The sequence below is a fragment of the Kitasatospora sp. NPDC058492 genome (assembly GCF_042720685.1).
Lineage (GTDB): Bacteria > Actinomycetota > Actinomycetes > Streptomycetales > Streptomycetaceae > Kitasatospora.
Map to the genome: position 1 here is coordinate 1 of NZ_JBHXMU010000013.1, position 57,671 is coordinate 57,671.

Consider the following 57,671-nt stretch of genomic DNA (forward strand, 5'->3'; position numbering starts at 1 on the left):
GGTGCGGTCCTGCGGGTGGTGCGGTCCTGCGGGTGGTGCGGTCCTGCGGGTGGTGCGGTCCTGCGGGTGGTGCGGTCCTGCGGGTGGTGCGGTCCGGGTGGGCGGCGAGCCCGGGGGGAGTCGCTCGCCGCCCACCCGGAGTTCCTGGGTTATCTCCGGCCCGACTGGCTGTCGTCGGGCCGGTCGGGCCGGTCGGTCCTGCTCGGGCGGACGTCGGGCAGGGGCGGCGCGCTCGGCGGCGCCGGGACGGTCACGCCGGGCCGGCCGGGCTTGGCCCCGTTGCCGCCGTTGCCCTTGTCCTGGACCTTGTCCTGGCCCTTCTCTTGGCCCTGGTCCTGGCCGTTGCCCTTGTTCTTGTCCTGCCCGTTGCCCCGGCCGTCCTCGGTGTTCCCCTTGCCCACGCCAGGGCCGGGGGTGGGCCGGCCGGGTTCGTGGGGCTGTGCGGTGGCGCCCGGGTGGTCGTCGTCCTCTTCGCCGAGCGCCTCCGCGCAGTAGTCCGCCACCTTCTCCGCCCCGCCGGCCGCCGCGACCAGCGGGCCGAACCGCGGCTCGGTGGCCGGTGACCGCTCGCCCCGGCCCGACCAGTCGGCGAAGCCGTGGCAGAGGGCGACCAGTCCGGGCGCGAGCGGCCGGGCGCCGTGCCCCTCGGCGTCGCCGTCGCCGTCGGTATCGGTGGAGGGGGTGCCGGGCTTCGCGGCGGTGGACGGTCCGACCAGCTGCGGGCCGCCCGAGGCGGAGCCGCCGGACGGGCGGACGGACGGGGTGCCGGGCGCGGCACTGCCGGGCGAGGAGGCGGACGAACCGGCCGACGCATCGGCGGACGCGGTGCCGGGCGCACTGCCGGAGGGCCCGCCCGCGGCGGCGAGCGCGTGCTCGGGTGCGCCGGACCCGCCGCCCAGCGGGGACGGCAGGTTGCCGGTGCCGGCGGCGACCGCGACCCCGCACAGCGCGGTGGCGCCGAGCACGGCGGCAGTGGCCTTCGTGCTGAAGGCCCTGGCCAGCGCGGCGGTTGCCATCGATCGTCTCCGGACGGGTGTGGTCACTACGGGGTCGGGCGTGAGACGCGCCTCCCGGAACGCGGTCAGGGCGGCCTGCTCCCCGGCCAGTTCGTCGGCCGTCGCCGGGGCGGCGGCCGCGGCGAGGATCCGGGCGAGCGGCCCGGGACCGCCGTCCGGTCCGGTGAGCGAGGCGTCCTGCCCGGCCGGCGGGCCGCCCACGGCACCGCCGAGCAGATGCTCGGCAGCGTCACGGTCGATCCGACGGGATCGGTTGGTGCTCATCTCATGTCCTTCAGCGTCGCGGCCCGGCGTTCTGTCACACCTTGCGGAGAACTTTTTCCCGCAGGCTTTCCCGCGGATTTCCCCGTGGGCTTCCCGGCGGCCTTCCCCGCGGTTTCCTCGGCGGGTTCCTCGACGGGCCCCTCGGTACGGCGCCGGCCGGGCCGGCCGGGCCGCCGCACGGCCGGTTCGGCCTCGCGCGCGGCGGGGATCCCGACCCCGGCCGCGAAGGACTGCTCCAGCAGCGTGGCCAGTTTCCGCAGCCCCCGGTGGGCGGCCATCCGGACGCTGCCGGCCCGCTTGCCGAGCACCCGTGCGGCGCTCTCGGCGTCCAACTCCATGACCACCCGCAGCAGGACGGCCTCGGCCTGGTCGCGCGGCAGCCGGGAGATCAGCGCCAGCGCGTCGGCGGTGCCGACGGTGGCCAGCGCGGCGCCCGCGGTGTCGTCCCCGGCGGCCAGCCCGGCCAGGTACTCGAAGGGCAGGTCGGCGACCGGGCGGCGGCGCCGGGCGCGCAGGTGGTCGAGCGCGCGGTGACGCGCGACGGTGGCGGCCCAGCCGCGGAAGCCGTCCCCGTCACCGGAGAAGCCGCCCAGGTCGCGGGCGATCTGCAGCCAGGTCTCGGAGGCGATGTCCTCGGCGTCCTGGGCGTCCTCGGGGCGGCCGCCGACCAGGACCCGCAGGTAGCGCAGCAGGCCCGGCTGGACGGTCCGGAACAGCAGCCGGAACGCCTCCTCGTCCCCGGCCTGGGCGGCCCGGACGGCCTCGGTCAGATCGGCGGGAGCGGGGGCCCGGCCCGCTGGCGGGCCGACGGAAGGGACTGGTCCGGACCGGCCGACGGGGCTGCCGGTGCCCGCTCCGGGGCGCTCTGCACTCTGCACCCGCCACATCATGGGCCATCCGGGCGAACGCGACCCCGCGAGCCGGGAGAAGTCGCAGGTCGGAGCGGCTGTCACGGCCCGCGCCATGACAGCTGTCACGCGGATCCGGCAACGGACGACACTGCTCTGACGGAGGGTCGGACGGAAACACTGGAGGCACGACGCGGGCAGCGGCCCGCGGCCACCAGCAGGGAAGGAACCCGCCGTGAACCGGACCGTCACCATCACCGCCGCGACCACCGCCGAGGCCGGCGCGACCCCGAACCCGTCGGCCTCCGGGCTCCGCCCGCTCGCCATCGACGTGGTCGCCCCGCTGGCCGGCTACTACCTGCTGCACTCGGTCTGCGACCTGAGCGTGTTCGCCGCGCTGGCGTGGAGCAGCGCCATCCCGGCCGCCCGGACCGTGCTCGGCCTGCTGCGCGAGCACAGGCTCAACCTGTGGGCCGCGCTGATGCTGACCGTGAACCTGGCGGGCCTGGCGCTCACCTTCGTCACCGGCGACGCCCGGCTGATGATCGCCAAGGACGGCGGGCTGAGCGGCACCGTGGCGCTGGCCGTCCTGATCTCGGCGCTGGTCGGCCGGTCGGTGATGACCCCGGTGCTGATGCCCTTCCTCACCAAGGGCAAGCACGACCGGGCCGCCGCCTGGCAGCGGCTGGTCGAGGGCCGGGCGGCCGGCTCCCTGGCCTTCCGGCGCCACGAGCGGGTGTTCGCGGGCGTCTGGGGCACCGCGCTGCTGGCCGACTGCGTCGCCCGGGTGGTCGGCGCCTTCGCCCTGCCGGTGGCGACCATGGCCTGGCTGTCCACCGTGTTCATGATCGGCGCGATCGCGGCCGGCGCGATGCTCGGTCGGATCGCGGCCGATCCGATGGAGAAGCTGGTCGCCGCCGAGACCGAAGCCCCGACCGCCGCCTGACCTCGCCTGCCATCTACCTGCCGCCCGGGGGAGCATCACCGCCCCCGGACGGTGCCCGAACCGGCCCCAACGCCGGGTGTCGGCGATCCGAACAGCACGGAACCATCCGGATCTCCCGGGAGTCCTTCATAACGAGGGGGTAACGGGACCCCCGGTCGAGGAAACGGGGCCCCCATGAGCCGGACGCACGCGCTGACCACCACCGAGGACCGCACCCTCGTGTGGGACGGCTGCCTGAACGTCCGCGACCTGGGCGGACTGCCCACCGTCTCCGGCCGGCCGACCGCCCGCGGGGCGATAGTCCGGGCGGACAACCTGGACCGCCTCACCGCCGAGGGCTGGGACGCCCTCCTCGACCACGGTGTCCGCACCGTGGTCGACCTGCGCAACGCCGAGGAGTACAAGCCGCTCCTCCCGCTCCCCGAGGGCGTCGAGCTGGTCCGCGTCCCGCTGGACGAACTCGCCGGCCCCGCCTGGTGGGAGGCCTACGGCCGACTGGACGGCACCCCGCTCGCGCTCCGCCCCTACCTGGACCACTGCCCGCACGCCGCCGCCGCGCTGATCGCCGCCATCGCCGGCGCCCGCCCCGGCGGCCTGGTCGTGCACTGCGGCGCCGGCCGCGACCGCACCGGCCTGGCGGCCCTGCTGCTGCTCGCCCTGGCCGGCGTCGAACGGGCCGCGATCGTCGAGGACTACCAGCTCAGCGGCCCCAACGTCCGCCCGCTGTACGGGATGCTGGGCCTGCCGGACCAGTACCACCGGATCGACGCGGTGCTCGCCGAGGCCGGCACCACCGCCGAAGCCGCCCTGGCGGGCGCACTGGAGGGCCTCGACCCGGCGGGCTACCTGCTCGCCGCCGGGGCCACCCCCGCCGAGGTCGCCGCCGTCCGGGCCCGGCTGCTGCCCGCCGCGTAGCGGCCACCGGGCCTGGCCGGCTCCCGCAACTCGGCCAGCTGGAAGTTGAGTTCGCGAGGCGGCTCGGCCTCGGGCAGGGCCGGGATCCGCGGCCCGCCCATCGGACGCCTCCGTTCCGCAGGGTCACCGAAGACTACTCACGCGTAGCGTCAACCGATGGTTGACGACCTGGGATCGACAACCTACGGTTGACGCATGGAGAATCCCGTCGTTCCCAACACCACTCCGCTGCGCCTCGACGACCTGATCGCCGCGATCAAGAAGGTCCACCCCGACGCGCTCGACCAGTTGTCCGACGCGGTCATCGCCGCCGACCACCTCGACGACCTCGCCGACCACCTGATCGGCCACTTCGTCGACCAGGCCCGCCGCTCCGGCGCGTCCTGGACCGACATCGGCCGCAGCATGGGCGTCAGCAAGCAGGCCGCCCAGAAGCGGTTCGTCCCCAAGGACCCGGGCACCCCCACCGACCTCGACCCCAGCCAGGGCTTCGCCCGGTTCACCGACCGGGCCCGGAGCGTCGTGATGGCCTCGCAGGAGGAGGCCAGGGCGGCCGGCAACGCCGAGATCACCGCCGAACACCTCCTGCTCGGCCTGCTCGCCGAACCGGAGGGCATCGGGCTCAAGGCGCTCGCCGCCCAGGGCGTCACCCCGGAGGCCGTCCGGGAGGCGGCCGCCGCCGCCCTGCCGGCCGCCACCGAGCAGGTGCCCGCGCTGATCCCGTACGACGCGCAGGGCAAGAAGGTGCTGGAACTGACCTTCCGCGAGGCGCTGAAGCTCGGGCACAACTACGTCGGCACCGAGCACATCCTGCTCGCCCTGCTGGAGCTGGAGAACGGCTCGGGCGTGCTCGCCGGCCTCGGCGTCGAGAAGTCCGAGGCGGAGACCTTCACCTCCGAGGCCATCAAGGCCATCATCGCCGCCCGGAACGCCGAGCAGGCGTGAGACGGGCCCGGCCCCGGGAGGAACTCCCGCCCGGGGCCGGTCGGTTGGGCCGGGGTGGGACTCAGAAGCCGGAGATGGGCGTGCTGACGATCCGCACCCGGCCGTCGGCGGCCGCCTCCAGCGCCGCCCGCAACCGGACCGAGCGGGCCGGGCCGAGGAGTTCCAGCGCCTCCTCGACGGTGGCCCATTGGTGCCGGTCCAGTTCACCGGCCGGGACGGTCACGGGGGTGCCGTCCGGGACGGTGCCGAAGTCGAACATCAAGTGCTGCGCCGGGTGGTCGAGTTCGGACGAGGGGTGGGTCCAGGAGATGGCCAGTAGATCCCCGGTCGCCTTGACGATGCCGGTCTCCTCCAGCAACTCCCGCGAGGCGCACTCCACCGGGCCCTCGCCGAGGTCGATCGTGCCGCCCGGGAACTGCCAGTACTCGCGGTACCCGGCCTTCACGATCAGGATCCGGCCGGACTCGTCCCGCAGCAGGCAGCCCGCCGCCGCGTAGATCCTGGGCAGGGACGCCAACCATTCCTCACGGGACTTCAAGGGCTCAGCCGTCACTGCGATCCTCCTGGGGCACGGTGGTTCTGCACCGCCCACTCTGCCACCGACCCGCCCGGGGCCGTCGGTTCAGCGCTGGGCCGTCGGTTCAACGCTGGGCGGAGCACAGGCCCACGCTCTCCTCGGCCAGGGCGGAGCTCCGGGAGGTTGCGAGAAGTTCCGCCGGAGCCGATGAGCCCGGACCGCCGGGCCGGTCCAAGCAGCATGGACACCACGCCGAAGCCCCCGACCGCCCCCGCCCTGACCTGCGACCTGACCTGCGACCTGGGCGCGCTGACCGCGCCCGACCTGGCCGTCGTCGACGCCCTCGCCCGGCTGCGGCTCGCCGCCGCTCGGCACGGGGTGGGCGTGGTGCTGCTGAACGCGAGCGGCCCGCTGCGGGAACTGCTCGCGTTCAGCGGGCTCGCGGCCCTGCTGCCGGGGGGCGTGGACCCCCTCGACCTCCGGCGGCCCGAACAGGGCCTACTCGGCGGCCAGCCGGGGCGGGAGGCCGAACAGCGGGAAGAGCACGTCGGTGTCCAGGAAGTTGGTGAACCCGGTGATCCGGCCCGCTGACACCTCCAGCACGATCAGCGCCCACGGCTCGTGCCCGCCCGCCGGGCTCGGCCGGTACTGGGCGAAGGCCGGAGCGCCGTTGGCCGTCACCGGGACCAGCCGGGAGCCGCGGCAGCCGTGGCCCGGGCCGAGCATCCAGGCCCGGATCTCGCCCTGCCCCCGCAGCCACATCGCGTACGGCGGCATGTTGAGCGTGACGTCCTCGTGCAGCAGCGCGGCGAGGCCGTCCATGTCGTACGCCTCGAAGGCGCGGACGTAGCGGTCGAGCAGCGCGCGGTGGTCGTCGTCCAGGGCGGGGGCCGGGCGGGCGGCCGCGCCGTCCCCGGCGAGCACCGCGCGCGCCCGCTGCAGCGCGCTGTTCACCGAGGCCACCGTGACGCCGAGCAGTTCGGCCACCTCGGCGGCCTTCCAGCCGAGCACCTCGCGCAGGATCAGCACGGCCCGCTGCCGGGGCGCGAGGCGCTGCAGCACGGCGACGAAGGCCAGCTTCACCGACTCGCGCCGGGCCGCCACCTCGGCCGGGTCGCCCGTCTCGGGCAGCACCCGGCCGTCCGGCGCGGGGCCGATCCACGTCACCTCGGGCAGCCGGGTGTCGCTCGCGGTGGCCACCGTCACCGGGCCGGCCAGGTCCATCGGGCGGGCCCGGTTGTTGCGGCCGTTCAGCGCGTCCAGGCACACGTTGGTGGCGATCCGGTACAGCCAGGAGCGCAGCGCGGCGCGGCCCTCGAAGCCCCGGTGGCCCCGCCAGGCGCGGACCATCGTCTCCTGCACCGCGTCCTCGGCCTCGAAGACCGAGCCGAGCATCCGGTAGCAGTAGCCCGTCAGCTCCGTCCGGTACCGCTCCAACTGGAGCTCGACCGGCTCCTCCGTGATCAGGTCGGCCATGGTGCGCCCCCGTCGTCCCGCCCCGTGCTGGTGAACGGCACGAAGGTACTCCAGCCCACTGACAACCGCCCCGGACACCCTCCGAGCACGCGTCGGGGGCGGGCGCCGGAACGCGGCGCCCGCCCCCGGACCCGGATCCGCTCAGTGGGCGGAGTGCTTCTCCGCGCCGCGGTGCCGGTGGCCCTTCAGCTCGGCGTGCATCGACGGGGCGGCGTGCCCCGCCGAGGCCGCCCGGTCGCGGCCACCGTGCCGGAAGGCGTCGGGCACGGCGTACCCGGCGGTGGCGGAGGACATGGCGTCGGCGCGCAGCATCGGCACCAGCCGGGTGGGCGCGGTCGCCATGCCGCGGCGCTCCAGCAGTTCCTGGGTGCCCCGGCGGAGCTGGGCGGTGCTGCCCGGTGTTCGCTTGGTCATCGTCGGCCTCCCTTCGGCGGTCACCGGCCGGACGGATGTCGACCGGAGGGGCCGGGGGCCGCACGGGCGTTATGTCCGGATTTTATCGGGGTTGCGCCCGGATGCCACCGGGAGATGCCACCGGGAACGGGCCTCGGCTTCCCCGAGCCGGGCCGGCCCGGGCCTCAGCCCATGACCTCGTGGACGAAGCACCAGCGCCAGTCCTCGCCCCGCTCGTACGAGCGGATCACCGGATGCGAGGTGTTGTGGAAGTGCGCGGTGGCGTGCCGCTGCGGCGAGAAGTCGCAGCAGCCGATGTGGCCGCAGTCCAGGCAGATCCGCAGGTGCACCCAGTCCCGGCGCCCCTGGGCCAGGCAGTCGGCGCAGCCGTCGACCGGGGGGAGGGGCTCGATGCCCTGGGGGGCCGCGGCGAGGTCTTCGCAGGCACTCATGCCCGCAGGGTAGTGACGGCCCGGCCGGCCCCGGCCTCAAGACACGCCGCGCGCCCGGTCGGCCTTCCCGGCGCCAGGGTGGTCCTGCCGCACCCAGGACCGCGGATCCCGGGAAAGCGCATCCCAGGAAGGCCGCACCCGGGACGCACACGGCCCTGGGCGAACCTCCGCCGCCCGCGCACAGTTGTCGTCGTCAGCCCCACCACCCTCCCAGGCCCAGGAGCCACCGATGAGCTACCCCGCCCTCGCCGCCCGCACCGCCGTCGTCACCGGAGCCGCCAGCGGCATGGGCGCGGCCACCGCACGCCTGCTCGCCGCCCACGGCGCCCGGGTCGCCCTGCTCGCCCGCCGCACCGACCGGCTCGACACCCTCGCGGCCGAGCTCACCGCCACCGGCGGCCAGGCCCTCGCCGTCACCGCCGACATCACCGACCAGGCCTCCGTCGACGCCGCCGCCAAGGCCGTCCACGACGCCTACGGCCGGGTCGACCTGGTGGTCAACAGCGCCGGCGTGATGCTGCCCAACCCCCTCGCCGACGGCCGGACCGACGAGTGGACCCGCATGGTCGACACCAACCTCACCGGCGCTCTGCGGATCATCCGCGCCTTCGCCGACGACCTCACCGCGGCCGCCGCCGACGGCCGGGCCGCCGACCTGGTCAACGTCTCCTCCATCGCCTCGCGCGTCGTCTTCCCCAATTACGCCGTGTACAGCGCCACCAAGGCCGCGCTCACCCAGCTGTCCGCCGCCCTGCGCTCCGAACTCAGCCCCCGCGACGTCCGGGTCAGCTCCATCGAGCCCGGCCTGACCGACACCGAACTCGGCGGCCACATCGACAACCCCGCCCTGCGCGAACAGCTCGGCGGCATGTTCGCGGCCATCCCCGCACTCACCGCGGACGACCTCGCCGACCTGATCGCCTACACCGTCAGCCGCCCCCGGCACGTCAACCTGAGCCACACGGTCGTCGTGCCGACCCGGCAGGCGTAGGGCCGGTCCCCGAACTCCCCCGATCCGGGTCGGCTTCCGGGCTCCGGCTCCACCATCAGGGGAGGCATGGGAGCATGCCACCCGTGGCGATCGTGACGGGGAGAACGAACGGCGACACCGGCGGTGGCGACACCGCCGGCACGCCCGCACCGGCGGACACCGGCATACCGGCGAGCGCCGGAGCCGGCCGGGGCCCGGCCCGGGCGGTGTCCGAACCCGGCCGGATCCGGCAGCCCGTCGCCCTGATCCGGCTGCTCACCGGGCTCATCGCCATCGCGCTCACCCTGCTGCTCGCCGACTACGCCCGGGCCACCACCGGCGGCATCGCCGCCGACGTCGCCGAAGCCGCCGAACTGGTGCCCCGGCCGCTCGCCGGCCTCGCCGGCGGCCTCACCACCGCCGCCGTGCTGCTGGTTCCCGTCGTCCTCGCCGCCCGCCGCCTCCTCGGCCCCGACCGGCGACGCGCCCTCCAGCAGGTCTCCGACGGCCTGCTCGCCGCCGTCCTCGCCTACGGCGCCACCCTGCTCCTCGACCTGTGGGCCGACGGCGTCGCCCCCGCCTCCCTGCTCGCCGCCCTCACCCAGGCCCTGCCGGGCGGCGCCCTCGGCCACACCGAGCCCGTCTACGGCTACCTCGCGCCCGTCCTCGCCTTCATGACCGCCTCCGGCAACCGCGAACACCGGGCCCCCTGGGCCGTCCTCGCCCTCTCCGGCCTCGCCGGACTCGCCGGCGGGTACGCCACCCCCACCGCCCTGCTGCTCGGCCTGCTCATCGGCTGGACCGGCGCCCACGGCACCCTCTACGCCGTCGGCACCCCCGACCCGCTGCCCAGGCCCGGCGAGATCCTCCGGGCCCTGCGCGAGAGCGGCCTGCGCCCGGCCGAGGCCCACCCCGCCGGGCCCGACCGCTACCTGGTCCGGCAAGCCGACGACCGGCCCGACCTCGACGTCCAGCTCCTCGACCGGCAAGCCGTCACCGCCGCCGCCGTCCAACGCGCCTGGCGCCGCCTGCGACTGCGCACCGCCCCCCACCCCCGGGCCCTGCGCTCCCCCCGCGCCGGCCTCGAACACGAGGCGCTCGTCACCTACGCGGCCCTCGCCGCCGGCGTCCGCACCCGCCGCATCGCCGCCACCGCCGGCCTCGGCCAGGACACCGCCCTCATCGCCTACGAACACCTCCCCGGACGCGCCCTCGACCGGCTCCCCGACGAGGAGGTCACCGACGACCTGCTGGCCGACGCCTGGCGGCAGCTCGCCCGCCTCCAGCGCCGGGAGATCGCCCACCGGGCGCTCGTCCCGTCCTCCCTGCTGGTGGACGCGACCGGCGCGGTGCACCTGGTCGACTTCGCCGACGGCGACATCGCGGCCGGCGAACTCGTGCTGCGCTGCGACATCGCCCAGCTGCTCACCACCCTCGCCCTGCGGGCCGGCGCCGCCCGCTCCGTCCACACCGCCGTCACCGTCCTCGGCGCCGACACCGTCGAGGCCGCCCTCCCCCTCCTCCAGCCCATCGCCCTCGCCCGCACCACCCGCCACGCCCTCAAGCGCACCGCCCGCCCGACCGCCGCCCACCCGACCGCCGCCGCGCGCTCGGGCGGCCCGGCAGGCCCCGGGCCCGACGAGGCCGCCGGCGGCGGGGGCGGGCTGCTGGAGGAGATCCGGGCGGAGGTGCTGCGGACCAGGCCGCAGGCGGAGGTGCGGCCGGTGCGGTTGGAGCGGCTGCGGCCGCGGACCCTGCTGGCGGTGGTGGGCGGGGTGGTGGCCGGGTGGCTGCTGATCCCGCAACTGTTCGCGGCCGAGGACAACCCGATCTCGGCGGTGGCCGACGCCGATCCGGCGTGGCTGGCGCTGGCGCTGCTGGCGGCGGCGCTGAGCCACGTGACGGCGGCGATGGGGTTCGTCGGGTTCGTGCCGGAGCGGCTGGACTTCCGCAACGCGGTGCTGGCGCAGCTGGCCGGGGCGTTCGTGAAGCTGGTGTCGCCCGGGGGCGTCGGCGGGATCGCGCTGAACACCCGGCTGTTGCAGCGGGCCGGGATCCCGACCGCGCAGGCGCTGTCCAGCGTCGGGGTGGGGCAGTTGATCGGCCTGGTGCTGCACCTGCTCCAGCTGGGCGCCTTCGTCTACCTGCTGGACCTGCAACCGGGCGGTTCGGAGCTGGACGCGCTGCCCGCCGTGGTGGGCGGGCTGGCGGGGGCGGCGGCGCTGCTGGCGGTGGTCTCGGCGGTGCCGCCGGCCCGGCGCTGGCTGGCGGCGCGGCTGCGGCCGCTGACCACCGAGGTGCTGCCGCGGCTGCTGGACCTGCTGCGCAGCCCGGCCCGCCTGGCGGTGGGGCTGACCGGGCAGCTGCTGGTGTCGATCTGCCTGATCGGCTGCCTGTACTGCTGCACCCGGGCGATCGGCCGGGAGCCGTCCTTCGCCTCGGTGGCGGTGGTGTTCCTGGTGGGCAACGCGGCGGGCAACGTGGCGCCGACCCCGGGCGGGGCCGGCGCGGTGGACGGGGCGCTGATCGCGCTGCTGCAGCAGACCGCGTCGATGGAGAAGGGCGGCGCGCTGGCGGCGGTGGCGATGTACCGCCTGCTGACGCTGATCCTGCCGGTGCTGCCGGGCTGGGCGGCGATGACCTGGCTGCAGCGCCGCCGGGCGCTGTAGCGCACCGGACGGCGCCCCGGACCGGGCCCGGCGGCGGCTACTCGCGGTACTCGTCCTCGTCGAGCTGGACGACGCGGCTCTGCTCGGCGGCGTCGGCGACATCGGTGGCCGGGTCGGCTCCGACGGCCCGGCGTTCGGCCACCTCGTCGTACTCGTCGCCCTCGGGTGCCTCGTCGTCGGATTCGACGGTCTCGACGGCCTCGTCGATCAGGTAGTCCTCGTGATTCTGCGGCATGGCGTCCGTCCTCACTGTTCGGAGGCGCTGTCCGGAGGCTCCCACGGGCGCGGGGGCGGTACTGGCAGTATCCGTCGCCGGGCGGCCGGGCGCGATCGCGCCGGGGCGGCCCCGCGGCACCCGGGCCGCCGGCCGGCACGGAACGCGCCGCAGGCCACCGGGGGTACGATCGGTGCCGTACCAAGGGCTTACCCACACCCACCCGGTGGCCCCGAGGCCCTTACGAACGACGGGGAAATCATGTCCGGCTCGCACTACTTCACCGGTGCACCCGAGGTCGCCAGCGAGCGCCGGCCGATCACGGTCTCCCTGCCGGACCTCACCCTCGAACTGACCACCGACACCGGAGTGTTCTCGCGCGGCCGGCTCGACCCGGGCACCCGGATCCTGCTGGAGCACGCCCCGCAACCGCGGGTGCGCGGCCCGATCCTGGACGTCGGCTGCGGCTACGGCCCGATCGCGCTGACCTGGGCGAGCCGGCGCAGGCGGCTGCCGGTCTGGGCGGTGGACGTGAACGAGCGCGCGCTGGAACTGGTGCGGCTGAACGCCGAGGCACTGCGGCTGGGCAACGTCCAGGCCGCGCTGCCCGAGGACGTCCCGCAGGACGTGCGGTTCGCCACCATCTACTCCAACCCGCCGATCCGGATCGGCAAGGCCGAGCTGCGCCGGCTGCTCACGCACTGGCTCGGCCGGCTGACCCCGGACGGCTCGGCGTTCCTGGTGGTGCAGAAGCACCTGGGCTCGGACTCGCTGCAGAAGTGGCTGAACGAGCAGGGCTACCCGACCACCCGGGTCGCGTCGGTCAACGGGTTCCGGATTCTGGAAGCACGACCCCGCCCGGAGCCGGGCGAGGGTACGGAGAGTGGACGGGGAACGTCGTCGTGAAGCAGTTGCGCGGGACCGAACTGAAGCGACTGCACCGCTCGTGGCGGCGCAGCAACGAGTTCCGGCTCGCGATGATCCTGGAGAACCTGCAGTCGCCGTTCAACGTCGGCTCGGTGGTCCGGACCGGGGCCGCGATGGGCGCCGAGAAGCTGTACCTGGCCGGGGAGACCCCGTCGGTGCGCTCCTCGGGCGCGCAGAAGGCCGCGATGGGCACCGACAAGTACCTGAAGGTGGAGCACTTCCCGACGATCGCGGAGGCGGTCGCGGCGGCGAAGGCGGACGGCTTCAAGGTGGTCGGCCTGGAGCTGGCGGACGAGGCGGTGCCGATGTTCGCCGCCGAACTGACCCCGGCGGTGGCCTTCGTGCTGGGGCACGAGGACCGCGGGATCACCCCCGACGCGCTGGCGCTCTGCGACCAGGTGGTGTTCGTGCCGCAGCTGGGCCGGGTCGGCTCGCTGAACGTGTCGGCGGCCGCGACGGTGGCCTGCTACGAGGCGCGCCGCCAGGGGTACGCGATCAGCGGCACCCCGGACGGCACCGACCTCGGCGACCTCGGCGGGGCCGACGACGAGTAGGACCTGATCCGATCCGGAGGGGTGTGCCGAAAGGCCCACCCCTCCGGTCGTTTCCGTCTGCCATCTCTGCCGAACGGCAGATGTGCCCGGCCGCCCGCGCCGGAAGCATGGCGGACATGACGGAACTCCGGATCCTCGACCTGACCAAGGAGTACCGCGGCGGCAAGCGCGCGGTGGACTCGTTCTCGCTGACGCTGCGGCCCGGCGTGCTCGGCCTGCTCGGTGCCAACGGCGCCGGGAAGTCCAGCCTGATGCGCATCCTGGCCACGGTCACCCGGCCCACCTCCGGGCAGGTGCTCTGGGACGGCGCGGACACCGCCCGCCGGCCCGGCCCGCTGCGCCGCACGGTCGGCTACCTGCCGCAGGACTTCGACGGCTACCCGCAGCTCACCGCCCGCGAGTTCCTCGCCTACCTGGCCGCCGCCAAGGGCCTGCGGCGGCGCCGTGCGAAGGCCCGGATCGACGAACTGCTCGACCTGGTCAACCTGTCCGGCGCGGCCGGGCAGCGGCTGGGGGCGATGTCCGGCGGGATGCGCCAGCGCGTCGGCATCGCGCAGGCGCTGCTGAACGACCCGGCACTGCTGATCGTCGACGAGCCGACCGTCGGGCTCGACCCGGAGGAGCGGCTGCGCTTCGGCGGCCTGCTGACCGGGCTCGGCGCCGAACGGATCGTCGTGCTGTCCACCCACATCGTCTCCGACGTGGCCGCCACCGCCGACCGGATCGCCGTGATGGGGCACGGCCGGCTGCTGCACCACGGCACCCCGGAGGACCTGCTGCGGGGCGCGGCGGGCTCGGTCTGGGAGCTGACCGTGGCCGCCGACCGGCTCCCGGCGCTGCGCTCGCGGTTCCTGCTGGGCGCCACCACCCGCACCCCGCAGGGCGTCCGGGTCCGGGTGCTGTCCCCGCACCCTCCCGCGCCGGAGGCCGAGCCCGTCCCGCCCCGGCTGGACGACGCGTACCTGCTGCTCACCGCCGCCCAGGCCGGGCCCGAGCGGGTGTCGGCGTGACGGCCGGCCTCTGGGCGCTCCCGCTCGCCGACTTCCGGGAGCGCCGCCGACGGCCCGGGTACCTGGCGGTGCTGCTCGGCACGCTCGCGCTCGGACTGCTGGCCGCGCCGGTCGGCGACTCCCGCTGGACGGTGTTCCAGGTCACCGACCTGCACGGCCGCTACACCAGCGGCTACGTGGGGACGGTGACTGCGCTCGGCGGCGCGGTCTGGCTGTCACTGGCCGGCTTCGGCATCGCCCGGGGGTCGATCGGGCGGGACGAGCGGAGCGGCGTGGGCAGGTTGCTCGCCGCCACCCCGCTGACCCGGATCGGCTACCTGGCGGGCAAGTTCGGCAGCAACCTGCTGCTGTTCGGCTCGATGCTGCTGGCCCTGGCCGGGACGGCCCTCGGCGTGCAGCTGGTCAAGGGCGACTCCGGGCACGTGGACGTGCTGCGGCTGCTGCTGCCGTACGTGCTGATCACGCTGCCGCTGCTGGCCGCGGTCGCCGGGTGCGCGGTGCTCTTCGACACCCTGCCCGGGCTGCGCGGCGGGCTCGGGGCACTGGTGTGGTTCGCGGTCTGGCTGGTCGCCGTGCTCGGCGCGCAGGCGGGCGGCGGGCCCGACCTGCTGGGCATGCGCCGGATCACCGCGTCGATCCGGGAGGCGATCGCGGCCGGCGGGCGGTCGGCGGACGGGGTCGAGTTCGGGGTCGGGCTCACCGCGGACAACCGGGTGCTGGGCACCTTCGACTGGCCCGGCCTCGGCCCCGGCGAGGCGGGCTCGCAGGCCGCCGGGGCGCTGCTGCTGACCGCCGTCGCGGTGGGGCTGGCGCTGCTCGGGGCACTCTGGTTCCGGCGCTTCGACGGGGAGGGGCCGCGCCCGGCCGCCGGGGCGTCCGGAGCCGTCCGGACCGACGGCCCCGCGCCCGGAGCCGGGGTCGCTCCCGGCGCGGCCGCCTTCGCCCTCGACCCGGCCCGGCCGACCCCGGCCCCGGCACGCCGGGGCGGCGCGGTGCTCGCCGCCCTCGCGGGCGAACTGCGGATCCTGGTGCAGGGCCAACGGCTGTGGTGGGCCGGGGCGGTAGCCCTCGCCGCACTCGCGGCATGGGTCGCCCCGGACGGCCCGAGCCACCCGGTGCTGCCGTTCGCGATGCTCTGGCCGGTGCTGCTGTGGTCCCGGATGGGCCACCGGGCGGGAGGCGGCAGCACCGGCGAACTGCTCGGCGCCTGCCCCTCGCCCCTGCGCCGGGGGCTGGCCGCCCTGCTCGCCGGGGTCGTCCCCGCCCTCGCCGTGGTAGCCGTGCCCGCGGCCCGGCTGCTCGCCGCCGGGCAGCCCCGGGCCGCCGCAGGCGCCCTGGCCGGGGCGCTGCTGATACCCGCCCTGGCACTGCTCTGCGGGGCCGTCACGGGCGGGCCGCGGCTGTTCCAGTCGCTCTACCCGATGCTCTGGTACGGGATGATCAGCCATGTCTCCGGGCTGGACTTCCTCGGCGTCTCCGGGGAGCGTGCCCCGGCCCCGACCGCGGTGGCCGCCGTCGCCGCCGCACTGGCCCTCGGCGCGCTCGCCCTGGGCGCGGTCCGCGAGGCCGCCCGCTGACCGCCACCGCGCGGCGGTGGTCAGCGCAGCGTCAGCTAAGCGTCAGCGCTCCAGGCGACTGTAGTTGGCATGACGTCGATCACGGCAGTCTCCAGCTGTCTTCCCGACACCATCCCGATCGCGCGCTTCCAACAGGAACTCCAGCTGACGGATGTGCAGCTCCGGCGCTACCAGCGCTTCTACGGGCTCTCCGAGGTGTGCCGCGACCCCGCGGCCACCGAGACCGAGCTGCTGCTGCGCGCCGCGACCAAGCTGGTGGAACTGCGCGGGCAGGAACAGCGCGTCAAGTACGTCCTCCAGGCCCGCACGATGCCGTCGCCGCTGCCGTACCCGATGACCTCGCTCCGACCGCTCCAGGTCGAGCTCGGCCTGGAGCACGCCGCCGGCTTCGTCGTCTCGCACCACGCCTGCGCCTCCGGGCTGCTCGCGCTGGACCTGGCGGGCACCCTGCTGGCCGCCGACCCGGACCCGAACGCGCTCGCCCTGGTCCTGGCCGGGGAGAAGGCGTGCACCACCCAGACGCAGTCCATCCCGGACGTCACCGTCATGGGCGAGGGCACCGTCGCCTTCCTGGTGAGCGCGGACCGCACCGGCTCCGACCGGATGCTCGGGTACGCAGCGCGCACCCACACCCAGTTCGGCGACGAGTTCATCATGGGCGACGCCGCCGCCAAGGAGTTCCAGGACCTGTACGGGCCCGGCCTGTGCGAGGTGATCGGCGCCGCCCTGGAGGAGGCCGGCTGCGGCCTCGACGAGCTGGCGCTCGTGCTGCCGCACAACGTCAACCGGCTGTCGTGGATCGGCGTCTGCAAGACGCTCGGGCTGCCGCTCGACAAGGTCTTCCTCGACCTGGTCGGCGAGACCGGGCACTGCTTCTGCGCCGACCCCTTCATCAACCTGCAGAAGGCCACCGAGCTGGGGCGGCTGCGCCCCGGCGACCGCTACCTGATGACCAGCGTGGGGCTCGGGGCGACCTTCGCCGCGATGGTCCTGGAGCACTGACGGCCGTCCACGGGACCGGCCGTCCCCCGCAGTACCGGCGCACCCGCACCCGCACCCGCAGCACCTGCGCACCCGCCGCACCGCGCCCGAGCGCACACGAGAAATGACGAGGTCGACATGCATCTACCGTCCTCCGGCTTCAGCGCGCGCCTCAAGCGCGCCGTGACCGGGTCCGCGGACACCCCGCTGGTGTTCCTGGGCAACTTCGAGGTGGAGAACCACTGGGCGCTCGGCGAGCCCGCGCTGCCCCGGGTCGCCTCGCACGCGGGCAGTGCGGTGGTGAACCGCATGGACGAGTTCGCGCTGCTGCTCGGCGGCAAGGACGACCACGTCGTGCTGAAGACCGCCCTGGACGAGGGCTACCGCGGCTACCTGGAGGGCCTCGGCCTGGAGCTGCCCACCGTGCACGTGGTGGCCGGCCAGGACCCGCAGCGCACCGTCAGCGAGGACGCCCTCGCCGACCCCGAGCTGCTGCGCGCGCTGTCCGCCGTCGCCGCCGAGGGCGCCCGGCTGACCGCGCACGGCATCTCCACCGTCGAGGAGGAGCTGGCCGAGCGCACCGGGCTGCAGCTGGGCGCGCCGACCGCCGCGGTCTGCAAGCGGGTCAACAGCAAGGTGTACAGCCGCCGGCTCTCCGACGAGCTGGGCATCCGCCAGGCCCGCGGCTGGGCCTGCGAGACGCTGGAGGAGCTGGCCGGGGCGGTGGCCGCGGCCGGTGAACTGCTGGCGGCGGGCCGCAAGGTGGTGCTGAAGGACGCGTTCGGCGTGTCCGGCAAGGGCATCGTCGTGCTGGACTCCGAGGCCCGCCTGGGCCGGCTGCACCGGATGGCGGTCCAGCAGGCCGAGCGCGCCGCCAAGGCCGCGGGCGGGGCCCCGCGCACCGCGCTGGTGATCGAGGAGTGGGTCGCCAAGCGCTGCGACCTCAACTACCAGTTCACGGTGGGCCGGGACGGCTCCACGCACTTCGACTTCGTCAAGGAGCTGCTGACCGAGGGCGGCGTCCACAAGGGCCACCGGATCCCGGCCCGGCTGACCGACGGGCAGGTCGCCGAGATCGAGGCGACGGCGCTGCGGCTCGGCGAGCGGCTCGCCGCCGACGGCTACTACGGCGTGGTCGGCGTCGACGCGATGGTCGACCCGGACGAGGGCCTGTACCCGGTCATCGAGATCAACGCCCGCAACAACATGTCCACGTACCAGAACGTGGTGCACGAGGGCGGCCTGGCCGGGGCCGACGACGTCGCCGTCGCCCGGCACTTCCCGCTGCGGCTGACCCGCCCGCTGCCCTTCGCCGAACTGGCCGAGGTGCTGGACGGGCTGCTGCTGACCGAACGGGGCCCGCGCCCGCGCGGCCTGTTCGTGAACAACTACGCCACGGTGAACGCCGCCGCGGGCACCGCCGCCGACACCGAAGCGGACGGCTTCGAGGGCCGGCTGTACGGCGTGCTCGTCGGTGCCTCCGACGAGGAGATCGAGGCGCTCGACACCGACATCACCCGCCGCCTCGCGGCCTACCCGGAACGGAGCTGACCGTGAGCGTCGCATTCGAGGTGCAGGGCCTCGGGATCACCGAGCTCGCCGAGGAGTTCGGCACCCCGCTCTACCTGTACGACGGCGAGGAGATCACCACCCGCTTCCAGGGGCTGCGCGAGGCGCTGCACCCGGCGCTGGAGGTCTTCTACTCGCTCAAGGCGAACCCCAACATCTCCGTCTGCGCGCTGCTGCACAGCCTGGGCTCGCGCGCCGAGGTGTCCTCGCTGACGGAGCTGGTCACCGCCCGCCGGGCCGGGGTCGAGCCGCGCGACATCATCTTCCTCGGCCCGGGCAAGAGCCGCGGCGAGGTGGCGGCCTGCCTGGACGAGGACATCCACGCGATCGTCTGCGAGTCGATCGGCGAGCTGGACCTGATCGACGAGGTGGCCCGCGAGCGCGGGATCACCGCCCGGGTCGCGCTGCGGGTCAACCCGCGCTTCTCGGTGAAGGGTTCGGGCCTGACCATGGGCGGCAAGCCGCGCCAGTTCGGCACCGACGAGGAGCTGCTGCTGGCCGAGGGCAAGGACCTCGCCGGCCGCTACCCCAACATCCGGCTGATGGGCGTCCAGGTGTACCTGGGCACCCGCATCCTGATCGAGGAGTCCGTCGTCGAGAACACCCGGCGGATCCTGGAGCTGGCCGAGCGCCTCTCCACCGAGCTGGGCTTCCCGCTGGAGACGGTCGACGTCGGCGGCGGCCTCGGCATCGCCTACTTCGACAACGAGAAGGACCTCGACGTCGCCGAGCTGACCGCCGGGCTCAACCCGCTGATCGCGGACTTCCGCGCCCGGCACCCGGAGACCCGGATGATCATGGAGCTGGGCCGCTTCCTGGTCGCCGCGTCCGGCACCTACGTCACCCGGGTGCGCTACACCAAGACCTCGATGGGCGAGAACTTCGCGGTCACCGACGGCGGCACCAACCACCACATGGCGGCCGTCGGCATCGGCTCGTACGTGAAGCGCAACTTCCCGATGGCCGCGCTGGAGCGGCTGGACGAGCCGGCCACCGAGCCCTGGCACATCACCGGCCCGCTCTGCACGCCCAACGACGTCATCGGCAAGAAGGTGCCGATGCCGGCGCTGCGGGCCGGCGAGCTGATCGGGGTGCAGCGCTCCGGCGCGTACGGGCCGACGGCCTCGCCGGTGCACTTCCTCAGCCACGGCTACCCGGCGGAGGTGCTCGTCCTGGACGGGCGGGCGCACCTGATCCGGGAGCGCGACGACGTCGAGGCCATGCTCGGCCGCCAGCGGCTGTACGCGGCCCCCGGCGACGACCAGAACTGACCACCGACCGGCCGACCCACGGCCGGGACCAGCCCGAGGAGAACACCATGAGCGACACTGCCAACACCGTGGCCGACGTGAAGTACGTCGACGCCGTCCGCAAGGGCCTGTCGGAGGTCCTCAACAAGGACGTCTCCGGCGCCGACCCGGGCGTCCGCCTCTTCGACGAGCTGGGCCTGGACTCCAGCAGCGCGCTCGAACTGCTCATCACCATCGAGGAGATCCTCGACGTGCAGTTCGACGCCGACGAGCTGGACATGACCCACTTCGAGACCGTGGGCTCGCTGGCCGGCTTCGTCGCCGCGGAAGCGAGCGCCTAAGCATGTTCCGCGCGACTGCGCCCGTGCGGCGTCCGGCCCCGGCCGGCGCGGACGGCACGCCCGGCCCGGCCCCGGCGGCGGTCCTGCCGCGGCTGATCCGGGCCGGCGCCCACACCCCGCCGGGGCCTGGCGCGCCGTACCGGCCGGAGGCCGCGCGGGAGGACTTCTACCGCGAGCTCGGGGCGCTCTACGGCGCGGACTTCGACCGCGAGCAGTTCGCTGCCTCGGGGCGGCGCACCTCGGTGGAGCTGGCCCACGGCGCGCTCGACGCGCTGGGCCCGCTGACCGCCGAGGAGTGCCCCGAGGTGGTGGTGGTCGCCTACTCCGCGCCGGACTTCGACCACGCCGAGCTGGTCGCCTCCTGCGTGAAGGGGCGGCTGCCGGGCGAGCCGCTCTCCTTCGCCCTGTCCGACCAGGGCGTCCTGGCGCCGTTCAGCGCGCTGCGGGTCGCCGTGGAGTACGCCCGGCGGTGCGGCTGGTCTCGGCTGCTGCTGCTGGTCGTGGACCAGGGCACCCAGCCGTTCCCGCTGCCCGCGACGGGGCAGAGCGCCGTCCACACGGACGCCGCGGTCGCGCTGCTGATCCACTGGGACGGCGGCGACGCGCCGCTGGGCGGCGCGGCCCAGGGCCTCCCGGAGCCGGGGCTGTTCGCCGGCTGGGACGCCTCGGCCGCGCTGGTCACCGGCTCCGGCCTGTCCGACGGCTGTGCTGAACTTCCGGCACACGGCGGTCCGTGGACCAAGGTGGCGGCCGGACAGCCCGCCACCGGCGGCTGGGCCGCCCTGCTCGCCGCCGCCGACCGGGACCGCCCGGTGGTGGTGGCCGACTACGACCGGGAGCGCGGCTTCCTGGCCTACTGCACACTCGACACGGGGGAGTTGGGGGTCCGATGACGGTTCCGGCCGAGGTGCGCGAGCACTGGCAGGAGGCCCGGACGAGCGCGCGCAACGACGGCCTCGTCCCCGCACTGACCCTGCTCTCCCGCGCGCTGTCCCCCGGGGTGGCACCGCGCGGCCCGCGCGGGCACGCCGTGGTCCCGCGCGAACTCCTCGGCGAGTACGCCGAGTTCGGCGACGGCGAGGACGGGGACGGGGACGGGGGCCTGGACCCGGTGCCCGGCCTGGCCGTCCTGAACCCCGCCGACGCCACCCGGGCGCCCGCCGGCCCCGACGCCCACGACTGGGGCACCGGCCTCGCCTGGCTGCGGCTCGGCGCGTCCGAGCGGCTGCGGGAGGCCTGCCTGGCCTACCTCGCGGGCCGCCAGGTCGAGGGTTCCTCGCTGCTGCTGCAACAGCTGGTCAAGGGCGCGCTCGCCGACGTGCTGATCGACCACCTGGAGATCGAGGGCGTCCTCGACGACCTCACCGAGGGGCCGGACGACTCTCCGCCGGCCCCCGCCCGGCCGCTGGACGGCCCGGCCCTCGCCCGCCTCCAGGCCCAGATCACCCAGGCCGACCGCGCACTGCTGCGGCTGCTCGGGGCGTACGGTTTCACCGCCGAGGGGCCGGGCCGGGCGGCGTACGCCTCCGAGCTCCTCGCCGACGTGTACTGCGGCTGGCCGGGGCCGGCCGGGGACACGGCGCAGAACGTCGACTCCCGGAAGGGGAACGTGTGATCAGCCTGCCCGGCCCGCTGGAAACCACGCACCGGCACGTGCGGCGGTGGGCCGAAGACCTGCGGGCGGGCGCGCTCGACCTCGACCGGGACCCGGAGGCCGTCCACCGCTTCCTGGACCTGCCCGCCGTGCGCTTCCTGGCCGGCCACCAGGTGCCGCCGGAGTGGGACCGGGCGTCCGCCGAGGCCGGTGCTGGCCCCGCGCACGGCCTGGCGACCCTGGAACGGGTCCTGGTGAGCGAGGAACTGGCGCGCGGCGATGCCGGGATGATGCTGGGCGCGCCCGGCGCCTCGATGTGCGGGGTGCTGCTGAGCGTGCTCGGCAGCCAGGCCCAGAAGGACTGGGTGTACGGCCGGCTCGCCGAACGCCCCCGCTGGACCTGCTTCGGCCTCACCGAGCCCGACCGCGGCTCGGCCATCGGCGAGATGACCACCACGCTGACCCCGGTGGGCGACGGCTCGTACGTCCTGGACGGCGAGAAGCGCTACGTCGGCAACGCCGCCCGGGCCGACCTGGGCGCCGTGTTCGCGCGGGTCGCGGGCACCGAGCGGCTCGGCGTGCTGGCCGTCCTGGTGGACACCGCCGACCCCGGCTTCCGGGCGGAGCCGCTGCCCACCCTCGGCCTGCGCGGCGTCCAGCTGACCCGGATCACCCTCGACGGGGTGCACGTGCCGGCCGAACGGGTGCTCGGCGCCCACCTGCCGCCGACCCGGCGGGGGATGTGGAGCATCGTCTCGGTCTTCAACCAGCTCCGCCCGAGTGTGGCCGCGATCGCCCTCGGCATCGCCCGGGCCGCCCACGACTACGTCGCCGAGAACCGCCGGGAACTGCGCGGCGCGGAGCGCGAGCTGTTCGAGTCGCTCGGCCAGCGGATCGACGCGGCCCGCCGGTTGACCTACCGGGCGGCCCTCGCGGTGGACCGCAAGCCGGCCGCCGGGCACCTCTCCTCGGCGGCGAAGGCCCGCGCCTGCGAACTCGCCGAGGACGTCACGATGCGCGCGCTGGGTTTCTTCGGGCCCGGCGCCCGGCTGGACCACCCGCTCCTCGACAAACTCGCCCGGGACGCACGGGGCGTGGAGTTCATGGAGGGGACACGGAACATCCAGAAGCTGAATCTGTTCCAGGGGCTGCACACCGGAAAGGTGGGCCGGTTCTGAACGGGACAGAACAACCGGTCGGTCGGGATACGGTCGAGATCTGGCAGATTCCGCTGACCGGTGGCGAGCACCCGGACCGCCCGGACGGCGAAGCCGCCCAGGGCGCCCCGGACGGGTACCCGCCGCACCTGGAGGAACTGCTCGACGAGCAGGAGCGGGCGCGCGCCCGGAGCGGACAGTTGCCCGGGCTGCGGCGCCGCTTCGTGCTCGCGCACGCCGCCACCCGGATCGTCCTCGGCGAGCGCCTCGGCCGCCCCCCGGCCGGGCTGCGCTTCAGCCGCGGCCCGTGGGGGAAGCCGGCCGTCGAGGACGCGCCGGGCCTGCACTTCAACCTGTCCCACTCGGGCGAGATCGCCCTGCTCGCCCTGGCATCACGGCCGGTCGGCGTGGATGTCGAGCTGGCCCGCGCCGAGCTGGACACCGCCCGGCTGGCCGGTCGCTTCTTCCCCCCGGACGAACGGGAGCTGGTGGCCCGGGGCGGGCCCGACGCCTTCACCCGGCTGTGGACCAGGAAGGAGGCGTGCGTGAAGGCCTCGGGCGCCAGACTCACCCAGGGCATGGGGATCCCGGTCGCCCACGACGGACCGGAAGCCACCGTGTACGCACGCTCCGGTCCGTTGCCCGGTCCGTGGAGAGTCACCGACCTGCCGCTGCCCGAGGAATACGCGGGGTCCGTCGCACTGATCGGCGACGGGCCCTTTAACGTGTCCCGGCGGATGTGGTATCAAATTCCGCCCGGGGAATCCGGCGGCAGCCCTCTCGGGTCGGCTGTCAAGTAGAAGAAACTCCCCCTCCAATCGTCGAAGTTGTACCCGTGATCATGCGTCGAAGCGTCACTAGATTCAGTGATGCAGGCGAACGCCGCACCGCACCGGCCGGACTCACAAGTCAGGCCCGTGTCTTGATCCGGGCATTTCTTTTGAGGAGGGGAACGTGATCGTGGAAGGCAGGAACGTGATCACCAGGGCCGCTCGGTGGAGCGCCGTCCACCCCTGGTGGGCGATCGCGCTCTGGGTGGCGTTCGTCGTGGCGGCCCTCGTGGTCGGCGGCGTCACGGGCACCCGGCAGGCCACCACCTCCGACCTCGCCATCGGCCAGTCCGGCCGGGCGGCCGCGATCGCCCGCAGCGGCGGCCTCCAGGAGCGCGCGGTGGAGAACGTCCTCATCACCCCGTGGGGCGGCGGCCGGCTCGACCCCGTCCAGGCGCAGTCCGCGGCCTCGGACGCCACCCGCGACCTGAAGGCCCTCCCCGGCATCAGCTCGATCGACGCCCCGGTGCCCGCGCCGGACGGCTCGGCCCTGCTCGTCCCGGTGACCCTCGACGGCGATCCGGAGACCTCCGCCGACCGGGTGCAGCCGCTCATCGACACCGTGGCGAGGACCCACTCGTCGCACACCGAGCTGCGGATGGAACTCGTCGGCGCCGGCTCGATCAAGGCCGGGCTCAACGAGATGCTGAGCAAGGACCTCGGCAAGGCGACCGTGCTGAGCCTGCCGGTGACGCTGCTCGTGATGGTCTTCGTGTTCGGCGCGATCGTCGCCGCGAGCGTCCCGGTCGTCCTCGGCCTGTCCTCGGTGCTCGCCGGGCTCGGCCTGTGGGGGGTGGCCTCCCAACTGGTGCCCGATCCGGGGCCGGTGACGCACGTCATCGTGCTGATGGGCATGGCCATCGGGGTCGACTACTCGCTGTTCTACCTCAAGCGCCAGCGCGAGGAGCGGGCGTTGGGCGCCAACAACATCGACGCCATCGAGATCGCGGCCGCCACCTCCGGGCACTCGGTGCTGGTGTCCGGCGTGGTCGTCATGATCTCGATGGGGGCGCTCTACCTCGCCGGGCACATCGCCTTCGAGTCGATGGCCACCGGCGCGGTGCTGGTGGTCGCCATCGCGATCACCTCCTCGCTGACCGTGCTGCCGGCCATGCTGTCCCGGTTCGGCCGCTACCTGGACGCGCCGCGGGTCCCGCTGGTGTGGCGGCTCACCCAGAAGGGCGGGGTCAAACCGCGGCTGTGGTCGACCATGCTCAAGCCCGCCCTGCGCCACCCGGTGATCGCACTGGTGGTCTCGGTCGGCGCGCTGCTCGTCCTCGCGCTGCCCGCCCTCGGCCTGAAGCTCAAGGCCACCGGGATCGACGACCTGCCCCGGTCGATCCCGGCGATGCAGGCCAACGAGCGGCTGACCCACTCCTTCCCGAGCCAGGCCGACACCCACACCGTCGCGGTGAAGGTCCCGACCGACCGGACGGCGCAGTTGGGCACCGCGGTGGAGTCGCTGGTCGAACGCGCCTCGCAGGACGACCTCTTCGTGCACAACCCCGCGCCGGTCGTCCGCACCTCCCCCGACGGCACGGTCGCCACCATCGCGATCGGCACCCACTTCGACAGCGGCTCCCCGCAGGCCCGCGCCTCGCTGGCCCGGCTGCGCCAGGACCTCGCCCCGCAGACCCTCGGCACGGTCGCGGGCGCCGAGTTCGCGGTCGGCGGCAGCGACGTCGCGTTCGACGTCGACTACCGGGCGAACGTCATGCACAAGATGCCCTGGGTGCTCGGAGTGGCCCTGGTGCTGACCTTCCTGGTGATGACCGCCGCGTTCCGCTCGGTGGTGCTCGCGCTGATCACCGTGGTGCTCAACGTGCTGTCCGCGGCGGCCTCCTTCGGCCTGCTCGCGCTGATCTTCCAGCACACCTGGGCGGAGGACCTGCTGCACTTCGAGTCCACCGGCCGGGTGGTGGCCTGGCTGCCGCTGATGCTCTTCGTGATCCTGCTCGGCCTGTCGATGGACTACCACGTCTTCGTGGTCAGCCGGATCCGGGAGGCGGCGCGCGGCGGGCTCTCCGTCAAGGAGGCGGTCGAGCAGGGCATCACCCGCACGGCCGGCGTGGTGACCAGCGCCGCGGTGGTGATGGTCTGCGTGTTCGCCCTGCTGGCCTCGCTGAACTTCATCGAGATGAAGCAGATGGGGGTGGGCATGGCCTGCGCGGTGCTGCTCGACGCGACGGTGATCCGGATCGTCGTCCTGCCGGCCGTGGTCACCCTGCTCGGCTGGAAGACCTTCTGGCCCTCGCGGCTCGCGCGCCAGACCACGACCCGGACCCCGCGGATGCCGGCCATCGTGGCCGCCGCGGCGGCGGCCTCGGCGGCACGCACGACCCTCCCGTAACACGGGACCCGTCCAACTCGACGGCCGGGGAAGGGCTTAGCCCCTCCCCGGTCCTTTTCGTGTGCGTTTGGTGCAGGCGCCTGGCCACAACCAGTCGTGACAAGGGGTTTGACGCCGACTGTCCCGTGGTGGTTTGTTACGGGAGTTGTAGAATCGCATGCGCGTTCGTCGGCACGTGAACGACCTTCCCGGTGACGGGGGGGCGCAACTGCCGGTGGACGCGCCACGGGGAAGCAGGGGGCGGTCAGGGGGGTGGCCATGCACAGTGACGGCAGCCTCGCCTCGGCGCGCTGGCGCAACGAACTCACCCGGGTCGGGACGTTGTCCGGACGGGAACGGCAGGTCTTCGACCTGATCGGTGCCGGACACTCCAACCGCGGCATCGCTGCCCGACTGCACGTCACAGAGCGCACGGTGAAGGCGCATGTCGCCAACATCCTGGCGAAACTGGGAGTGGAGTCGCGGCTTCAGGTGGGGTTGGTGGCGCAGGTTCATCAACTCATGTACGAAGGTACATGGCCGGACGACCCAGGCGTGTCCGATACTTGACCAGCGCGAATGATACCCAGGCTTTTCCCCTTTGTCAGGCCACCCCAAACACGTCGACCACTGTTGACGGTGGCCGGGCCGAGGTCACAGGAGAAAAGCTTGTGGCTGGAGTTCACCGCTAGGGACGGGGAATTTGGTGTACATCTCCATATTAGGCCCACTATTGATCGGCGACGGTCAGCGCACCGTAGGTCTACGGGCGAAGAAGAATCGCGTGATGCTCACCATGCTGGCGCTCAACGCCGGTCAGGTGGTCGCGTTCGACGAACTGATCGACGAGCTGTGGGGGGAAGCGCCGCTCAAGAACGCGCGCAACGCCTTGCAGGCCAATGTCAAACGCATGCGCAAATCGTTGGCGGAACTTGGTCTGGAGGGGCCGGACCAGGAACTCATCCGCACGGTTGACAACGGTTACATGCTCAACGTCTCGGAGGACGCGGTCGACGCGTACCGGTTCCTGCGGACGGCGGAGAAAGGCGCGGGGCTGGTCAGCGACCGGCCGTACGAAGCGATGGACACGCTCCGCAAGTCGCTCGGGATGTGGCGCGGACCGGCCCTGCTCGACACGAGCGACGGGCCCTGGTGCCGTGCCGTAGCGCTGCGTCTGGACGAGCAGCGCAAGACCGCGCGGGAGGACCTGATCTCGGCCCAGCTGCAAGCGGGCGAGGCGGGGACGGTGGTGGCCGAGCTGAAGCAGTTGCTCGCCCAGTACCCGGAACGCGAGCGGTTCAGCGAGCAGTTGATGATCGCCCTCTACCGGTGCGGCCGGCAGTCGGAGGCCGTCGACATCTTCCACCGCACCCGGAAGTGGCTCGACGACGAGTTGGGGCTCAAGCCGAGTCGTCGTCTCCACCACCTCTACCAGGCGATCCTGATGCAGGATCCCTCGCTGTAAGTCCCGTCGGGGCGAGGGCAGTTCGCCCCGACACGCCGGCGGCTCCCCCGCTGGGGAGCCGCCGACGGCCCCGTGACGGCCGGGCCCGGATTCCGGGCCCGGCCGTCCGGTCGTTCAGGACCGGCGCAGCGCGGCGTCGGCCACCGCGCCGATCCGGCCGGCCGCCTCCCGGCCGAGCATCTCCTCGTGGCCGCAGGCGACGTCGTGCACCGTCAGCGCGCCGGTCAGGTGCGCGCGCCAGCGGTCGGCGAGCTCGGCGGCGGGGGCGCCCTGCACCTCGTCGGCGGCGGTGAACAGCAGCAGCGAGCCGTCGAACCGGCCGGGGGTGAACTCCCGGGCGATGTCCGTGTGGTGGCGCATCACCGCCATCAGCCGGCGCAGCTCCCCGTCGTCGATGCCCGCCCCGGCAGCGTGGTGGGCGAGGAAGGCCCCGCGGATCTCCTCGTCGGTCGGGTTGTGGTCGCCCGGCAGCACCGGGAAGACGTCCAGCGCCGCCAGGAAGGCCACCCGCTCGCCCGCCGCCTGGAGCTGCACCGCCATCTCGTGCGCGACCAGCCCGCCGAAGGACCAGCCCAGCAGGTGGTACGGGCCGTGCGGCTGCACCCGGCGGATCCTCGCCAGGTACGTGGCCGCCAGTTCCCGTACGCCCTGCGGCCGTTCCCACTCCCCCTCGGGCGCGGCGATGCCGTCGGACTGCAGCGCGTACACCGGCCGGGCCGGGTCGAGGTGCGGGGCCAGCTCCGCGTACGGCAGGCCGAAGCCGACCCCGCCGTGCACGCAGAACAGCGGCTCGGCGGTGCCGCCCGGCCGGATCGGCAGCACCGGCTCCAGCACCGTCGCGGGGAGCCGCTGCGAGCCTGCGGGCCGGGCGGCGGCGGCGAGGGCCGCCACCGTCTTGTGGGTGAAGACGTCGGCCAGCGAGAGCGTGAGCCCGGCCTTCGCGGCCCGGCTGACGATCTGCACCGAGCGCAGGCTGTCGCCGCCGAGGTCGAAGAAGTCCCCGTCGGCGCCGACCTGGTCGAGGCCGAGGATCTCACCGAAGACCCCGGCGATGACCTCCTCGGCCGGCGTGCCCGGGCGCCGCACCGGGGCCTGCGCGGCGGCGGGCGCGGCACCGGGCGCCGGCAGGGCGCGGGTGTCGAGCTTGCCGTTCGCGGTCAGCGGCAGCGCGGGCAGCGTCACCAGCGTCGCGGGCACCATGTGCGCGGGCAGCGACTCGGCGACGAACGCGCGCAGCACCGGCACGTCGACGGCGGCGACGCCGGGCAGCGGCACCACGTACCCGGTCAGCTGGGGCACGCCGGTGGGCGAGGGCGCGACCTGCACCGCGGCCTGCACGACCACCGGGTGGCGCACCAGCGCGGCCTCGATCTCGCCGAGCTCGATCCGGAAGCCGCGCAGCTTCACCTGGTGGTCCACCCGGCCGACGTAGTCGAGCGTGCCGTCGGCCCGCCAGCGGACCAGGTCGCCGGTGCGGTACATCCGGGTGCCGGCCGGCCCGTACGGGTCGGCGACGAAGCGCTCGGCGGTGGTGACGGGGCGGCGCAGGTAGCCGTGCGCCAGGCCGGTGCCGGCGATGTACAGCTCGCCGGTGACGCCGACCGGCGCGGGCGCGAGGGCGTCGTCCAGGACGTACAGCCGGTGGTTGTCCAGCGGGCGGCCGATCGGCGGGCGGCCGCTGCCGGGGCGCAGCGGGTCGCTCCAGGTGGCGCAGACCGAGGCCTCGGTCGGGCCGTAGGCGTTGCGGAACTCGGTCAGCGGGGCGAACCGGTCGACCAGCGCGGCCGGGCAGGCCTCGCCGCCGACCAGCAGGTGCAGGCCCTCGGGCAGCACCACGTCCTCGGGCAGGCCGGCCACCACGGTGGGCGGCAGCACCACGTGGTTGACCTGGTGCTCGGCGAGCAGCGCGCCCAGCACCTCGCCGGAGACCCGGCTCTCGTCGGTGGCGACCACCAGGGTGCCGCCCGAGTACAGCGAGACGCCGAGCTCCCAGACGGTGGCGTCGAAGCTGAACGAGGCGAACTGCAGCACCCGGGTGTCCGGCCCCGCGCCCATCCGCGCCTGGTGGTTGGCGGCCAGGTTGGCCGCCCCCAGGTGCGGCACCGCGACGCCCTTGGGGCGGCCGGTGGAGCCCGAGGTGTAGATCACGTAGGCGACGTCCTGCGGGACGAGCGGCCGGGTGCGGTCGGCGTCGACGGGGTTGCGGTCGGGCCGGCCGGTCAGGTCGGACCGGGTACGCAGGGAGTCCAGGACCAGCGGGACGACGCCCTCGGGCAGCCCCGGGATCCGGTCGGCGACCGCCTCGACGGTCAGCACCTGGGCGGGCGCCGCGTCGTCGAGCATGTAGGCGATCCGCTCGGCCGGGTACTGCGGGTCGACCGGCAGGTAGGCGGCGCCGGTCTTGAGCACCGCCAGCAGCGCGATCACCAGCGGCGCGGAGCGCGGCATCGCCAGCGCGACCACGTCGCCGGGGCCGACCCCGCGCTCCAGCAGCAGGTGGGCGAGCCGGTTGGCCCGCTCGTTGAGCGCCGCGTAGGACAGCCGCATCGTCGCCGGGCCGGCCGGTACGCCGTCCGGGCCGATCAGCGCGGGGTGGTCCGGGTCGGCGGCCGCCAGGCCCTCGAACAGGGCGGTCAGGGTGACCGGGGTGAACGGGGCGGTCGGGCCGGCCCACTCCTCCAGCAGGACGCGACGCTCCTCGGCGGTGAGCAGGTCGAGGGCGCTGAGCGGCGCGTCGGGGGTGCGGGCGGCGGAGTCGAGCAGGGTGGCCAGGGCCCGGGCGAGGCGGGCCGCCGTCGCCCCGGTGAACAGGTCCTCGCGGTACTCCAGGCGGATGTCCAGTCCGGCCGGGGCGCCGTCCGGGCCGGTCCGATCCAGTACCTGGAAGGACAGGTCGAACTTGGCCGTCGTGCTGCCGATCGGCAGCACCTCGGCGCTCAGGCCGGGCATCGCGGGCAGCGGGTCGGCACTGTTCTCGAAGGCCAGGATCACCTGGAAGAGCGGCTGCCGGCCCATCGAGCGGACCGGGTTGAGCTCCTCCACCAGGTGCTCGAAGGGCAGTTCGGCGTGCCCGTAGGCGGTCAGGTCGGTCTCCCGGACCCGCCCGAGCAGGGCGGTGAACGCCGGGTCGCCCGAGGTGTCGGTGCGCAGCACCACGGTGTTGACGAAGAAGCCGACCAGGTCCCGGACGGCGTCGTCGGTGCGCCCGGCCACCGGGCTGCCGAGCGGGATGTCGGTGCCCGCGCCCAGCCGGGTGAGGAGCGCGGCCAGGCCCGCCTGGACGGCCATGAACAGGCTGGCGCCGCCGCGCCGGGCCAGTTCGGCGAGCCGGGCGTGGGTCTCGGCGGGCACCGTGCACTCGACCTCGGCGCCGCGGTGCCCGGCCCGGGCCGGGCGGGGGAAGTCGGTGGGCAGGTCCAGCTCCTCCGGGATGCCCGCCAGCGCCTCGCGCCAGTGCGCGAGTTCGGCGCTGGCCAGGCTGTCCGGGTCGTCCTTGGAGCCGAGCAGTTCGCGCTGCCAGAGCGCGTGGTCGGCGTACTGCACCGGCAGCGGCTCCCAGCGCGGCCCGGCGCCGTCCAGCCGGGCCCGGTAGGCGTCGGAGAGGTCGCGGGCGAGCGGGCCGAGCGACCAGCCGTCGGCGGCGATGTGGTGCACCGTCAGGGCCAGCGCGTGGCTGTCCCGGCCGAGGGTGAACAGCCGGGCCCGCAGCGGCACCTGGGCGGACAGCTCGAAGGGGTGGGCGGCCTCGGCGGCCAGCGCCGCCTCCAGCGCGCCCGGCGCCGCCCCGGAGAGGTCCACCACGACCAGCGGGGCGCCGGCCTGCTCGGCCTCCTCGGCGGAGAGCACCAGCTGCGAGGGCAGCCCGTCGGCCTCGGCGAAGACGGTGCGCAGGCTCTCGTGCCGGGCCACCACGTCCCGGACGGCGGCGGCCAGCGCGGCGGCGTCCAGCGGGCCGGTGAGGCGGACCGCCAGCGGGATGTTGTAGCTGCCGGTGGGGCCGTCCATCTTGTCCAGGAACCAGAGCCGCTCCTGGGCGTGCGAGAGCGGCACCGAGGACGGCCGGTTCGGGACGGCGCGCAGCGCGGGGCGCCGGGGGGCCGGCTCCGCCGCGTCGGCGGCCGCCGACTCCGGGTCGAGGGCGCGGGCCAGCGCCTCGGCCGTCCGGGCGTCGAACAGGGCCCGCACCGGGACGTCCGCGCCGAGCGCGGCACGCAGCCGGTTGGCGACCCTGGTCGCGGACAGCGAGTGGCCGCCGAGTTCGAAGAAGTCGTCGTCGGCGCCGACCCGGTCGAGCCCGAGGGCCTCCGCGAAGACCGCGCAGAGCAGTTCCTCGCGCTCCCCCGCAGGCTCGCGTCCGGTGCCCGCCCGCTCGTCCGGCGGGGCGGGCAGGGCCTTGCGGTCGACCTTGCCGTTGGGGGTCAGCGGCAGGTCGTCCAAGGGAACGTACACGGCAGGGATCATGTGCGTGGGCAGCACCGATGACGCCCGCTCCCGCAAGCGGTCGCGGTCGATCCCTGCCGGTACGACATAGGCGACCAGGCGGGCGTCCCCCGCCTGGTCGGTGCGGGCCGTGACGACGGCCCGCGTCACTCCGGGCTGCGCCGCGAGCACGGACTCGATCTCGCCGAGTTCGATGCGGTAGCCACGGATCTTCACCTGGTGGTCGCTGCGCCCTGCGTACTCCAGGGCGGTGCCGGCGGCGTCCCAGCGGACGATGTCGCCGGTGCGGTACATCCGCGTGCCGCTCGGGCCGTACGGGTCGGCGACGAAGCGCTCGGCGCTCAGGCCGGGGCGGCCCAGGTAGCCGCGGGCCAGGCCGGTGCCGGCGAGGTAGAGGTCGCCGAAGGTGCCGTCGGGGACGGGGCGCAGCGCGCCGTCCAGGACGTACACCCGGGTGTTGGCGATCGGGCCGCCGATCGGCGGCGGCCCGGCCGCGGCGGCGGTCAGCGGCGCGGCAGTGGACCAGATGGTGGTCTCGGTCGGGCCGTACACGTTGGTCACGGACGCGCAGTGCGCGGTGAGGGTGCGGGCCAGCGGCTCGGGCAGCGCCTCGCCGCCGACCAGGGCGCGCAGGCCGGCCAGCCGGGGGGCGTGGTCGGCGGCGAGCGACTGCCAGAGGCTGGGGGTGGCCTGCAGCAGGGTGGCGTCCAGGCCGGTGACGGCGTCCGCCAGGGCGGCCGGGTCGCGGACCGTCTCGCGGTCGGCGACCAGCAGTTCGGCGCCGGCGGCGAGCGGGACGAACAGCTCCAGGTTGGCGATGTCGAAGCCGAAGGTGGTGACGGCGAGGAAGCGGTCCTCGGTGGTCACTTCGAAGCGGGCGACCATGTCCTCGACCAGGTTGACCAGCGCCCGGTGCGGCACCACGACGCCCTTGGGGCGGCCGGTGGAGCCCGAGGTGTAGATCACGTACGCGGGGTGGTCGGCGTGCGGGGCCGTGCCCGGTACGCGCTGCCCGGGCGCACCGGTCGCGGCGTCCGGGCCGTCCAGGACCCACAGTTCGCCGGTGCTCATCTCGCCTTCGGCGGCTTCGGCGGCGAGGAGTTCGCGCACCCGGCGGTGGGTGAGGGTGACCACCGGGGCGGCGTCGGCGAGCATGTAGCGCAGCCGGTCGGCCGGGTAGTCCGGGTCCAGCGGCAGGTAGGCCGCGCCGGACTTGAGGACGGCCAGGGCGGCGACCACCAGGTCGCAGGAGCGGTCCAGCGCGATCGCCACCACCTGCTCCGGGCCGGCCCCGGCAGCGTGCAGGGCGTGCGCCAGCGCGTCGGCGCGGGCGTGCAGTTCGCGGTAGGTCAGGCGCTCCTCGCCGCAGCGCACGGCGGGCGCGTCCGGGGTACGGGCGGCCCGGGCGGCCAGCAACGGGGCCAGCCAGTCGCCGGGCAGCGGCGTCCCGGTGGCGTTGCGGGCCTCGGTGATCCCGGCGCGCTCGGCCTCGTCCAGGACGTCCAGCCGGCCGCACGGCTCGTCGGGCCGGGCGACGGCGGCGGCCAGCAGCCGGGCGAAGCGCCGCCCGACCAGTTCGGCCTCGGCCCGGGTGACCAGCGCGGGCACGTGGTTGACGGCCAGGCCGAACGGGGTGCCGGGGAAGACCGTGAGGGTGACCGGGAAGTGGGTGGCGGAGCGGACGTCGGCGCCGGTCACCCGGGGGCCGGTGCCGGTGGCCAGCGGCAGGCCGCCCATCGGGTAGTTCTGGAACATCAGGGCGGTGTCGAAGAGTTCGCCGCGCACGGCGGTGAGCTGCTGGACCTCCGCCAGGGTCAGGTGCTCGTGCGCCAGCAGCGCGGTCTGCGACCGCTGCACGTCGGCGAAGAGCTCGGCCGGGGTGCGGGCCGGGTCGACGTCCACCCGGACCGGGAGCGTGTTGGCGAACAGGCCCACCATCCGCTCGACGTCCGGGACCTCGGCCGGCCGGCCGGAGGTGACCGCGCCGAACAGCACGGTGTCCTGGCCGGTCAGCCGGGACAGCAGCAGCGCCCAGCAGCCCTGCACCACCGCGTTGACGGTCAGGCCGCGCGAGCGGGCGAAGCCGGTCAGCGCGGTGGAGACCTCGGGGGTCAGCTCCAGCGGGACGGCCTGCGGCAGCGCGGCCGCGCCGGCGGCCCGGTCGCGGCCGGCCGGCACCAGCCGGGTCGGGTCGACGACCCCGGCCAGGGCGGCGGTCCAGGCCTGCCGGGCGGCCTCCTTGTCCTGCGCGCCGAGCCAGGCCAGGTGCGCCTGGTAGCGGGCCGCGCCGGCCCGCGGCTGCTTGGCGGGGGTGCCGCCGGCCTTCAGCTCCTCGGCGAGCGCGGCGAGTTCGCCGATCAGCGAGACCATCGACCAGCCGTCCACCAGGATGTGGTGGACGGTCCAGACCAGCCGGCAGCGCCCGCCCTCGGCGCGGGCCAGGGTGAGCCGCTGGAGCGGCGGGCGGGCGAGGTCGAAGCGGCGCAGCCGGTCCTCCTCGGCGAGCCGGTCGAACTCCGTCTCCGGCCCCTCGGCGGAGGCCGCCACCGCGACCTCGCGCCACGGCAGTTCGACCGACGTGGGGATCACCTGGATCGCCTCGCCGTTCTTGCGGTGCCGGAAGCAGGCCTTCAGGTTGGGGTGCCGCTCCAGGAGCAGGCCCGCCGCGGTGCGCAGCGCGGCGGCATCGGCGTCGGTCAGCTCGTCCAGGTCGAGGACCAGCTGAATGGTGTAGACGTCCGTCCCCTCACGGTCGTACTCCGAGAGAAAGAGCAGTCCCTGTTGCAGCGGCGAGAGCGGAAGGACTTCACTGATGGCGGACGGCCGATTCAAACCGGGCTCCTCGTGGAAGGCCTGCAAGTGCGGAATAACAAACGCTTTCCGATGGCGCTGACGAGCAACTGACCGGCAACTGACGGACGGCTGACGCGCGCCTCAGGACGGGTCCGAAACCCTGGTCGCGGACCCCGTCAGCAGTCCGTCAGCCCCTCGTCAGCGCCCGGCGGGAGGCTTGCCGCCGAGGCTAATTCGTTACCGAAGGCCAGGAGTCTCCAGTGCCGGTCATTTCCGCGTCGCACGAATTCGAGGTCAGCGACCTCTTCGTGAATCTGCAGCCGTTCTTCGGGCACCGTCTCTTCCTGAAAGTCGAAGGGTTCAACTTCGCCGGGTCCATCAAGCTGAAAGCGGCCCGGGAAATGGTCGCGCAGGCCGAGGCGGCGGGCGTCCTCGGCCCCGGCTCGACCCTGGTGGAATCCTCGTCCGGGAACATGGGCGTCGCCCTGAGCGTGCTCGCCGCCAGCCGCGGCTACAAGTTCATCTGCGTCACCGACTCTCGCTGCAACGAGGTCACCCGCCGCACCATGGAGTCGTACGGCGCCGAGGTGCACCTGATCACCGAGCCGCACGAGACCGAGGGCTTCCTCGGTGCGCGGATCCGCCACGTCAAGGCGCTGCTCGCCGCCGACGAGAAGCGGGTCTGGCTCAACCAGTACCTGAGTCCGGGCAACTGGATGGCGCACTACCGGACCACCGCGCCGGCCATCGCCCGCCAGTTCCCGGACCTGAACGTGCTGTTCATCGGCGCGGGCACGACCGGGACGCTGATGGGCTGCGCCCGGTACTTCCGCGAGCGGCGCCCCTCGGTGCGGGTCGTCCCGGTCGACAGCGTCGGCTCGGTCACCTTCGGCGCCCCGCCGGCCACCCGGCACATCCCGGGTCTGGGCACCAGCGTGCGGCCCGCGCTGCTGGACGAGTCGCTGGTGGAGCGGGCGGTCCACGTCGAGGAGACCGACACCGTCCGCACCTGCCGCGAACTGATGCGCGGCGGCTTCCTGTTCGGCGGTTCCACCGGGACGGCCGTCAGCGGCGCGCTGCGCTGGCTGAACGAGCACTACGGCGACGGCGCGGGCGGCGTGCGCGAGCGGGTGACCGCCGTGACCATCTCGCCGGACCTGGGCGAGCGCTACATGGACACCGTCTACCACGACGAGTGGGTGCGCGGTTCGGTCGGCCCGGAGGGCCTGCTGCCCGGGGTCGAGCACCGGGGCCTCGGGGCGGGCGTCGCCGCCGGGCTCCAGACGGTGTCCGGCTGACCGGTCCGCCGGGGGCGGGGCCTGCGGGGTCGGAGCCGGCGGGGTCAGAGGGTCGAGAGTTTTCAAGGCGGGGCTGAGGCTGAGAATGACGGAGAGCAAAGCAGTGACGACAAACCGGAACGCTGTCCTTCCGCTCACCGCGGCACAGGCCGAGATCTGGTTCGACGAGCAGTTCGCCGCCGGGCCGCTGGCCTACAACATGGCGGACTACATCGATCTGCGCGGACCGCTCGACGCCGAGCTGCTCGGACGGGCGCTGCAACGCCTCGGCCACGAGGCCGAGGGGCTGCGGGTGCAGTTCGTCGAGGAGGACGGCGCCCCCGGCCAGATCATCCGCCCGCTCGCCCAGCTCCCGCTCAAGACGCTGGACTTCAGCGGCGAGGCGGAGCCCTCGGCGGCCGCCGAGCGGTGGATGCGGGCCGACCACGCCGACCCGATGAAGGTCACCGACTTCCCGCTGTTCCGCGGCGCGCTGATCAGGCTCTCCCCGGAGCACCACCTGCTCTACCTGTGCATGCACCACATCCTCGCGGACGGCTTCAGCCGCTCGCTGCTCTACCCCAAGCTGTCCAGCGCCTACACCCGGCTGGCCGCCGGCGAGGGCCCGGCCAAGCTGGACGCCGACGCCATGCCGGCCTTCCACCGGCTGCTGGACGCCGAGCGCAAGTACCTCGACTCGTCGATGGTCGAGAAGGACCGCGCCTACTGGACGGACCGCCTCACCTCCGACCGGCACGGCGCGGTGCCCGAGCTGGTCTCGCTCTCCGAGCAGGAGCCGGCCCCCGGCCGGGTCGCGCTGCGCGAGACCGCCCGGCTCTCCCCCGCGACCACGGCCGCGCTGCACGCCCTCGCCCAGGACGGCAAGGTCACCATGCCGGTCCTGATGGTCGCCGCGATGGCCGCCTACACCCAGCGCGTCACCGGGGTCGCGGCGCCGCTGCTCACCCTGCCGGTCACCGGCCGGGTCGGCGCGGTCAGCCGCGAGATCCCCGGCATGCTCGCCAACTACCTGCCGCTGGCCGTCCGGGTGCGCCCGGAGATGACCCGCACCGAACTGCTGCGCGCGGCCTGGGTCGAGGTCGCCGGCACGCTGAAGCACCAGCGCTACCGCGGGGACAAGGTCCGCCGCGACATCGGCCTGCGGATCGACGACCAGCGCGCCTTCGGCCCGTTCATCAACGTGCTCAACCAGGACCCGGAGCTGGCCTTCGGCGACTGCCGCGGGGTCGTGGTCAACCTGTCCACCGGCATCGTCAAGGACCTCATCATGACGGTCCTGAACGCGGACGACGGCACCGTCGAGATCCACCTCGACGGCAACCCCGAGCTGTACGAGCCGGCCGAACTCGCCACCCACCTCGCCCGGTTCGAGACCTTCCTCGGCACCCTCGCCACCATGCCCGCGGACCGTCCGCTCGGCCAGGTGGGCCTGGGCGCGACCGGCGAACCGCTCGGGCTGCTCGGCGCCTGGGATCCGGCCACCGCCGCCGACCAGGGCCTGGTCGAGCGGGTCCGCGCCGTCGCGGCCGGTACGCCCGACGCGGTGGCCGTGGCCGACGGCGCCGAGCGGATCGACTACCGCGGACTGGTCGCCCGCGCGGCGGGCCTGGCCGCCCGGCTGACCGCCGCCGGGGTCACCACCGGTTCGGTGGTCGCGATGTTCGCCGAGCCCGGCGTCCCCTTCGTCACCGGTGTGCTGGCCGTCCAGGCCGCCGGCGGTGCCTACCTGCCGCTCGACCCGACCGCCCCCGCCGCCCGCAACACCGGGCTGCTGGAGGACGGCGGCGCCCGCCACCTGCTGGTCGGCGCCGGGTACGAGGCGCAGGCCGCCGAGCTCACCGCCGGGGCGACCACCGCCCTGCCGCTGGCCGACCCGTCCGACTCCACCAGTGGCACCGAACTCGCCCCTGTCGGAGGCGAGTTGGACCTGGCGTACGTGATGTTCACCTCGGGCTCCACCGGCAAGCCCAAGGGCGCGATGGTGCAGCGCTCGGGGATGATGAACCACCTCTGGGCCAAGGTCGGCGACCTCGACCTGGTAGCCGGGGAGGGCGTCGTCCAGAACGCGCCGCTCACCTTCGACGTGTCGGTGTGGCAGATGCTCGCCCCGCTCATCGTCGGCGGCACCGTCCGGGTCTCGGGGACGGAGATGGCCGCCGACCCGGCCGCCCTGTTCGGCATGGCCCGGGACGAGAAGATCGCCGTCCTGGAGGTCGTGCCCTCCCTGCTGCGCGCCGCCCTGGACGCCTGGGACCTCGACGGCACCGCACCCGAACTCCCGGACCTGCGCTGGCTGATGGTCACCGGCGAAGCCCTCCCCGCCGACCTGTGCCACCGCTGGCACGCCCGCCACCCGCACATCCCGATGATGAACGCCTACGGCCCCACCGAGTGCTCCGACGACGTCACGCACGCCGTCATCCGCGCCGGCGACACCCTCACCGCCCGCGTCCCCATCGGCACCGCCGTCCGCAACACCCGCCTATACGTGCTCAGCGACGAACTCCAGCCCGTCCCCGTCGGCGTCCCCGGCGAGCTCTACATCGGCGGCGCCGGAGTCGGCCGCGGCTACCTCCACGACCCCGCCCGCACCGCGGGCACGTTCATGGCCGACCCCTACGCCGGACCCGGCACCCGCATGTACCGCACCGGCGACCGCGTCATCCAACGACCCGACGGCCAGCTCGAATTCATCGAACGCCGCGACCACCAGGTCAAGATCCGCGGCCGCCGCGTCGAAACCGGCGAAATCGAAGCCGTCATCCGCTCCCTCGACACCGTCGCCGACGCCGCCGTCGCCGTCCTCCCCGACGCCTCCGGCAACCCCCGCCTCATCGGCTACCTCACCGGCCCCGGCGTCGACCCCGCACAGGTCCGGGCCGAACTCTCCCAACTGCTGCCCGGGTACATGATCCCGGCGTCCTGGCTCGTCCTCGACACCATGCCGCTCACCCCCAACGGCAAGCTCGACCGCAAGGCCCTGCCCAAGCCCGCCCTCGGCGAGCAGGACACCCTCCGCGGCCCCCGCACCGAGCGCGAGCGGGTCCTCTGCGACATCCTCGCCGAGGTCCTGGGCACCGGCCGGGTCGGCATCGACGAGGACTTCTTCGCCCTCGGCGGCGACAGCATCCGCTCCATCCAGGTCGTCAGCCGGGCCCACAAGGCCGGACTCACCCTCACCACCCGCGACATCTTCACCCACAAGACCGCCGCCGCCCTCGCCCGGGTCGCGGGCGGCGCCGACCCCACGGCGGCGACCGCGCCCGCCGAGGACGCGGGCGGCACCGGTCCGTACGAACTCACCCCGATCATGGGCCAGTTGCACGACGACACCACCAGCCTCACCGGCCCGGTCGTCAAGTACAGCCAGCACGTGGTCGTCCGGGTCCCCGCCGCCCTGGACGCCGAACTGCTCGACGCGGCCCTGCACACCCTGGTCGACCACCACGACGCGCTGCGCACCCGGGCCACCGAACCCGCCCCCGGCCTGTGGCACCTGGAGGCACTGGCCCCCGGCGCGCTCGCCGGCGTCCGCCTGGTCGCCACCGCCGAGAACGGCGCCGGCAGCGGCGCCGACGACCAGGACGCCCTCGGCTTCGCCGAGCGGCAGGCCTCCGCCGCCCGCGCCCGGCTCGACCCCGCCGCCGCCGTGATGATCCAGGCCGTGCTGATCGGCGCGGCCCCCGGCGCCGACACCGCCCTGCTGGTGCTCTCCGCCCACCACCTGGTCATCGACGGCGTGTCCTGGCGGATCCTGCTGCCCGACCTCGCCGCCGCCTGCGAGGCGCTGGCGGCCGGCCGCACCCCCGCCCTCGACCCGGTCGGCACCTCCTACCGCGCCTGGTCCCAGCTGCTCGCCGCGCAGGCCCGCACCCAGGTCCGCGGCCCCGAACTCGCCCTCTGGCAGTCGATCCTGACCGGCCCCGACCCGCTGGTCGGCACCCACCGGCTCGACCCCGAGACGGACGTCTACGGCACCCAGCGCACCCTGCGCCTGGAGCTCGGCCCCGAGGTCACCGGCCCGCTGCTCACCGACGTCCCGGCGGCCTTCCACGCCGAGGTCAACGACGTCCTGCTGACCGGCCTCGCCCTCGCCGTCGCCGACTGGCGCCGCCGGCACGGCCGCGCCGACTACGCCCAGACCCTGATCGAGCTGGAGGGCCACGGCCGCGAGCAGCTCAGCGACGGCCTCGACCTGTCCCGCACCGTCGGCTGGTTCACCAGCGCCTTCCCGATGCGCCTCGACCCCGGCACGCTCGACTGGGACGAGCTCTGGGCCGGCGGCCCCGCCCTCGCCGCCGCCCTCAAGCGGATCAAGGAGCAGCTGCGCGCGCTGCCCGACCGCGGCGTCGGCTACGGCCTGCTGCGCTACCTCAACCCGCACGCCGCCCGCGCCCTGGCCGGCCACCACAAGCCGCAGATCGGCTTCAACTACATGGGCCGCTTCGACGCCCGCGAGGCCCGCCTCTGGGAGCCGGCCGGCGGCGACGGCGTGGTCGGCACCGGTGCCCACCCCGGCATGCCGCTGCCGCACCTGCTCGACGTCACCCCGGCCACCGAGGACCGGCACGACGGCCCGCACCTGATCGCCAACTGGTCCTGGGCCGGCCGGACCGTCGCCGAGGAGGACGCCCAGGACGTCGCGGCCACCTGGTTCCGCGCCCTCGAACTGCTCGCCCGGCACGCCACCGCCCCCGGCGCGGGCGGCCGCACCCCCTCCGACCTGCCGCTGGTCGCCCTGGCCCAGGACGAGATCGAGGAGTACGAGGCCGAACTCGCCGAGGCCGGCACCGCCCTCGCCGACGTCCTGCCGCTCACCCCGCTCCAGCAGGGCATGCTCTTCCACGCCGACTACGACACCGCCGCCGGCAGCGCCGCGGACGCGGTCGACGTCTACACCCTGCAGATCGTCGCCGACATCGAGGGCGACCTCGACGCCGACGCCCTGCGCGCCGCCGGGCAGACCCTGCTCGACCGGCACCCCAACCTGCGCGCCGCCTTCCGCGCCCGGGCCACCGGCGAGCCCGTCCAGGTCATCGCCCAGCACGCCGAACTGCCCTGGCTGGAAGCCGACCTGACCGACCTGCCGGAGCCCGCCCGGGCCGCCGAGCTGAACCGCATCACCGAGGCCGAGCGCACCCGCCGCTTCGACCTCGCCGCGCCGCCACTGCTGCGCTTCGCGCTCGTCACCCACGGCGAGGGCCGGCACCGGTTCATCTGGACCAGCCACCACATCCTGGTCGACGGCTGGTCGATGCCGCTGCTCGTCCGCGAGCTGTTCGCGCTCTGCGCGCCCGGCGCGGACGTCGCGCTGCTGCCCGACCCGGCCCCGTACCGCTCGTACCTGGCCTGGCTGACCGCGCAGGACCGCACGGCCGCCCGGGCCGCCTGGCACGGGGTGCTGGCCGACATCGACGAGCCCACCCTGCTCGTCCCCGCCGACCCGAGCCGCCTCCCGGCGCTGCCCGACGCGGTGCTCGCCGAGGTGCCGCGCGAGCTGACCGCCGCGCTCGCCGGCTGGGCCCGCACCCAGGGCCTGACCGTCAACACCGTGGTGCAGGGCTGCTGGGCGCTGCTGCTCGGCCGGCTCACCGGCCGCCAGGACGTGGTGTTCGGCGCCGTCACCTCCGGCCGCCCGGCCGAGGTCCCGGACGTCGAGTCGATGATCGGCATGTTCCTCACCACCGTGCCGGTCAGGGCCCGGCTGCACCCCGGCGACACCCTCGCCGAACTGCTGCACGCCCTCCAGGACCAGCAGACCGCGCTGCTCCCGCACGAGCACCTCGGGCTCGCCGCGATCCACCAGGCCGCCGGCCTGTCCGGCGAGGTCTTCGACACCGTGGTGCTGTTCGAGAACTTCCCGTTGGACGAGAACGGCCTCGACACCGGCGTCGCCGACGGCCCGCGCATCGTCCGCACCGAGGCCCTGGACGCCCGGCACCACCCGCTGAGCCTGGTGGTCCACCCCGGCGACAGCCTGCACCTGCGGCTGGACTACAACCCCGGCCTGTTCGGCCGGGCCGAGGTCGAGCGGGTCGCGGCGATCTTCCAGCACCTGCTGCGGACCGTCGCCGAGCGGCCCGGACTGCCGCTCGCCCAGGTCGACGTGACCGCCCCGGCGGACCTCACCGGCACCGGCACCCCCGGCGAGCTGGGCGGACTGCTCGGCGCCTGGGACCCGTCGATCCCCGAGGAGAGCCTCGGCGTCGTCGAGCGGGTGCGCGCCGTCGCCGCCCGCACCCCCGAGGCGACCGCCGTCACCGACGGCGCCGGCTCGCTGACCTACCGGGAGCTGGTCGAGGCGGCCGGCGGCCTGTCCGCGGGCCTCGCCGAGGCCGGGGTCACCACCGGCTCGGTGGTCGCGATGCTCGCCGAGCCCGGCGTCCCGTTCATCACCGGCGTGCTGGGCGTGATCGGCGCCGGCGGCGCCTACCTGCCGCTCGACCCGGCCGCCCCGGCCGCCCGCAACACCGGGCTGCTGGAGGACGGCGGCGCCCGCCACCTGCTGGTCGGCGCCGGGTACGAGGAGCAGGCCGCCGAGTTCGCCGCCGCCGTCCAGGGCGGGCCGGTCACCGTCATCGGCCTGGAGCAGGCCGCCGGCGCGCAGGCCCTGCCCGACTGCGTGGGCACCGGGCTGGACCTGGCGTACGTGATGTTCACCTCGGGCTCCACCGGTAAGCCCAAGGGTGCGATGGTGCAGCGCTCGGGGATGATGAACCACCTCTGGGCCAAGGTCGGCGATCTCGACCTGGCCGCCGGGGAGGGCGTCGTCCAGAACGCGCCCCTCACCTTCGACGTGTCGGTGTGGCAGATGCTCGCCCCGCTGGTCGTCGGCGGCACCGTCCGGGTCTCGGGGACGGAGATGGCCGCCGACCCGGCCGCCCTGTTCGGGATGGCGCGGGACGAGAAGATCGCCGTGCTGGAGGTCGTGCCCTCGCTGCTGCGTGCCGCCCTGGACGCCTGGGACACCGAGGGCGACGCCCCCGAACTCCCGGACCTGCGCTGGCTGATGGTCACCGGCGAGGCCCTCCCGGCGGACCTGTGCCAGCGCTGGCACGCCCGCCACCCGCACATCCCGATGATGAACGCCTACGGCCCCACCGAGTGCAGCGACGACGTCACCCACGCCGTCATCCGCGCCGGCGACACCCTCACCGCCCGCGTCCCCATCGGCACCGCCGTCCGCAACACCCGCCTCTACGTCCTCAGCGACGAACTCCAGCCCGTCCCCGTCGGCGTCCCCGGCGAGCTCTACATCGGCGGCGCCGGAGTCGGCCGCGGCTACCTCCACGACCCCGCCCGCACCGCCGCCACCTTCATGGCCGACCCCTACGCCGGACCCGGCACCCGCATGTACCGCACCGGCGACCGCGTCATCCAACGACCCGACGGCCAGCTCGAATTCATCGAACGCCGCGACCACCAGGTCAAGATCCGCGGCCGCCGCGTCGAAACCGGCGAAATCGAAGCCGTCATCCGCTCCCTCGACACCGTCGCCGACGCCGCCGTCGCCGTCCTCCCCGACGCCTCCGGCAACCCCCGCCTCATCGGCTACCTCACCGGCCCCGGCGTCGACCCCGCACAGGTCCGGGCCGAACTCTCCCAACTGCTGCCCGGCTACATGATCCCGGCGTCCTGGCTCGTCCTCGACACCATGCCGCTCACCCCCAACGGCAAGCTCGACCGCAAGGCCCTGCCCAAGCCCGACCTGGGGGACCAGGAGGAGGCCCGCGCGCCGCGCACCGAGCGCGAGCAGGTGCTGACCGAGATCCTGGCCGAGGTCCTCGGCACCGGCCGGGTCGGCATCGACGAGGACTTCTTCGCCCTCGGCGGCGACAGCATCCGCTCCATCCAGGTCGTCAGCCGCGCCCGCAAGGCCGGACTCACCCTCACCACCCGCGACATCTTCACCCACAAGACCGCCGCCGCCCTGGCCCAGGTCGCCGAGGAGCAGGAGCAGAACCCCGCCGAGCCCGCCCCGACGGAGCCCGAAAGCAGTCTGATCGCCCTGTCCGACGAGGAACTGGCCGATCTGGAATTCGAGTTGAATGAGGAACTTTCGTGACGACCGCCCCCAGAACCGGGTCGAAGATCAGCGAAGTACTTCCGCTCTCCCCCCTCCAGCAGGGGCTGCTGTTCCTGTCCTCGTACGACCAGGCCTCGCCCGACCTGTACACCCTCCAGTTCGTCGCGGAGATCGACGGGCCGGGCGCGGGTGACGGCGAGCAGCTCACCGCCCGGCTGCGCGCGGCCTCGGCCGCGCTGCTGCGCCGGCACCCCAACCTGCGGGCCTGCTTCCGCAACCGCAAGACCGGCGAGCCCGTCCAGGTCGTCCTCAAGGAGACCGAGGTCGAGCCGCAGTGGCAGCTGCACGACCTCACCCACCTGCCCGAGGCCGACCGGGAGGCGGAGGCGCAGCGGCTGACGCGTGAGGACCGGCTGCGCCGGTTCGACCTGGCGCGGCCGCCGCTGATGCGGTTCACCCTGATCCGGCTCGGCGCGGGGCACCACCGGTTCCTCTGGTCGGTGCACCACATCGTCATGGACGGCTGGTCGTTCCCGCTGGCCGTCCGCGAGCTGGTGCTGCTCGGCGACGAGGCGGGGGCGGCGGCGCTGCCCGCACCCGCGCCGTACCGCTCGTTCCTGACCTGGCTGAACGGCCGCGACCGGGCCGCCGCGCGGGCGGCCTGGGCGCAGCTGCTGGACGGCCTGGACGGGCCGGTCCGGGCGCTGCCCGCGGCCGGCGACGGCGAGTCCCTCGAACTGCCGTCGCTCGTGCGGGGGTTCCTGTCGCCGGAGTGCACCGCGGCGCTCGCCGGCTGGGCGCGCGGCCGGGGCCTGACCCTCAACACCGTGGTGCAGGGCTGCTGGGCGCTGCTGCTCGGCCGGCTCACCGGCCGCGAGGACGTGGTGTTCGGGTCGGTCACCTCCGGCCGCCCGGCCGAGGTCCCGGACGTCGAGTCGATGATCGGCCTGTTCGCCAACACCCTGCCGGTCCGCGCCGATCTGCGCCCGGACCAGCGGGCGAGCGAGCTGTTCGAGGCGCTGGCCCGCCAGCAGCTCGCGATGATGCCGCACGAACACCTGCCGCTCGCCGAGGCGCAGGCCGCCTCCGGCGTCCAGGGCGAGCTGTTCGACACCGTCCTCGCCTTCCAGAGCTACCCGCTGGACGAGGCCGCGCTGTTCCGCGAGTCGGGCGGCACCGTCAGCTCCGCCCAGGTGCTCTCGGCCACCCACTACCCGCTGAGCCTCACCGTCTTCCCCGGCGAGCGGCTGGACCTGCACCTCGCCTACCGGCCCTCGGCCTTCGCCGAGGCCGCTGAGCACACTGACACCGCCGAGGACCCGCAGTCGTCCGCGCAGCGCGTCCTGGACCGGCTGGTCCGCGTCCTGGAGCAGGTCGCCGACGACCCGCAGGCCCCGCTCGCCCGGCTCGGCGCGCCCGAGCCCGCCGAACTGGCCCGCATCCTCGGCGAGTGGAGCGGCGCCTCGGCCGCCCCCCGGGAGCCCGCGCGGCGCGCCACCGTCGCGGAGCTGTTCGCCGAGCAGGCCGCCCGCACCCCGGACGCCGTCGCGGTCACCGCCCCCGGCGAGGCCGCCCTCAGCTATCGCGAGCTGGACGAGCGGGCCAACCGGCTCGCCCACCTGCTCGCCGCCCGCGGCGCCGGCCCGGAGAGCCTGGTGGCCGTCGCGCTGCCGCGCGGCGTCCAGCTGATCGTCGCCGTCCTGGCCGTCCTCAAGGCGGGCGCGGCCTACCTGCCGCTGGAGCCCGGCCACCCGGCCGACCGGATCGGCTACACCCTGCGCGACGCCCGTCCGGCGCTGCTGCTGACCGCCGGCGGCGTGCTGCCCGAGCCGCCCGACGCCCCGGACCTGCCACGCCCGGACCTGCCGCGCCTGGACCTGGACGCCCCGGAGACGGCCGCCGCGTTGGCCGCCCACCCGGCCACCGCCCCGGACACCGCGGTCTCCCCCGAGCACCCGGCCTACGTCATCTACACCTCCGGCTCCACCGGCCGCCCCAAGGGCGTCGTGGTGCCGCACCAGAACGTGGCGCGGCTGCTGGAGGCCACCGACGACTGGTTCGACTTCGGCCCCGGCGACGTGTGGACGCTGTTCCACTCCATCGCCTTCGACTTCACCGTCTGGGAGCTGTGGGGCGCGCTGCTGCGCGGCGGCCGGCTGGTCGTGGTGCCGTACGACGTGTCGCGCTCCCCCGACGCCTTCCTGGACCTGCTCGCCGAGGAGCGGGTGACGGTCCTCAACCAGACGCCGTCCGCCTTCTACCAGCTGATGCGCGCCGACGCCGACCGCCCGCGCCCGCTCGCCCTGCGGACCGTGGTGTTCGGCGGCGAGGCGCTGGACATCGGCAAGCTCGCCGACTGGTACGCCCGGCACGCCGACGACGCGCCGCGCCTGGTCAACATGTACGGCATCACCGAGACCACGGTGCACGTCTCCTACCAGGAGCTGGACGCCCCGACGGCCGCCGCCGGCGGCGGCAGTGTGATCGGGCGCGGCATCCCGGACCTGCGGGTCTACCTGCTCGACGGCGCCCTGCAGCCCGTCCCGGCCGGCGTGCCCGGCGAGCTGTACATCACCGGCCCCGGCCTGGCCCGCGGCTACCTGCGCCGCCCCGACCTCACCGCGGCCCGCTTCGTCGCCTGCCCGTTCGAGCCCGGCGGCACCCGGATGTACCGCACCGGCGACCTCGGCCGCTGGCGGGCCGACGGCACCCTGGAGTACCTGGGCCGCGCCGACGAGCAGGTCCAACTGCGCGGCTTCCGGATCGAGTTGGGCGAGATCGCGACCGTCCTCGGCCAACACCCCGCAGTCGCCGAGGCGGCCGTGATCGCCCGCGAGGACCGGCCCGGCGACCAGCGCCTGGTCGCCTACGTGGTGCCCCGCGACGGCGCCGACCCGGCCGGGCTGCGGGAGTTCGCCGCCGAGCGGCTGCCCGAGTACATGGTCCCGGCGGCCGTGGTCCCGCTCGCCGCGCTGCCGCTGACCGCCAACGGCAAGCTCGACCGCCGCGCCCTGCCCGCTCCCGCGTACACCACCTCGGCCCGCAGCCCGCGCACCGCCGAGGAGGAGCAGCTCTGCGGCGTCTTCGCCGAGGTGCTCGGACTCGACCGGGTCGGCGTCGACGACGACTTCTTCACCCTCGGCGGCCACTCGCTGCTCGCCACCCGGATCGTCAACCGGGTCCGCGCCGAACTCGGCGCCGAACTCCAGGTGCGGGACCTCTTCGAGGCCCCCTCCCCCGCCCGCCTCGCCGAACGGCTGGCCGCCGCCGCACCCGGCCGCGCCCCGCTCGCCGCCGGGCCGCGCCCGGCCGTGCTGCCGCTGTCGTACGCGCAGCAGCGGCTCTGGTTCGTCGAGCACCTGGGCGCACCCGGCGGGCTGTACGCCATCCCGCTGGCGATCCGCCTCTCCGGGCGGCTCGACACCGCCGCCCTGACGGGCGCCCTGCAGGATGTGGTCACCCGGCACGAGGCGCTGCGCACCGTCTTCCCGCAACACGCCCCCGCCGGGGCCACCCCCGGGACCACCCCCGGGACCACCGGCAGCGGACCGGCCGAGCAGCGGGTGCTCACCCCGGCCGAGGCCGCCGTCCCGCTCCCGGTGAGCGAGACCACCGAGGCGGGCCTGCCCGCCGCCCTCGCCGCCGAGGCCGCGCGCGGCTTCGACCTGGAGCACCACCTCCCGCTCCGCGCCCGCCTGTTCCGGCTCGGCCCGGACGAGCACGTGCTGACGATCGTCCTGCACCACATCGCCGGCGACGGCTGGTCGCTCGCCCCGCTCACCCGCGACCTCACCGCGTACTACCGGGCCCGGGTGGCCGGCCGCCCGGCCCAACTGCCGCCGCTGCCCGTCCAGTACGCCGACTACGCCCTGTGGCAGCGCGGACTGCTCGGCGCGGAGGACGACCCGCAGAGCGAACTCACCCGCCAACTCGGCTACTGGAGCGAGACCCTGAAGGGCCTGCCGGAGGAACTGGCGCTGCCCTTCGACCACCCGCGCGGCACCCGGGCCGAGCACCGCGGCGACGTCGTGCGCACCACCGTGCCGCAGCCGCTCACCGCCGAGCTGCACCGGCTCGCCGCCGCCTGGGGCGTCAGCGTCTTCATGCTGCTGCGGGCCGGGCTCGCCGCCCTGCTCACCCGGCTCGGCGCGGGCACCGACATCCCGCTCGGCAGCCCGATCGCCGGCCGCACCGACGAGCGGCTCGACGAGCTGGTCGGCATGTTCGTCAACACCCTGGTGCTGCGCACCGACACCTCCGGCGACCCGGGACTGCGCGAGCTCGCCGAACGGGTCCGGACCTACGACCTGGCCGCCCACCAGCACCAGGACGTGCCCTTCGAGAAGCTCGTCGAGGTGCTCAACCCCGAGCGCTCGATGGCCCGGCACCCGCTGTTCCAGGTGATGCTCGGCTTCCAGCAGGCCGGCCCGGCCCCGGCGCCCGAGGACGACCCGGAGCTCGCCGTGACCGAGCAGCCGGTGCCGGTCCGGACCGCCAAGTGGGACCTGTTCTTCCAGCTCACCGAGCAGGCCGGCGGCGCGCTCGCGCTCGCCGTCGAGTACCGCACCGACCTGTTCGAACCCGCCACGGCCCGCCGGATCACCGACGCCTACCTGCGGCTGCTCGCCGCCGCCCTCGCCGAGCCCGCCCGGCCGCTGTCCCGGCTGGACCTGCTCGGGCCCGAGGAGGAGGCCGAACTGCTCGCCCTCGGCACCCACCGGGCCGGTACCCCGCGCAGCACCCTCACCGCCCTGGTGGACCGCCGGATCGCGGCCACCCCGGACGCGGTCGCGCTGGTCCACACCGAGCCCGGCCACCCCGAGCGGCTGCGGCACACCAACTACGCCGAACTGGACGCCGAGGCCAACCGCCTGGCCCACCTGCTGACCGCGCGCGGCGCCCGCCGGGGCGACCTGGTGGCGCTGCGCCTGGAGCGCGGCCCGGCCGTGGTGAGCACCCTGCTGGCGATCGCCCGCACCGGCGCGGCCTACCTGCCGATCGACCCGTCCTACCCCGACGAGCGGGTCCGCGACATGCTGGCCGACAGCGGCGCCCGGCTGCTCGTCACCGAACGCTCCCTGGCCGAACGGGAGCTCCCCGCCGGGGTCGTCGAGCTGCTCCTGGACGCCCCCGAAACCCTGGCCGACCTGGCCGACCGGCCCGTCACCGCCCCGGTGCCCGCCGCCCCGATCGACCCCGACGACCTGCTGTACGTCATCTACACCTCCGGCTCCACCGGCAAGCCCAAGGGCGTCGCGGTCCCGCACCGCGCCGCCGTCCGCCTGGTCCTGGGCCTGCCGGAGCTGGCGCCGACCGCCGCGGACACCTTCCTCTACTTCGCGCCGGTCGCCTTCGACGCCTCCACCTTCGAGATCTGGGGCGCGCTCGCCCACGGCGCCCGGGTGGCGGTCCACCCGCCCGGCCCGGCCGACCCGCAGGCCCTGGAGTCCTTCCTGGCCCGCGCCCGGGTGAGCGTCGCCTTCCTCACCACCCAGTTGTCCAACACCATCGCCGACACCCGGCCGCGCGCCCTGGCCCCGCTGCGGGCGCTGCTCACCGGCGGCGAGGCGCACTCCCGCGACCACCTGGACCGGCTGCGGGCCGCCCTGCCGGACACCACGGTGTTCAACGTGTACGGCCCCACCGAGACCACCACCTTCGCCACCGGCCAGGACCTCGGCCGTGCCGAGGGCACCGTCCCGATCGGCCTGCCGATCGGCGACACCCGCGCGTACGTCCTGGACGAGGCGCTGCGGCCGGTGCCGCGCGGCGTGGTCGGCGAGCTGCACCTGGCCGGCGAGGGCCTGGCCCGCGGCTACCTCGGCCAACCCGCGCTGACCGCCGCCCGCTTCACCGCCTGCCCGTTCGGCGCGCCCGGGGAGCGCATGTACCGCACCGGCGACCTGGTCCGCTGGGACCGGCACGGCCGGATCGAGTACGTCGCCCGCGCCGACCAGCAGGTCAAGATCCGCGGCTACCGGGTCGAACTCGGCGAGATCGAACGGCTGCTGGCCGAGCACCCGGCCGTCGCCCGGGCCGCCGTCCTGGCCCCCGCCGACGCCGCCGGCCAGCGCCGCCTGGTCGCCTACCTGGTGCCCGCCGACGGCCGGCCGACCCCCGGACCGGCCGAGTTGCAGGGCCACCTGGCCCGCTCGCTGCCCGGCCACATGGTGCCGGAGAGCTACACCGCACTGCCGGAACTGCCGCTGAACGCCAACGGCAAGCTGGACGTCAAGGCCCTGCCCGCCCCCGCGGCCACCCCCTCGGCCCGCGCCCCGCGGGCGCCCCGCACCGAGCCGGAACGGCTGCTCTGCGCCGCCGTCGAGGAGGTCCTGGGCACGGGCCCGGTCGGCCCCGACGACTCCTTCTTCGCCCTCGGCGGGGACAGCCTGAAGGCGATCCGGCTGGTCAACGCGGCCGGCCGGGCCGGGCTGCCGATCAGCCTCGGCGCGGTCTTCGAGCACCGCACCCTGGAGGCGCTGGCCGCGGCCGCCGCCACCGGGGGCGGCGCGGTCGACCTGCTCGGGCCCGTCCTGCCGATCCGGCCCACCGGCGGGCGGCCCCCGCTGTTCTGCGTGCACGGCGGCCTCGGCTTCGCGATCCCGTTCGCGGCGCTCGCCGAGCACCTCGACCCGGAGCAGCCGGTCTACGGCCTCCAGGCCCGCGGCCTGTCCGACGACGGCCCGCTGCCGACCGACCTGGGCGACGTCGCCGAGGAGTACCTGGCCCGGGTGCGCGCCGTGCAGCCGCACGGCCCGTACCACCTGCTCGGCTGGTCCTACGGCGGCGTCGTGGCGCACGAGATGGCCGTCCGGCTGCACGCCGCCGGCGAACAGGTGGCGTTCCTGGCCAACCTGGACGCCTACCCCGACGACGCCCTCGGGGCCCGGCCCAGCGACGCCGAGTTCCTCGCCGACTTCCTGACCGAGGCCGGGGTCGACGCGGCGGAGCCGGAACGGCTCACCCCGCAAGGCGTCGCCGCACACCTGGCCCGCACCGAAGGCCCCCTCGCCGCGCTCGAACCGGGTACGCTGGAACGGCTGCTGGGGGTCATGCGGAACAACCTGGAGCTGTTCCAGCGGTTCACCCCGGGCCGCTTCGACGGCTGCCCGATGACGCTCTTCGTGGCGGTCGGCGGCGACACCCGCCCCACCCCGGAGGAGCGCGCCCTCAAGGTCAAGAGCTGGGAGCCGCACGTCGGTTCCGCCGTCCTCGCGCACGACGTGGACAGCGGGCACCAGCAGCTGCTGCAACCCGCACCGGCGGCGGCGATCGGCGCGGTCGTCGAACACGCCCTCGCCGCCCTGGCCGCGAGCCCGACCGGCACCCCGACCACCTGACGCCCGGTCAACCCGGCACGTCCCGCGATCCCGAGATCTGGAGAACAGTCATGGCGAACCCCTTTGACCGCGAAGACGGCACCTTCCTCGTCCTCGTCAACGCGGAGGGGCAGCACTCCCTGTGGCCGTCCTTCGCCGCCGTCCCGGAGGGCTGGTCGGTGACCCTGGAGGCCACCGACCGGGCCACCGCCGTCGCCCACATCGAGGGCAACTGGACGGACATGCGCCCGCTCAGCCTCCAGCAGCAGGGCTGACCGGCCGGGCCCGCGCCCGGAATCCGGAAGAACGCCGCCGGACGGCTCCGACCCCGCCGCCCGCCGCACCCCCAGGGCCTTCGCCCGCCGGTGCGGCGGGCGGCCGCTTTGTCCCCCGCACCCCTCCCCACCAGGTACGCGACACCCCGCCAGGACCCGTCAGTGAGCGGTCAGTTGGACGTCATCGACCCGTCATCGGGCCTGACTAATTTGCTGCTCAGAGGCCCGATTTCCGGGCACCCCAGGGCGCCCGCACAGGGCACCCGCAAAAACGGAGGAAAACGAGCATGACGACGGTAGCGCCGGAGCGTCTCACCCGGATCCGCGAAATCATCGCCGAGAACATCGACGTGCACACCGAGTTCGCCGACACCGCGCTGTTCGTCGACGAGCTGGGCGCCGACTCGCTGAAGCTCATCGACGTGCTCAGCGCCCTGGAGATGGAGTACTCCATCGTCATCGACATGAACGAGCTGCCGAAGATGGTGAACGTGGAGGCCACGTACCAGGTGACCGCGACGGCCGCCGGCTGGTGATCGGGGCGGGTTCCGGGACCGGAACCCCCGCCCGCAGGCATCCCACTGCTTAAGGAGTCCCATGTCCACCGCACAGTCGCCAGCGGCACCCCGCGCCGGCGTGCCCGCCGACCGCCGCCGGGTCGTCCTCACCGGCCTCGGGGCGATCTCCAGCATCGGCACGGGTGTCGAGGAGTACACCGCGGGGCTGCGGGCCGGCCGCTCCGGTGCGCGGCCGATCACCCGGTTCGACACCGAGGGGTTCGGCCAGAACATCGCCTGCGAGGTCCCCGACTTCGAGCCGGAGCGCTGGATCCGCAACGTCCCCCTCGACGACATGGGCCGCGCCGGGCAGTTCGCCGTCGCCGCCGCCCGGATGGCCGTGGAGGACGCCGGGCTCACCGAGGCCGACCTCGGCGAGCGCCAGGCCGTCATCAGCGTCGGCACCACCGACGGCGAGGGGCACGACATCGGCGTGCTGGTCGAGCAGGAGCTCGCGGCCGGGGACCCGGAGGGCATGGACCCGGTGCTGTCCCGCCGGATCAACGCCGGCCGGCTCACCACCGTCATCGCCCGCGAGCTGCGGATGCCGAACGTGGAGCCGACCACCATCACCACCGCCTGCGCGGCGGGCAACTACTCGATCGGCTACGGGCTGGACGCGATCCGCTCCGGCGAGGTCGACATCGCGCTGTGCGGCGGCGCCGACGCCGTCTGCCGCAAGGCCTTCGCGCTGTTCAAGCGCTTCGGCGCGCTCACCCCGGACGTGGTCCGCCCGTTCGACAAGAACCGCCAGGGCATCCTGACCGGCGAGGGCGCGGGCATCCTCGTCCTGGAGAGCCTGGAGTCCGCCCTCGCCCGCGGCGCGCACATCTACGCCGAGGTGCTCGGGTACGGCCTGAGCTGCGACGCCGCCCACCCGACCGCGCCGAACCGCGACGGCATCGCGCGCGGCATCCGGCTCGCCCTGGACGACGCCGGGGTCGAGCGGGACGAGATCGACTTCATCTCCGCGCACGGCACCGGCACCAAGGCCAACGACAAGACCGAGTCGGCCGCCATCGTCGACGTGTACGGCGACGCACCGCCGCGCACCGTCGCGGTGAAGTCGATGCTCGGCCACTCGATGGGCGCGGCCAGCGCGCTCGGCGCGATCGCCTGCAGCCTCGCCATCGAGCACCAGTTCATCCCGCCGACCATCAACCACGTGGAGACCGACCCCGACTGCCCGCTGGACGTCGTGCCCAACCAGGCCGTCGACGCGGAGGTCCGGATCGTGGAGAACAACTCCAGCGCCTTCGCCGGCAACAACGCCATCCTGATTCTGGGCACGTACGGAGAGCGAGTCTGACGATGACCACCGCAGCCACCCCGGCGGCCCTGCCGCCGGAGACACTCGTCATCACCGGTTGGTCGGCCGTGTCGCCGTACGGCCTGACCCGCCAGGACTTCGCGTCCGGCGTGCGCGCCGGCGCCAAGACCGCCGTCAAGGCGGACGCCGCGCTCGGCACGCTGCCGTCGCCCGACGTCTGCCTGGTGCCCGGCTTCGACATCAAGGGCCTGCTCGGCCCCACCGGCACCGCCAAGATGGACCGGCTCACCGCGCTGGCCCTGGTCGCCTCCGACGGCCTGCTCAAGGACGCCGACGGCAACCGGGTGGTGGAGACCGACGACCGCACCGGTGTGGTCCTCGGCATCTCGATGGGCAGCCTGGAGAACGTCACCAACTTCCTCAAGCAGTCCTACACCAACGCGCTGCCCTTCCACGTCGACGCCGGCCGCATCCCCTTCGGCAGCCTCAACCACGCCGCCGGCGCCACCGCCATCCGGCACGACCTCAAGGGCCCCAACACCACCGTCGCCGGCGGCCGGGTCAGCGGCCTGCTCGCCCTCAACTACGCGCGGCGCCTGATGGGCCAGGGCCGGGCGACCAAGTACCTGGTCGGCTCGGCCGAGGAGTTCTCCGCCGCGCACGCCTGGATCGAGCACACCGCCGTCGCGGCCGGCGACTCCACGCCGCTGCTCGGCGAGGGCTGCGGCCTGTTCGTGGTCGAGCACGCCGGCACCGCCCAGCGCCCGGCGCTCGCCGCGGTGCTCGCGGTGGAGACCCGCGTCGACATCGACGACGACCCCGAGGCAGCCGTCACCGCGTGCGTGCAGCGCGCCCTGGCCCGCGCCGGCGTCACCGCCGACGAGGTCTGGGCCGCCGTCCCGTGCGCCGCGCCGACCGCGGCCGGCCGGGCCGAGTACGACGCGCTCGCCGCGCTGCTGCCGGCCGAGGCACTGGGCCGGGTCCCGTCCATGGAACTGCTCGGCGACACCAGCGCGGCCTCCGCGTCCTTCCAGATCCAGGCGGTGCTCGGCGTGGCCGAGGCCGACCCGGCGGCCCGGGGCCGGATCGCCCTGGTGTCCGCCGTCGACCGTGACGGCGCGGTGGGCTGCGCCGTCCTGAGACTCTTCGGGGAGCACACGTGATCGCCCTGGTCAGCGGCGGGTCCCGGGGCATCGGCAAGGCCATCGTGCTGCGCCTGGCCCAGGACGGCTACGACGTCGCCTTCTGCTACCGCTCCAATGCCGAGGCCGCCGAGCAACTCGCCAAGCAGGCAGGCGAGTTCGGCACCCGGATCACGGCCACCCAGTGCGACGTGGCCGACCCTGAGCAGGTCCGCGACTGGTACAACCGCACCGAGCGCGAGGTCGGCCCGGTGGACGCCGCCGTCACCTCGGCCGGCATCACCCGGGACCGCCCGGTCATCCTGATGCCGGAGGACGACTGGAACCAGGTCCTGCGCACCAACCTGGACGGCGTGTACCACGTGTGCCGCGCCGCCGCCTTCGCGATGAGCAAGCGCCGCAGCGGATCGATCGTCAACCTGTCCTCGGTGTCCGGCATCTACGGCAACCTCGGCCAGGCCAACTACGCCGCGTCCAAGGCCGGCATCATCGGCTTCACCAAGTCCCTCGCCAAGGAGACCGGCCCGCGCGGCGTGCGCGCCAACGTGGTCGCGCCGGGCCTGATCGCCACCGACATGGTCGGCGACATGTCCGACGCCGCGGTGGAGCGGATGCTGAAGAACGTCGCCCTCGGCCGGGCCGGCAAGCCCGAGGAGGTGGCCGACCTGGTCTCCTTCCTGGTCTCCGACCGCGCCGCCTACATCAGCGGGTCGGTCTTCGAGATCCACGGCGGCGGCACGTTCTGATGGGAGCACGAATGCAGGGGGCCCAGGGACTGCGCGACCACTACGACGCGATCGTCGTCGGCAGCGGCATCGGCGGCCTGACCACCGCCGGCTACCTGGCGGCCGACGGGCGCAGCGTCCTCGTCCTCGAACAGCACGACATCGCCGGCGGCAACGCGCACGTGTTCCGCCGCCGGCGCAAGTACGAGTTCGACGTCGGCACGCACTACCTCGGCGACTGCGGCCCCGACGGGCACTTCCCGGCGATCCTGGCCGGCCTCGGCGTCCTGGACCGGGTGCGGTTCCGGCCGATGGACAACGAGCAGGGCTTCGACCGGATCATCACGCCCACCGCGACCGTCGACGTGCCGGCCGGCTGGGACGCCTACCGCGACCGGCTGCGGCAGGCCCTGCCCGAGGAGGCCGACCGGATCGCCGGCTTCCTCGAACTCGCCGAGAACGTGGCCGGCTCGACCCGCGCCGGCCTGAACGGCGAGTCCCTGGTCGACCTGTTCCGCAAGTCCCCGCAGACCATGCGCTGGTCCCGCCGCACCTTCGCCGACGCCCTGGGCCACTTCGGCCTCTCCGCCAAGGCGCGCACGCTGCTCGCGGCGCAGGCCGGCAACTACGGCACCATGCCCGACGGCATCAGCCTGGCCCACCACGCCTCGATGATGGACCACTACCTGCGCGGCGCGTACTACCCCGAGGGCGGCGGCCAGGCGATGGTCGCCGCGTTCGTCGAGGCGCTGGAGGCGCACGGCGGCGAACTGCGCACCCGCTGCGACGTCCGCCGCATCCTGGTCGAGAACGGGCGCGCCACCGGCGTCGAACTCACCGACGGGCAGCGGGTCTCGGCCCCGCTGGTCATCTCCAACGCGGACTACCGGCGCACCGTCCTCGACCTGTGCGGCGGCGAGGACGCCTTCCCCGCCGAGGTGGTGGCCCGCACCCGCGCGGCGACCATGCGCGGCTCCTTCGTCTCGGTGTACATCGGGCTCGACACCGAACTGCCGGGCCTGCCCAACGCCAACCTCTGGTGGCACGACAGCGACGACATGGAGGGCGCGCACGCCGCCATGCTGGAGCGGTACGCGCGGGACGGCTCGATGGACTCGGTGCCGGCGCTCACCTTCTCCTTCGCCTCCCTCAAGGACCCGGGCGCCACCGCCGTCTGCCCGCCCGGCCACAGCAACTTCCAGCTCATGACGGGCCTGCCGCCCGGCTACGAGTTCTGGGGCCTGGAGAGCGGCCCGGCCGACGGCGAGCCCTACCGCCGCAACGCCGCCTACCTCGCCCGCAAGCAGCAGCTCACCGAGGTCATGCTGGCCACCGCCGAGAAGGTCATCGGCCCGTTCCGGGAGCGCATCACCCACCTGGAGACGGCCACCCCGCTCACCCACGAGCGCTACATCCGGGCCACCGGCGGCACCCCGTACGGCATGGCCAGCTGGGGCGGCTCCAACCAGCGGCCGGACGTGCGCACCGAGGTCGAGGGCCTGTACGTGGTCGGCCAGAGCGTCCGCTACGGCAGCGGCATCGCCGCGGTCGCGAACAGCGGCATGGCCGCCGCCTCCGACATCATCGGCCGCGGGCTGCTGCGCGAGGTGTTCGGCGGCGCAGTGCTCGGCGATCCCTCCCGGCTGCCCGACCGCGGCCCGGACTGGGACCCGCTGGTGGTCTCGCGCGGGCGGGCGCGGCAGCGCGCCAAGGGCCTGGCCCGCATCGGCTGACCCCTCCTCCCCTCCCGTTTCCCCACCCTCCGATCCGCACCCCTCCGACCAGGAGCACTGTTCCCATGAATCAGGTCCCTCCCTTCGCCGTGGTCTCCGGCGCCCAGGTGCACGAGGCCCTCAACGGGCACGAGGACGAGGTCGTCGCCACGGTCGAGGCCGCGTACCGGCTGCACGGCGAGGGGCAGACGGTCAACCCGGACTCGTACTTCCTGCGCTTCCCCGACCGCCCGTCCTCCCGGATCATCGCGCTGCCGGCCTCGGTCAAGGGCGAGGTCGGCGTGCACGGCATCAAGTGGATCTCCAGCTTCCCGGACAACGTGGCGGCCGGCCTCCCGCGCGCCTCGGCCGTCCTGATCCTCAACGACGCCGAGACCGGCTACCCGTTCGCCTGCCTGGAGAGCTCGATCATCAGCGCGGCGCGCACCGCCGCCTCCGCGGCCCTCGCGGCGGCCCGGCTCGCCGACGCCCGCGGCCAGCGCCCGACCCGGGTCGGCTTCTTCGGCGTCGGCCTGATCGCCCGCTACGTGCACACCTACCTCGCCGCCAACGGCTTCGACTTCACCGCGGCCGGCGTCCACGACCTGTCCGCCGAGCACGCCGAGGGCTTCTCCGACTACCTGCGCCGGGCCGAGGGCGAGGGCGTGGAGATCACCGTCCACGACAAGGCCGAGGACCTGATCCGCTCCAGCGACCTGGTGGTCTTCGCCACCATCGCCGGCGAGCCGCACGTGACGGACCCGCAGTGGTTCTCGCACAACCCGCTGGTGCTGCACGTCTCGCTGCGCGACCTCTCCCCCGAGATCGTCCTCGACTCGTGGAACGTCGTCGACGACATCGAGCACTGCATGAAGGCCGGCACCTCGCCGCACCTGGCCGAACAG

Annotated in this window: 39 protein-coding genes (1 of these 39 running past the window's edge); 31 read left to right on the forward strand and 8 right to left on the reverse strand. The window is 74.5% G+C overall.

Annotated features, from left to right (window positions below):
• Nucleotides 1–149 precede the first annotated feature (149 nt).
• Together ACFWPI_RS11445 and ACFWPI_RS11450 are read right to left on the reverse strand one after the other, a co-directional pair.
• The gene (locus ACFWPI_RS11445) at nt 150–1,280 is read right to left on the reverse strand and encodes a hypothetical protein (RefSeq protein WP_380378866.1); all 1,131 of its coding nucleotides are present in this window, start codon (nt 1,278–1,280) and stop codon (nt 150–152) included.
• Nucleotides 1,277–2,158, reverse strand: coding sequence for an RNA polymerase sigma factor (locus ACFWPI_RS11450; RefSeq protein ID WP_380378864.1), 882 nt, complete (start codon nt 2,156–2,158; stop codon nt 1,277–1,279). The genes ACFWPI_RS11445 and ACFWPI_RS11450 overlap by 4 nt, the downstream gene beginning before the upstream one ends.
• Before the next feature lie 205 nt (nt 2,159–2,363).
• Here ACFWPI_RS11450 and ACFWPI_RS11455 point away from each other — a divergent pair, with 205 nt between their 5' ends.
• The 3 genes from ACFWPI_RS11455 (at nt 2,364) to ACFWPI_RS11465 (ending at nt 4,934) form a co-directional block, all read left to right on the forward strand.
• The gene (locus ACFWPI_RS11455) at nt 2,364–3,074 is read left to right on the forward strand and encodes a VC0807 family protein (RefSeq protein WP_380378862.1); all 711 of its coding nucleotides are present in this window, start codon (nt 2,364–2,366) and stop codon (nt 3,072–3,074) included.
• 174 nt (nt 3,075–3,248) lie between these two features.
• A complete protein-coding gene (locus ACFWPI_RS11460) occupies nt 3,249–3,989 on the forward strand; it encodes a tyrosine-protein phosphatase (protein ID WP_380378860.1) in 741 nt (246 codons plus the stop codon).
• 195 nt (nt 3,990–4,184) lie between these two features.
• The gene (locus ACFWPI_RS11465) at nt 4,185–4,934 is read left to right on the forward strand and encodes a Clp protease N-terminal domain-containing protein (protein WP_380378858.1); all 750 of its coding nucleotides are present in this window, start codon (nt 4,185–4,187) and stop codon (nt 4,932–4,934) included.
• Nucleotides 4,935–4,995: 61 nt separating this feature from the next.
• On the opposite strand, the gene ACFWPI_RS11470 is transcribed toward ACFWPI_RS11465, so the two are convergent.
• The gene (locus ACFWPI_RS11470; RefSeq protein ID WP_063348748.1) at nt 4,996–5,487 is read right to left on the reverse strand and encodes an NUDIX hydrolase; all 492 of its coding nucleotides are present in this window, start codon (nt 5,485–5,487) and stop codon (nt 4,996–4,998) included.
• A 204-nt stretch (nt 5,488–5,691) separates the two neighbouring features.
• On the opposite strand from ACFWPI_RS11470, the gene ACFWPI_RS11475 reads away from it, so the two are divergent.
• Nucleotides 5,692–6,042, forward strand: coding sequence for an STAS domain-containing protein (locus ACFWPI_RS11475; protein WP_380335754.1), 351 nt, complete (start codon nt 5,692–5,694; stop codon nt 6,040–6,042).
• Here ACFWPI_RS11475 and ACFWPI_RS11480 read toward each other — a convergent pair.
• The 3 genes from ACFWPI_RS11480 to ACFWPI_RS11490 all read right to left on the reverse strand — a co-directional run bounded on the left by ACFWPI_RS11480 (nt 5,950) and on the right by ACFWPI_RS11490 (nt 7,772).
• On the reverse strand, nt 5,950–6,927 hold the full coding sequence (locus ACFWPI_RS11480) for a sigma-70 family RNA polymerase sigma factor (RefSeq protein WP_380378856.1): 978 nt from the start codon (nt 6,925–6,927) through the stop codon (nt 5,950–5,952). The genes ACFWPI_RS11475 and ACFWPI_RS11480 overlap by 93 nt on opposite strands.
• Nucleotides 6,928–7,068: 141 nt before the next feature.
• Nucleotides 7,069–7,341, reverse strand: a complete 273-nt coding sequence (locus ACFWPI_RS11485) for a hypothetical protein (RefSeq protein ID WP_063348746.1) — start codon at nt 7,339–7,341, stop codon at nt 7,069–7,071.
• Between the two features lie 164 nt (nt 7,342–7,505).
• Complete coding sequence (locus tag ACFWPI_RS11490; RefSeq protein ID WP_063348745.1) at nt 7,506–7,772, reverse strand: UBP-type zinc finger domain-containing protein; 267 nt, start codon at nt 7,770–7,772, stop codon at nt 7,506–7,508.
• 229 nt (nt 7,773–8,001) lie between these two features.
• On the opposite strand from ACFWPI_RS11490, the gene ACFWPI_RS11495 reads away from it, so the two are divergent.
• Both ACFWPI_RS11495 and ACFWPI_RS11500 read left to right on the forward strand, forming a co-directional pair.
• Nucleotides 8,002–8,763 carry an SDR family oxidoreductase gene (locus ACFWPI_RS11495; protein WP_380378853.1) on the forward strand — a complete coding sequence of 254 codons (762 nt, stop codon included), beginning with the start codon at nt 8,002–8,004 and terminating at the stop codon, nt 8,761–8,763.
• An 83-nt stretch (nt 8,764–8,846) separates the two neighbouring features.
• A complete protein-coding gene (locus tag ACFWPI_RS11500; protein ID WP_380378851.1) occupies nt 8,847–11,411 on the forward strand; it encodes a lysylphosphatidylglycerol synthase domain-containing protein in 2,565 nt (854 codons plus the stop codon).
• A gap of 37 nt (nt 11,412–11,448) precedes the next feature.
• On the opposite strand, the gene ACFWPI_RS11505 is transcribed toward ACFWPI_RS11500, so the two are convergent.
• On the reverse strand, nt 11,449–11,646 hold the full coding sequence (locus tag ACFWPI_RS11505) for a hypothetical protein (RefSeq protein ID WP_063348742.1): 198 nt from the start codon (nt 11,644–11,646) through the stop codon (nt 11,449–11,451).
• A 240-nt stretch (nt 11,647–11,886) separates the two neighbouring features.
• Here ACFWPI_RS11505 and ACFWPI_RS11510 point away from each other — a divergent pair, with 240 nt between their 5' ends.
• The 15 genes from ACFWPI_RS11510 to ACFWPI_RS11580 all read left to right on the forward strand — a co-directional run bounded on the left by ACFWPI_RS11510 (nt 11,887) and on the right by ACFWPI_RS11580 (nt 27,209).
• Entirely contained in the window at nt 11,887–12,531 is a 645-nt protein-coding gene (locus ACFWPI_RS11510; protein WP_380335744.1) for a class I SAM-dependent methyltransferase, read from the forward strand.
• Nucleotides 12,528–13,106, forward strand: coding sequence for a TrmH family RNA methyltransferase (locus ACFWPI_RS11515; protein ID WP_350878299.1), 579 nt, complete (start codon nt 12,528–12,530; stop codon nt 13,104–13,106). Before ACFWPI_RS11510 ends, ACFWPI_RS11515 begins: the two co-directional genes overlap by 4 nt.
• A gap of 107 nt (nt 13,107–13,213) precedes the next feature.
• On the forward strand, nt 13,214–14,116 hold the full coding sequence (locus tag ACFWPI_RS11520) for an ABC transporter ATP-binding protein (RefSeq protein WP_380378849.1): 903 nt from the start codon (nt 13,214–13,216) through the stop codon (nt 14,114–14,116).
• Nucleotides 14,113–15,693: an ABC transporter permease gene (locus tag ACFWPI_RS11525; protein WP_380378848.1), complete on the forward strand. Its 1,581-nt coding sequence runs from the start codon at nt 14,113–14,115 to the stop codon at nt 15,691–15,693. Before ACFWPI_RS11520 ends, ACFWPI_RS11525 begins: the two co-directional genes overlap by 4 nt.
• 69 nt (nt 15,694–15,762) lie before the next feature.
• A complete protein-coding gene (locus tag ACFWPI_RS11530; protein ID WP_380378847.1) occupies nt 15,763–16,695 on the forward strand; it encodes a 3-oxoacyl-[acyl-carrier-protein] synthase III C-terminal domain-containing protein in 933 nt (310 codons plus the stop codon).
• 117 nt (nt 16,696–16,812) lie between these two features.
• Entirely contained in the window at nt 16,813–18,225 is a 1,413-nt protein-coding gene (locus ACFWPI_RS11535) for a hypothetical protein (protein ID WP_380378845.1), read from the forward strand.
• A gap of 2 nt (nt 18,226–18,227) precedes the next feature.
• Nucleotides 18,228–19,514, forward strand: a complete 1,287-nt coding sequence (locus ACFWPI_RS11540) for a type III PLP-dependent enzyme (RefSeq protein WP_063348737.1) — start codon at nt 18,228–18,230, stop codon at nt 19,512–19,514.
• A gap of 47 nt (nt 19,515–19,561) precedes the next feature.
• Complete coding sequence (locus ACFWPI_RS11545) at nt 19,562–19,834, forward strand: acyl carrier protein (RefSeq protein ID WP_063348736.1); 273 nt, start codon at nt 19,562–19,564, stop codon at nt 19,832–19,834.
• A 2-nt stretch (nt 19,835–19,836) separates the two neighbouring features.
• The gene (locus ACFWPI_RS11550; protein ID WP_380335737.1) at nt 19,837–20,727 is read left to right on the forward strand and encodes a hypothetical protein; all 891 of its coding nucleotides are present in this window, start codon (nt 19,837–19,839) and stop codon (nt 20,725–20,727) included.
• Entirely contained in the window at nt 20,724–21,449 is a 726-nt protein-coding gene (locus tag ACFWPI_RS11555; protein WP_380378842.1) for a hypothetical protein, read from the forward strand. Before ACFWPI_RS11550 ends, ACFWPI_RS11555 begins: the two co-directional genes overlap by 4 nt.
• Nucleotides 21,446–22,606 (forward strand): acyl-CoA dehydrogenase family protein, encoded by a 1,161-nt coding sequence (locus tag ACFWPI_RS11560; RefSeq protein WP_380378840.1) that lies wholly within the window; start codon nt 21,446–21,448, stop codon nt 22,604–22,606. The genes ACFWPI_RS11555 and ACFWPI_RS11560 overlap by 4 nt, the downstream gene beginning before the upstream one ends.
• Nucleotides 22,607–22,785: 179 nt before the next feature.
• Complete coding sequence (locus tag ACFWPI_RS11565; protein ID WP_371518148.1) at nt 22,786–23,385, forward strand: 4'-phosphopantetheinyl transferase superfamily protein; 600 nt, start codon at nt 22,786–22,788, stop codon at nt 23,383–23,385.
• 154 nt (nt 23,386–23,539) lie between these two features.
• Nucleotides 23,540–25,765, forward strand: a complete 2,226-nt coding sequence (locus ACFWPI_RS11570) for an MMPL family transporter (protein ID WP_380378839.1) — start codon at nt 23,540–23,542, stop codon at nt 25,763–25,765.
• A 258-nt stretch (nt 25,766–26,023) separates the two neighbouring features.
• Entirely contained in the window at nt 26,024–26,314 is a 291-nt protein-coding gene (locus tag ACFWPI_RS11575; protein WP_107453059.1) for a helix-turn-helix transcriptional regulator, read from the forward strand.
• A 136-nt stretch (nt 26,315–26,450) separates the two neighbouring features.
• Entirely contained in the window at nt 26,451–27,209 is a 759-nt protein-coding gene (locus ACFWPI_RS11580; protein ID WP_279634911.1) for an AfsR/SARP family transcriptional regulator, read from the forward strand.
• 114 nt (nt 27,210–27,323) lie between these two features.
• On the opposite strand, the gene ACFWPI_RS11585 is transcribed toward ACFWPI_RS11580, so the two are convergent.
• Nucleotides 27,324–34,481, reverse strand: a complete 7,158-nt coding sequence (locus tag ACFWPI_RS11585; RefSeq protein ID WP_380372963.1) for an amino acid adenylation domain-containing protein — start codon at nt 34,479–34,481, stop codon at nt 27,324–27,326.
• Between the two features lie 221 nt (nt 34,482–34,702).
• On the opposite strand from ACFWPI_RS11585, the gene sbnA reads away from it, so the two are divergent.
• From sbnA to sbnB, 10 genes are all read left to right on the forward strand, one after another.
• Nucleotides 34,703–35,740 carry a 2,3-diaminopropionate biosynthesis protein SbnA gene (sbnA, locus tag ACFWPI_RS11590; RefSeq protein ID WP_063348730.1) on the forward strand — a complete coding sequence of 346 codons (1,038 nt, stop codon included), beginning with the start codon at nt 34,703–34,705 and terminating at the stop codon, nt 35,738–35,740.
• Between the two features lie 103 nt (nt 35,741–35,843).
• On the forward strand, nt 35,844–43,805 hold the full coding sequence (locus tag ACFWPI_RS11595; protein WP_380372967.1) for an amino acid adenylation domain-containing protein: 7,962 nt from the start codon (nt 35,844–35,846) through the stop codon (nt 43,803–43,805).
• Complete coding sequence (locus ACFWPI_RS11600) at nt 43,802–51,106, forward strand: amino acid adenylation domain-containing protein (RefSeq protein WP_380372970.1); 7,305 nt, start codon at nt 43,802–43,804, stop codon at nt 51,104–51,106. The genes ACFWPI_RS11595 and ACFWPI_RS11600 overlap by 4 nt, the downstream gene beginning before the upstream one ends.
• Before the next feature lie 50 nt (nt 51,107–51,156).
• On the forward strand, nt 51,157–51,360 hold the full coding sequence (locus tag ACFWPI_RS11605) for an MbtH family protein (RefSeq protein WP_063348727.1): 204 nt from the start codon (nt 51,157–51,159) through the stop codon (nt 51,358–51,360).
• Nucleotides 51,361–51,647: 287 nt separating this feature from the next.
• Nucleotides 51,648–51,896, forward strand: coding sequence for an acyl carrier protein (locus ACFWPI_RS11610; protein WP_063348726.1), 249 nt, complete (start codon nt 51,648–51,650; stop codon nt 51,894–51,896).
• Nucleotides 51,897–51,957: 61 nt separating this feature from the next.
• Nucleotides 51,958–53,226, forward strand: a complete 1,269-nt coding sequence (locus tag ACFWPI_RS11615) for a beta-ketoacyl-[acyl-carrier-protein] synthase family protein (RefSeq protein WP_380372974.1) — start codon at nt 51,958–51,960, stop codon at nt 53,224–53,226.
• A gap of 2 nt (nt 53,227–53,228) precedes the next feature.
• Nucleotides 53,229–54,350, forward strand: a complete 1,122-nt coding sequence (locus ACFWPI_RS11620) for a beta-ketoacyl synthase N-terminal-like domain-containing protein (protein ID WP_380372977.1) — start codon at nt 53,229–53,231, stop codon at nt 54,348–54,350.
• Nucleotides 54,347–55,075, forward strand: a complete 729-nt coding sequence (gene fabG, locus ACFWPI_RS11625) for a 3-oxoacyl-ACP reductase FabG (RefSeq protein WP_063348724.1) — start codon at nt 54,347–54,349, stop codon at nt 55,073–55,075. Before ACFWPI_RS11620 ends, fabG begins: the two co-directional genes overlap by 4 nt.
• An 11-nt stretch (nt 55,076–55,086) precedes the next feature.
• Nucleotides 55,087–56,787, forward strand: a complete 1,701-nt coding sequence (locus ACFWPI_RS11630; RefSeq protein ID WP_380372980.1) for a phytoene desaturase family protein — start codon at nt 55,087–55,089, stop codon at nt 56,785–56,787.
• A 65-nt stretch (nt 56,788–56,852) separates the two neighbouring features.
• A protein-coding gene (sbnB, locus tag ACFWPI_RS11635; RefSeq protein ID WP_380372982.1) for a 2,3-diaminopropionate biosynthesis protein SbnB crosses the window boundary here: on the forward strand, nt 56,853–57,671 show its 5' portion. 213 nt of this gene lie beyond the right edge of the window; the window shows 819 of its 1,032 coding nt (coding positions 1–819); the start codon lies at nt 56,853–56,855; its stop codon lies off the right edge, out of view.

Coding starts and splice junctions, on each gene's coding strand:
- ACFWPI_RS11445 (WP_380378866.1), bottom strand. CDS start 1,280: ATGAGCACCAACCGATCCCGTCGGATCGACCGTGACGCTGCCGAGCAT.
- ACFWPI_RS11460 (WP_380378860.1), top strand. CDS start 3,249: ATGAGCCGGACGCACGCGCTGACCACCACCGAGGACCGCACCCTCGTG.
- ACFWPI_RS11465 (WP_380378858.1), top strand. CDS start 4,185: ATGGAGAATCCCGTCGTTCCCAACACCACTCCGCTGCGCCTCGACGAC.
- ACFWPI_RS11475 (WP_380335754.1), top strand. CDS start 5,692: ATGGACACCACGCCGAAGCCCCCGACCGCCCCCGCCCTGACCTGCGAC.
- ACFWPI_RS11480 (WP_380378856.1), bottom strand. CDS start 6,927: ATGGCCGACCTGATCACGGAGGAGCCGGTCGAGCTCCAGTTGGAGCGG.
- ACFWPI_RS11485 (WP_063348746.1), bottom strand. CDS start 7,341: ATGACCAAGCGAACACCGGGCAGCACCGCCCAGCTCCGCCGGGGCACC.
- ACFWPI_RS11490 (WP_063348745.1), bottom strand. CDS start 7,772: ATGAGTGCCTGCGAAGACCTCGCCGCGGCCCCCCAGGGCATCGAGCCC.
- ACFWPI_RS11495 (WP_380378853.1), top strand. CDS start 8,002: ATGAGCTACCCCGCCCTCGCCGCCCGCACCGCCGTCGTCACCGGAGCC.
- ACFWPI_RS11505 (WP_063348742.1), bottom strand. CDS start 11,646: ATGCCGCAGAATCACGAGGACTACCTGATCGACGAGGCCGTCGAGACC.
- ACFWPI_RS11510 (WP_380335744.1), top strand. CDS start 11,887: ATGTCCGGCTCGCACTACTTCACCGGTGCACCCGAGGTCGCCAGCGAG.
- ACFWPI_RS11520 (WP_380378849.1), top strand. CDS start 13,214: ATGGCGGACATGACGGAACTCCGGATCCTCGACCTGACCAAGGAGTAC.
- ACFWPI_RS11530 (WP_380378847.1), top strand. CDS start 15,763: ATGACGTCGATCACGGCAGTCTCCAGCTGTCTTCCCGACACCATCCCG.
- ACFWPI_RS11535 (WP_380378845.1), top strand. CDS start 16,813: ATGCATCTACCGTCCTCCGGCTTCAGCGCGCGCCTCAAGCGCGCCGTG.
- ACFWPI_RS11545 (WP_063348736.1), top strand. CDS start 19,562: ATGAGCGACACTGCCAACACCGTGGCCGACGTGAAGTACGTCGACGCC.
- ACFWPI_RS11550 (WP_380335737.1), top strand. CDS start 19,837: ATGTTCCGCGCGACTGCGCCCGTGCGGCGTCCGGCCCCGGCCGGCGCG.
- ACFWPI_RS11555 (WP_380378842.1), top strand. CDS start 20,724: ATGACGGTTCCGGCCGAGGTGCGCGAGCACTGGCAGGAGGCCCGGACG.
- ACFWPI_RS11575 (WP_107453059.1), top strand. CDS start 26,024: ATGCACAGTGACGGCAGCCTCGCCTCGGCGCGCTGGCGCAACGAACTC.
- ACFWPI_RS11605 (WP_063348727.1), top strand. CDS start 51,157: ATGGCGAACCCCTTTGACCGCGAAGACGGCACCTTCCTCGTCCTCGTC.
- ACFWPI_RS11610 (WP_063348726.1), top strand. CDS start 51,648: ATGACGACGGTAGCGCCGGAGCGTCTCACCCGGATCCGCGAAATCATC.
- ACFWPI_RS11615 (WP_380372974.1), top strand. CDS start 51,958: ATGTCCACCGCACAGTCGCCAGCGGCACCCCGCGCCGGCGTGCCCGCC.
- ACFWPI_RS11620 (WP_380372977.1), top strand. CDS start 53,229: ATGACCACCGCAGCCACCCCGGCGGCCCTGCCGCCGGAGACACTCGTC.
- ACFWPI_RS11630 (WP_380372980.1), top strand. CDS start 55,087: ATGCAGGGGGCCCAGGGACTGCGCGACCACTACGACGCGATCGTCGTC.